Raw genomic sequence first — 57,671 nt, 5'->3', positions numbered from 1 at the left:
AACACAACTAATAAAAACACCCCTACTGCAATCAATAGGTTTAAGGGAGAACCGTAATCTTCTGCCCCAGCACCTCCAGCAACCCAATCCATAGCAGCGGACATAAGAGTGGCTCCCAATAAAGTGATGACCGATCCGGTAACCACCGGAGGAAAGTATTTCATCAGTGGTTTTACAAAATAAGACATTACGATTTCTAAGAGGGATGCAAGCATGGATCCTCCAAAATAAGCTGGTATTCCCCCCAAAGCGATCACTGAGGCTGCCGGGCCAATAAAGGCAAAATCTGTCCCCATGATAGTTGGAAGCCCTGCTCCAACGCGGAACCACCGAGGGCCAAAACCTTTTGATTGAATGATCGATACTAAACCAGATACAAATAATGCCGCCGAGATCAGATAAGCTATCTCTTCAATCGATGAATTAGCCATTGAACCAATCAAAATAGGAACTGCCACAAGTCCCCCAAAAGATGTGATCACATTTTGGAATCCTAAGAGAATCGTCTCTCCAACTTGTGGTCGATCCTCAACATGATATCTTAATTTAATTGCTGGTCCTGAATTTTCCATACTTTTCCTCCTTGGATACTTGATGCCTTTTATTATAAGCAATGATTCTATCTTTATCATGAGAATCCACTAATAAACACATTCTAAAATTCAAACGTTCGGATTCTACCCTAAAAGGTCTACGATTGCTTCCTTGTATTAAATAAACATTTAAATAGCTAATTTCTAGTCACAAATAAAAGGTGGCAACCTTGGTCACCACCTCTTATAAAATAGATAATTCATATTAAAAGGCCATATGAACATCCACTGGATTATTATTAAACTGACTGTTATATAGATCAGCATAGACGCCTCCAGACGCTAATAAGGAGTCATGTGTCCCTGTCTCAATAATATTCCCATTCTTCATAACTAAAATGAGATCCGCATCTCGAATGGTTGAAAGACGATGAGCAATAACAAATGATGTTCTTCCTTCCATTACTTTATCCATCGCTTCTTGAATTAATTTTTCTAAACGCGTATCAACAGAAGAAGTCGCTTCGTCTAAAATTAAGATATCAGGATCAGATAACACGGCTCGAGCAATTGTCATTAATTGTTTTTGACCTAAAGAAATATTAGATGCCTCTTCATTGATTTCCATATCATAACCGCTCGGTAATGTTTTAATGAAATGATTTACATTGGCAATTTCTGCTGCTTCTTTAACTTCATAATCTTTAGCATCCAAATCACCAAAACGAATATTCTCCATCACCGTATCGGTATATAACCAGGCATCTTGAAGTACCATCCCAAAATGTTTTCTCAAATCTTGACGACTAACCTCTTGTGTATCCACTCCATCGATCAAAATTTGACCACTATCAATATCATAAAAACGCATCAACAAATTAATAAGAGTCGTCTTTCCAGCCCCAGTAGGACCGACTACCGCGATCATTTCACCAGGGTGGGCCTTAAAAGAAATATTCTTCATTAAAGGCTGATCCTTTTTATAACCAAAACAAACATTTCTAAATTCAACCCCTCCTTGTATTTCTTCAGGGAAGGTTTGGGTCACTTGGGGATCAGATTCTTCCTCTTCATCTAAGAAACCAAAGACCCGATAAGAAGCAGAAAGTGCTGATTGAATAACACCAGATAATTGTGAAATGGTTTGGATCGGTTGAGTGACTTGCCATACATAGGATAAAACAGCATCCAGATTCCCGATAGCTAGTGCACCCGCAAATACCAATTGTAGGCCGTAAACAACTACAACAATATAGGTTAGATTAGACATCATTACCATAACAGGCATCATCATCGAAGAAATCAACGATGCTTTAAAACCATGATTTCGTAGATTCATATTTCTTTTTCGAAACTCTTCCACCGAATCCATTTGTTTATCAAAAACCTTTATTTCCGTAAAGCCAGATAATTGTTCTTGAGCATAACCGAATAAATGTCCTAATGCATTAGATTGTTGATTGTATGCCGGCTGTGATTTTTTCAAGAAATAGCGAGCAACAAGACTAGTTAATGGGATCATGACTAACATTATGAGCGCAATGCGCCATTGAATCCAAAAAACCATCGTCATCGATAATATAATTCCCAATATAGCAATCACTAGTTGAGAAAAAGACTGTTGGATGGCATTTGAAATAGTATCCACATCATTCGTCATCTTAGACAAAATATCTCCCGTTTCTTGTTGATCAAAATAAGAAACAGGTAAGCGATTGACTTTATTCGATAAATCATGACGCAAATCAAAAATTGAATTTTGAACCACATTCGTTAATAAAAATTGAGAAAGATAGCTCGATCCATAATAAAAAAACCCTCGAATAGCGTACAGAATAAGAATATTTCGAATATAGGAAAATTCAACATGGGCACCCGGAACCCCCCGAGATATCTGAATGACATTCTCAGCTAACTTTGTAATAGCTAACCCAAAAATATAAGGTTCTAAAGCAGAAGAAATAATTGAGATGACTAAGGCAATATTTGAAAAAATAAACTGCCATTTATAAGGGCGCATATAGACCCAGATTCTATTTAACACTTGTCTGGTTTTCATTTTAGCCATGAGTTAATTCCTCCTCACTTAATTGGGATGAAGCAATATTATAATAGATCTTTGATTTCTTTAATAGTTCCTTATGTGTGCCTATCGCATCAATTCGACCTTGGTCTAATACAATAATTTGATCAGCATGCATTATCGTACCAACTCGCTGAGCAACAATGATTGTTGTTGCATCTTTGGTCTCTTGCTTCAACGCTGCTCGAACCTGGGCATCAGTCTTATAATCTAAAGCAGAGAAAGAATCATCAAAAATATATATTTCACGATCTTTAATAATTGAACGCGCGATCGATAAACGCTGCTTCTGCCCACCCGATAGGTTTGAAGCCTTCTCTGTTAGTTCTGCTTGATATCCTTGGTCTAGTTTCTCAACAAATTCTTGAGCTTGAGAAATTTGTGTCGCGTGCTCCATATCTGTTTCATCAGCATCATGCTTACCATATCGTAAATTATCGGCGATATTCCCTTTAAATAGTAGAGCACTCTGGGGAGTAAATCCTATTTTACTACGTAAATCTGCTAAACGATAATGCCGAATATCTACCCCGTCCACCAATATTTTCCCACGGGTCACATCATAAAAACGCGGAATTAATTTAACAATCGTCGACTTCCCAGATCCCGTTGAACCTATAAATGCAACCGTCTGACCGGGTTTCGATTTAAAGGAGATATTACGAAGAACCGGCTCATCCGCATCTGGATAAGCAAAGTCAACATTAATAAACTCCAAAGTCCCTCGCTCTTTAATTTGGCCAGGATCAACGATTTCATCGTCACTTAACTCTCTTACGGTGATGGGTGCTTCCAGTACAGACTTCAATCGATTAGCTGAGACAGAGGCCCTCGGATACATCATAAAAACCCAGGCAAAAACAACTAATGAAAATAAGCCCTCAAACATATATTCAATAAATGCAGAAAGAGTCCCCACTTGCAAAGAACCAGCTTCAATTAAATGGGCACCAATCCAAATAATAAAAACCAATGCCAAATTTGTGGTTAAATAGAATAAAGTCGGTGCACTAGCCATTAACTTAAATAATTTACTAGCAGTTCGTCGATATTCTTCATTGACAGCCATAAAGCGGTCATTTTGAAAATCTTCACGATTAAAGGCCCTGATTACTCTCAATCCAGTTATGGATTCTCTTAAAATTCGATTGATTTTATCGAGATAGAGCTGTTGCTTTTCTGATAAAGGCTTAGAAAATATTGAAATGAGAACCACAAAAGTGATAATCACTAGAACAGCTGGAATCAAACGCAATCCTAAATAAGGCTGCATCCTAATAATCATGATAACTGAAAACAGAATCATCACAGGACCCATTAAGCCTTGCTTGAGAATCATTTCGACAAACTGTAACAGAACAAATGCATCATTCGTAATTCGATTTGTTAATGAAGGTACACCGAACTCCTGAAATTCATGGTGCGATAAGGCCATCATTTTATGGTAAACATCATTGCGCATCGCCATCGTCATATCATTCACAACTTTGCTCGCCATATACATCCGGACTGATCTTGCGATAAATCCTAAGACCGTACATAATACCATTCCCCAAACATAAGGCCAGGCTCGATCCATTTGATTAACCAAAATGGCATTGTCAATTAATTTTGCTAGCATCGTAGGCATACCTAAAATCGCCGCACAAGTTACAGCTGTAGCAATCATTACAGCTGATAACTCAGCCGGATATCTTTTTAAATATTTAAAAATGTAGCCCATAGGAAACTCTCCTTTGTTTATAATACTGATATTGATGGTAAAGTATTTAGAGACTAGATGCAAGCTGTAGGAGGTTTAGCTTCAAAAATTCCGGTTTATCGATCATAAAAACTTATCAAAAACTTTCTTTATATAAAAAGATCGCTTTCATTCCCAAAATAAGCTATTCTATATACAAGGGAAAGGGAGGAATGAATTTATGACAAAAACACGTTTAATTGATCGATCAACGATCGAACAGCTAATTTCTTTTGAATTAGCTAATCAAGTGGTTGACCAAACCTTCCAAGCCTTTGGTCACCGACACGTAAAGAATCCAACGAAAGTTACTTTGGACCTAGGTCAAAATTCAATTTGGCCAGCTTATCACGGCTATATGAATGCCATGCCGGCTTATATAAAGACAGATACACTCGATATTGCAGGACTTAAATGGGTGGGTGGCTTTGACGGCAAACGAAAAGCTGCTGGCTTTCCCTACATTAATGGTCTAATACTTTTGATTGACCCTCAAATGGGGACTTTCGAAGCGATTCTAGACGGTAGTTTGATCACTAATTATCGTACTGGATCTCAATCAGCAGTATCTCTTAAATATTTAGGATTTACTAGAAATCATCCTTTTAGCTTAGGTTTATTTGGTACCGGTGCTCAAGCATCTACTCAAGTTCAAGCATTAACTGAATGGTTTACAATAAAAGAATTAAAAATATGGGATTATCAAACGCATAATATCCAAGATTTTATCAAAAAACATCAATCTTGCATTGATGGACCTATTCAAATTGTCAAAGAAGCTAAGGACGCTTGTGATGCTGACGTCATTATTACAGCAACAAAGTCAAATCATGCTCTATTTCAACCAAAAGACCTTTCCGGTGATACCATCATCATCCCAATCGGTTCAGGTCATGAAATTGATAATCAAATTATTAAAGATGCTGATCGAATTATTGTAGATCATGTGGCACAAGCTCTACATCGTGGAGCCCTCGCTGATGCTTATCGAACTTCATTAATTGATGAAGACACAATCGATACAACAATCGGTAATTTGGCGGCAGGTAATACTCAAATTAAGCAATTAAAGGGATTAACACTTTGCGTTCCAATTGGAATGGGAGCATTAGATATTGCGCTAGCGGGTACTATCTACCAAATGGCCTGTCAAAATGAATTAGGCTCCATTTATGAATTTAGCCCTTTTTAAAAAGTCTACTATAAAACTTGCCAATCTTTAAAGCTCTGCTATAGTCACTCCTATAAATAATGTTTATAATATAGTCATACAAATTGATCAAAAAGAAGGTGAATCCATGACACCCAGTAAAGAAGATTATCTAAAAGCTATTTATATTTTAAAGGGAGACAGTCAATTCATATCCAACAAACAAATTGCCGATCATCTTCGTGTCTCAGCAGCTTCCGTCACAGAGATGAACACTCGCTTGCTTGAAGAAAAATACCTACAACACATTCCATATAAAGGCGTCAAACTAAACCCTAGTGGTATTGAGATTGCACGAAAAGTTATTAGAAAACACCGCTTATGGGAAGTATTCCTTTATGAGTGTCTGCAGTACCAATGGGATGAGGTCCATGACGAGGCGGAAATTCTAGAACATGTTTCCTCCGATAAATTAATAGATCGACTCGATCAATTCCTTAAGTACCCTAGTCACGACCCACATGGTGGTAAAATTCCAAAGTCAAATACGCTTAAGCGAAATAACAAAGGAATACCACTTCATGAAATGCCTGTTTTGAGTAAAATTATTATTGATGAAGTAGCTGATGATCCAGAATTATTGAAGTATTTAAGTCATATCGGCATTGAGCTTAATCAAGAATATCAAATTAGTCATATTGAAGAATTTGATGGATCGATGACTCTTACTAATGGACAAGATAATGAGCTTATTATCGGCGCAAAAGCCACAGAAAAAATATGGGTGCTTAATGCTAAATCCGTAGAATGAATCTTTTTTTAGTATAAGCGTTGTGATATAATTCAATGTTGTTAAATTCTAGAGAGGTGAGATTATGTCAGGACATAATAAATGGAGTAAGATCAAAAATAAAAAAGGTGCAGAAGATGCAAAAAAAGGGGCAATCTTTGGAAAGTTATCGAAAGAAATTTTTCAAGCTGCTAAAAATGGAGGTGGCGATCCAGATATGAACGCTAACCTTCGAACTGTATTAGATAAGGCACGTGCAGCTAATATGCCTAAAGATAATATCAATCGTGCTATCAAGAAAGCTACTGATGCTGGTGATACAACCAATTATGATGAAATAACCTATGAGGGCTATGGACCTGGTGGTGTCGCTATTCTGATTCATGCACTTACCGATAATAAAAACCGAACAGACACTAATATGCATGTTATTTTCAGCCGAAATGGTGGTAATCAAGGATCCAATGGATCAGTAGCCTATCTATTTGACCGTGTGGGTTACCTAGCAATTGATCGAGAAGACTTGGCTGTTGATGAAGAAGCAATGTTTGAACAGGTTCTCAATGCAGGAGCTGAAGACTTAAAGGTTTCAGAAGAAGTTTTTGAAATTTTCTGCGAGCCTCAAGATTTTAACCAAGTCAAAGATTCTTTGAAAGAAGCTGGTTTTGAATTTGCTGAAGCTAGTGTCATCATGGAAGCTAAAACTAAGGTTGCATTAAATGATACTGATCAAAGCAAATTAGAAAATCTAATTGATAAATTTGAAGATGACGATGATGTACAAGAAGTTTTCACAAACGCTGAATAATTTAAAAGGCTAATCCAGTGAACTTGACTTAAATAAGCAGCTGCGCAAATACTTTGCAGCTGCTTTTATACTAATAATAATTAAATAAAGGTGCTTTATGATAATTAATCGAAAAAAAACAACTTCTTTTATCTTAATCCTCTTTCTTTTCTTTTTTGGATTAGATTGGGAATCCGTTCAATTAATGGACTCTAATTTCCTTAGTTATTCAACCAATCAGCAAGCCTACCTAATGATGGGTCCTCTCCTAATGGCCATTGCCATTTTTATATGGATTGGCTACTTAGCAAAACGTTGGAATCAATTCAACTGGTTAACTTGCTGTCTACTATTCTTGGTTTGTAGCTTTGCAACAGGTTGGCTAGCTGCTGAGTATAATGACTTTGTAGATACTTGGCTTGGTCAGCAATTTGATCAATCAGCCTTTCTTGATTACCTTCTAGCTTTTACGGGAGCTGTGGGTGAAGAAGTCATTAAGTTAGTTTTAGTCGGTCTTTTAGCTCACTGCTTAAATTACAAAACTCCCGCCCAATTATTTATTCTTGGCTGCCTTGTTGGTTTGGGTTTTCAATGGGTAGAAGACTTATCCTATGTCTTTTTAGCGGAAAATTTAGATGATTCGCTTGTCACTGCAATCACACGATTAAGCAATGGATTCTGCTCACATTGGGTCTACTCAGGAATTACAGGATATGCCCTTTCACACTGGTTTTCTACTGATCAAAAAATTCAAGGTCCAAAAGCAATAGGCCTCATCTGCTTAATTATTTTACTACATTTTATATGGAATTCACCCCTCAGTGAATTTTTCCTTCTCCCGATTACCTTAAATCTAGTAACAGCACTCATCTACTTGACAATCGTCTTAATACTAGACCATCAATCAATTAATCCACTTTTTAAGCAACAAACGCTCATATATTTTAAACAGTGAATTGATTAAAACAGGGTTGATGAAAGAGCTAAGCTCTTTCATCAACCCTGTTTTATATTTTGTCTCTATGACTTTAAAATTTTACAACTCTTATGCAGGCTGTCGCATACCCGTTAGAAAAATAATTCATTATAATCCTAACATCAAACTTGCAACTTCAAAATAAATTAATAAAGATACAGTATCCACAATTGTTGTAATGATCGGCCCTGCCATAACTGTCGGATCAATCTTTAACTTTTCTGCAATAAGTGGCAGAATTCCACCCATTATTTTAGAAATAATTACAGTGATAATTAACGTAAAAGAAACCGTTAAATTTATGCTAATTGGTACATTATCCATGATCAAAATTCTTAAAAAATTAACTACCGCCAAAATAACTCCGACATATATACCAATGGACATTTCTTTGAACATGACTTGAAAAAAGTTTGATAAAGTAATATCACCTGTAAAAAGCGAGCGGATAACCGTAGTCGAAGCTTGACTTCCTGCGTTCCCACCCGAATCCATCAACATTGGAATATAGGCGGCTAAAGCGACTGATCCTGCTAACATACTCTCATAACGATGAATAATAAATCCGGTTATCGTTGCTGTCACTAGACAAATAACCAACCAAGTCGTACGAGACTTGGCAATTGCAAAGTTGGAAGATTCTAAATATCCTTCATCCGGTTCATCGGTAATCCCGTGAATATTGGATAAGTCTTCATCATATTCTTCACGTACAACATCAATGGCCCATTCCACAGGTACTGTCCCGATTAATCGATTTTCACGATCGACTACTGGAACTTGGGATAAATCATAACGTAAGGCTAACTTAGCAACTACTTCTTGATCATCATGAGCCGAAACAGTTCGGTTCACAGACTGCATTAAAGGCATCAAATTATCTTCTTTCGCTCGAAAAAGATCCGCCAAGAAGACAAAACCAATTAGTTTTAAATAAGGGTCGGTCACCCAAATTTGTTCGAGCTTGTCAGCATCAAGATCAGAATTTAGAACTGCTTGTTTCACCTCATCAATGGGATCGTTCATTTTACAAGATATAAATCGAACTGACATAATTGAACCGACACTGTCTTCTGGATAGCCTAACAACTGATTAATAATAGGCCGACGATCCTCATCAATATAACGTGTCATAATCTGTTTAACCATATTGGCAGGCATTTCTTGCAGAGTATCAACTAATTCATCTTCATCAAGCTCCTGCATTAATTCCTGAATACGATCTTGTGATAAAATTTGAATAATTTCTAGTTTTTTATCTTTTGTTAACTCCGCAAATGTATCTGCTAATAAATCCTTATTCAATAACTTAATTCGAATTGCAACTTCATAAGGAGTTAAGTTGGAAAAATGTTCTGCCAAATCGACAGGGTTCATCTTATTCAGATGTTGCTGTAAGTCTTTTAATTCTTGACTTGAATATATTCTATTAACCATTTAAATCCTCCTTTTTAAACACAAAAACATCGTTTCAGTGTCTTATTCAGTGGATTAAACTGCAAAAAATCGGCGAATCAAATGAATTCGCTGAGATTTAATTTGCCATTTAATCATATGACTAAAACACAAAGGATAATCATCCGATTGACTATCATGCGAATCCATTAAAATCACCTTCCTTCTCACTTACTGACTAAATATACCCTATTCTTTTTCAACTTTCAATCCGTTTTAAACAATTTAGTAATCTAAATGACTATTTTTAAAAAAATTCAAAGTTGCTAATTACTTCTAAGTCACTTTTAACGAATAGTCAAATAAGTAATTATAATCAATCCAATTAACAAAAGCATATAAAAGGCTACGACCCTCATGTCGTAGCCTTGGTCTCTCTATACTTCTTCAAATAATCCCGTAGCATTATTAACATTCATTGTAAAAACAATTCCCGCACCAGGACGATTAATGTCTAATTCATGATCTATGGCTTGAACAATTTGGATCACATTTTTTGATTCAACAACCATCAAAACTATTTCTTTTTCAGGTTCAATCTGAATATTAAAAATTTTAGATTCCTTTTTTGATCCTAAGCCTCTGCCATGCAAAATAGTTGCACCACTCGCACCAACTTGACGAGCAGCCTTTACTACCTCATCCCCAAGGTCCCGATCTACAATTGTTACAATTAACTGATGTAATGCCAATCCGTTCTCCTCCTCATTAAAATCCTCATGAATACGTTGACTCCCATAAACAGAGGTCGTATCAAATGAAAACAAGACCCCTTCACCCTTCTTTGATAGATGACATTCATCCTCGAGTACTCTATGCAGATGCTCTTCTTGAGTTTTCTCAACAAGCATCAATAAAGCTTCTCTTTTTGAATCATGAAGCCCTAAAAAATTTAAAACAGGATGATTAACGGTCCCTTCTGCTCGAATAATCGTGCCACCTCTCGCGCCAGCTTGACGCGCTTTTTCTAAGAAAAATGAGGCGGTATGATTTTTAACAATGGCTAAAAATAAAACTGTTCGCATTGAATAACCTCCTCTAATTTGATTGTGTCTTCTTTAGTTTAATCTTAAAAATTAAGCCCAATAATTGTATCATGACCACTGGTGTCATAGCAACCGTTGCAATTACCCCAAAACCATCCGTCACACTATTAGCATGAGGAATAAAAGTGGCAGCGCCTTGTGCAAAAGCTAGAATAAAAGTAGCTGTCATCGGTCCAGATGCTACTCCCCCCGCATCAAAAGCAATCCCAGTAAAAAGATCATCGACAAATAAAGATAAAATTACGGCTAGTAAGAATCCTGGCAAAAGATAGTGCCAAATTTGAATAGAAGGAGTCATAATACGGTATAAAGAGGCTGCAAGGGCTATTCCTACCCCGATTGAAAGCGATCCTAAGAGCAAACGATTATTTATATATCCCCCGGTTACCTCTTCCACCTGATCACCCAAAACATGGACTGCAGGTTCCGCTAAAACAACCACCATACCAATAATAAAGCCTAAAAAGGGTAGAAAAAACAAATAATTTTCAGCCAAGTGTGAACCAAGATAACGCCCCATATCCATGAATCCTTGATTCACACCGATTAAGAACAAGACCAAACCAACTAAAACGTAAATAATCCCCTTAAAAATATCCGTCAACTCAGATTTTTTTAATTGGAATAAGGTCTTATTCATAATAAAGAACACGATAATTAGGGGAGCTAAAGCAAGCAATGATTCTTTAAAAGTATGCCCGATTGCATGTACAAATGGACTAAGGATTCCTTGTGTATAGACGTACTCAGCCTCAACACCTTGAAATGTCGTATTAAATATCAGCGCCATCAACAACACTGCTAAAATAGGCCCAACTGACATCGCTCCAACCAGTCCAAAGGAGTCTTCCTCCGCCTGTTTTCCCCCTTTTCTTGCTGATACAGAAGCTGATAAGGCTAGAATAAACGGAGTGGTTAGAGCCCCTGTCGTCGCACCAGAAGCATCAAAAGCGATCGCTAAGAAATCGTTAGAAACTAAGAGTGACATCACAGCAATCAATCCATAACATATCGCAAAAAAATACTTCATTGGAAAAGAAGATAATATCCGATAAACTCCAAAAGAGACCATAAATCCAACTCCGATTGAGACCATAAAAACAATCAATTGTGTGGAAAGTAGCCCTCCCATAGCATCCGAAACCTCTTGACCTAAAATTAGTAAGTCGGGTTCAGCTACAGTAACTGAAAAACCAATCACAAAACTTAATGCACCTACCATCCATCTTGCAGTTGATCGAGCAACTGCTCGCCCCATGTGTTGTCCTATAGGTGCCATTCCAACATCAACACCGAAAAGGAAAATTGTTAATCCGATAATTAAAAATAATCCTCCCAACAAAAATCGAATTAACATATCACTTGAAACATGAACAAAAAATGTACATAGAATCAAGACAATAAAAATAATCGGTAAAACAGCTGCTAAGACTTCTTTTAACTTGTCTAATAACAAACCCATATATGTCCTCCTTTTTAGTTAATTATTTAATAATATTATAACATAAGCCTCTTTTAATGTTTACTTAAAATCTTTATTTTTAAAAATCAATATTCTTATAATTCAAAAAAATAAAAAGCACTCATCTGGATCAGATAAGCGCTATTACTTTTAGTATTCTTTATATTTCATAGTTAATTTGTAGTAAAAGAGCCTTTACCAATTTAGCGGAGCGAGCGCCAGCTTGAATTAAAAATTCATCAAAGGATAAGGCGGCTTCTTGGTCACCATTATCAGAAATCGCCCGGATAATCACAAAAGGAACATCTAAAACATAAGATGCTTGAGCAATCGCAGCAGATTCCATTTCAACCGCCCTAACATGAGGAAACTTAGCTTTAATTTGATCAATCGACTGAGCATGGCTAACAAATTGATCGCCTGAAGCTATTTGACCTACAACAGCTCTCATTTGTAGAGAGTCAGCAGCTTCCCTGGCTTTTTGAAGCAAGAGACCATCTGAATAATAAACAATGGGCATTCCTGCCATTTGACCAATTTCATAATCAAATGCTGTTACATCAACATCATGGTGAACTAAACTCTGACCTATTACTAAATCCCCCACTGTTAAACCCGGATCAACACCACCAGCTGTGCCGGTATTAATTAATAAATCAACATCAAATAAAACTTTCATTAAGCTAACACAGATACTCGCATTTACTTTACCGATACCTGATTGACAAAGCACCACCGTATTGCCCGATAACACTCCTTCATAAAAGTCAAAAAAATAATACGTCGTTTTTTTAATGGAGTCCATCGATTGTAATAACAATCGAATTTCTTCCTCCATCGCTCCAATTATTCCAATTTTTTTTACCATAGTTCCCTCCTAAGCTAAGAATGCAATCAATAGTACTAGCAACAAAAGAACACCTACAATGAGGATACCATTATTTAAAAAGTGATCTATACGATAGGAATAACGTGACCTCTGAAGATTATGAGAATTTTGAAGATCTAGCGTATCATTTTCTACAACATCTGACGTCACTGAGGAGATAGTTTGAGTATTTTCATCAAATCCATCTAAATTATAATAAACATTAGACACTTCAGTATCATTACTATTTTCTTTATGTTCCCTATTTGAGTTATAAATATTATCTTCTATCGATTCATTTAATGAATCCCATGAAGTAGAAGGAGTTTCATCGACTATCGATTTATTCTGTAAATAATCTAAATATTCTTGATAAGTACTTTGCTTATTGGCTTTTTTTCGCTTAAATAACCCCATGATAACCTCCTGTTCCTAAAAAAATCTGCAATGCAAATAATGTTTTAAGATCTTGAATTTCTCCCTGCTCTAGCATCGATTCAACTTGCTCGCGATCATACCATTCACAGCTTACATCTTCATCATCATCTTGAGGTAAAGCGTCCTCAACCAACTCAAGATTCTTAGCGAAGAATAAATAAATTTTTTCATCTAAAAAGCCTGGTGAAACGTAAAAAGAAGGCCCTTTGACCCAAGTTTTTGCTTGATAACTCGTTTCTTCCTCAAGTTCACGCTTAGCGGCACAAATTGGTTCTTCCAATTGACCTTCAATTCGATCGATTAAACCTGCAGGTATCTCCAACAAATCACTAGCCACTGCAGGTCGATACTGCTTCACTAAACAGACTTGCTGTCTTTCATTAATAGCTAAAATAGCAACCGCTGGCAAATGGTGAACTAATTCACGTTGTACTTGGATTCCATTTGGTAGTTGAATTTGATTTGAAAAAACGCGCAACATTTTTCCCTTAAAAACTTCCTGCTCTTTTAATGTTTGATTTTCCTGAATAAAACGAATCGAAGACATCGCTATAACAACTCCTTTATAATTAGTTCTCAAAATAAGCCTTAAGTCTGATCTAGCATTTCAACTCAGTATGCTATTATAATTGTACTAGAGGAGGGACAATCATGATCACGTTTTTTAAGTTAGCCTTTTATATTTATCTATATGGAAATCTTTTTCAATATATTAAACACCTCAATCAAGATTTTAATCAAGGCAAAAATTTAAAGCAAGTTTTTCTTGGTGAATCCACACAATCTCTAAAAAAACTCTTTATTGCTACAATTATCTCACAATTTATATGTTTTATTAGCGGATTTGTTTTCCAGCTTAGCCTCTATCCTATTATACTCATTATATTAAGCTGTTGGCTGTTAATTGGCTGTCTATTCATCTTAGAAAATATACTCGGATATCAAATGAACTCAAAGTCTTATTATACCATTCAAATTTTTATATCCATTTATCTACTTATCGCCTACACAGACAATCAATATCCATTCAGTTTATTTAATTTTATGGACGATATACGAGTGATTACCCTTTTAGTTATCGGAACTGCTGTTATTTCTGGTCTCTTTAACAAAATTACAGGAAATCATTTAAAATCATCTAAAATCCAAAAAAATAAAACTAAATCTAAAAACAAACTTCGCCCCGAACGATTAAAACTGTATCAGGAAGCAGGACTTAGTGATCAAGAAATTGATCATTTTAGACAACAAATGCAGACTAGTCGTGATCAAATAAAATCCATTGAACAAGAATTGGCCAAAAATGCTAAAATGCGAGCAATTGAAGCAAATTATCATTTAATAGATATTCTAAAAAACTATTTTAAAGATATTGTAAATCAGCCCCAGCGTCGACTTTTAGCTGGAAATTTTTTAATCAATTTACTCCCCCAACTCGAAGATATCTTAAAAAAATACAATGAGATTAATCGACATGTAGCTAAAAATAAAGAAAGCTATCTCATCCTAGAAAAATCCGCCCAAGTCATTGATCGTTTAGCTCAAGAAATCACAGACGATTATCTACAATTTCATGCAAAAACCTATCAGGATCTAGCTGATGACCTTGCACTCGCTGAAAAAACACTCAATCATCGAATTTAAAGCAACTCATTACGAACCAGTAAATCTACCAAAAATTTAAGGAGGAAAAATAATGCCATCTAATCTATCAAAAGAAACAAACGATCCTTATAACAGCTATGATGTTCTAGATGATCTCTTAGCCAATCCCTTTAATCACCAAGATAGACCTCTTAACAATGATAAGCAATTTGATACACTATCAATTAATACATTTTCAATGGATACAGACCCTGCTTTGATCAAGGATCCCGTACCACTAATCGAACGACTCAGCGAAGCACATCAAGCCCAGGCTCAAAAAATCGCCGAACAAATTGATCCAAGTCAAAGTCAAGCCATCCTCCATTATGGAAGTCAAGCTCAAAAAAAACTATCTGACTTCTCTCATTCCATGCTGCACCAAATTCAAATCAAAGATACTGGTGAAGTTGGAGATTTACTCACTGAGCTAATGGAAACTTTAAGCAACACCGATCCTCAAGAATTAAGTAGACAACCCAATTTTTGGCAAAAATTTCTAGGAAAAGCACGTCAATCAATTACTGACACACAACTAAAATATCAAAAAATTAGTAGCCAGCTTGATAAAGTTTCTATCCGACTAGAAAGAGAAAAAAATGACTTAATCCAAGATAACCTCTTACTAGATCAACTATACCATAAAAATAAAGATTATTTTGATGCGTTAAATATTTATATTGCTGCTGGTGAGTTAAAGCTTAATAATATGCAAGAAAAAGATCTTAAAAAAGCCATCGAAAAAGCGAATGCGAGCAAAAATCAAATGGACGTTCAAGTTGTCAATGATTTACAACAATTTATTGAACGGTTAGATAAACGAATTTACGATCTTAAATTAACGCGTCAAATCACCTTACAACAAGCTCCCCAAATTCGTATTATCCAAAATACAAATCAAGCTTTAGCAGAAAAAATTCAAGTTTCCATTCACACAGCAATTCCACTCTGGGAAAATCAAATTACCTTAGCTTTAGCAATATTACGACAAGAAAAAGCGGCTAATTCTCAACAGATTGTATCGAAAACAACCAATGATCTTTTAAAGAAGAACTCAGCTATGCTCAAACAGTCGACACTTACAACGCTTACTGAAACTCAAAAAGCAGTCATTGACATGGATACACTAAAACAAACTCAAAAAGATTTAATCGATACGATTGAATCGACCCTCTCCATACAATCCCAAGCACGTAAACAACGATTAGCTGCTAGCATTGAACTTGAAAATATGGAAAATCAACTGCGCGAAAAATTACTAGATTTTTCAAAACAAGAATCAAAAGATTCAATAACCAAGCAAGAAGCTCAATAAATATTCTCTATTTTCAGTATTAAACTAAATATAATAGGCTGTGGTAAATCAATACCACAGCCTATTTGCTTTCTATTCTTTTATTAAAAAAATGCCATTATAATAATATTGAGTCTGTATGCTAATGAAAATAGCTTTTTTACTTATCGAAATATTCTGGGTAACTTTCTGAAACGATATCATAACAGCGTTGGCAAAGATCTGGAGCTTGTTGAATACTACCTACTTCAGGCCGTACAGCGCGACAACGTTGACAAATGTCTCCATCTGCTCGCTTCACTAAGACTGCAAAATTCTCAAATCGAAGGGCATTGTCTGGGGTTTGATCCAAATCTTTTAAATCTAAATGAGAAATCACTAACAATTGATCCAAATTATCTGTTAATTGTGTTAATTTTTGAGTTTGTTCTTGATCAAGGTATACTTCAACAGCAGCCTCAAAAGACTTTTTAATCGGATCTTGATCCTTATTTTTTGCTTCCTCTAATCCCTTATTAACTCCTGATTGAATCTTGAAAAAGATTTCCCAGTTATTAATTAAAGATTTAGAATTTTCTAGCTCTTCAACTTCAGGCATATCTTGCAATTGAACGAACCCTTCCACACCAGGTAAAGATTTCCAAGCCTCTTCACAAGTGTGAACTAAGATCGGGGTTAAAAGAATTAAAAGCTCTTTTAATACTTGGTAGATAACAGTCTGCATAGATCGGCGATTGAAAGAGTTTTGACTATCAATATAAACAATATCTTTAGCAACATTCAAATAAAAAGCAGATAAATCGGTGGATACAAAATTCATTACTCGCTTATACAAGGATGAATAATGGTATTCCTCATAGTCTGTTAATAAATCATCTTTAAAAGTTTGAAAATTAGCGAACATATAAGCATCTAAAGCAGAAAGTTTGTCTTTGGACACAGCGTCTTTGTTAGGATCAAAGTCATTCACTAATCCCAACATAAAACGAATTGTATTTCTAATTTTACGATAGGATTCTGAAACTTGTTTTAAAATCTCATTGGATACTCTAACATCCGATTCATAGTCAACAGTTGCAACCCATAATCGAATAATATCCGCTCCAAGTTCATCCATTACAGACTCAGGGTCAATGACATTTCCTAAAGATTTTGACATTTTTTGGCCCTTACCATCGTTCACGAAACCTTGTGACAAAACTTCTTTATAAGGTGGACAAGCAAAGGCAGCTACCGAAGTTGTAAAAGATGAATTGAACCAACCACGATATTGGTCTGACCCTTCTAAGTACATATTAGCCGGAAAGACTAGATCTTTACGCGTTTGGAGTACTCCTGCATAGGATGTTCCTGAATCAAACCAAACGTCCATAATATCTGTTTCTTTTGTAAATTCTCCATTTGGCGAGCCAGGATGACTATAACCATCAGGAAGTAAGTCTGTGGCTGAACGTTCAAACCAAACATTTGAACCTTCATTTTCAATAAGATCTGCCACATGATTCATTACATTCGCATCTAGAATCGCTGTTCCATCTTCAGCATAGAAGATCGGTAAAGGAACTCCCCAAGCACGTTGACGAGAAATCACCCAATCTCCACGATCACGAATCATATTATAGATCCGTCGTTTTCCAGAAGGATGATGCCATTTAACCTTATGTTCAACATTATCTAGTAGCTCATCACGGAATTTATCAATTGAAGCAAACCATTGAGGTGTTGCACGATAAATAACCGGTTTTTTTGTTCTCCAATCATGTGGATAGGAGTGAACAAATTCCGAATAATGAAGTAAGGAACCGTTCTCTTCTATGATTTCCAGCACTTTCTTTTGACCTTTTAGATAGAATAGTCCTTCAAAGCCAGGTGCTTCATTTGTAAAATGACCTTTTGAATCTACTGGTGACAGAACATCTAACCCATACTCTAAACCAACCCAATAGTCATCTTCCCCGTGTCCAGGTGCAGTATGAACTAATCCGGTACCAGAATCCAAAGTCACATGATCACCAAACACCAATTTGGATGGGCGATCATAAAATGGATGTTGAGCTTCAACCCCTTCAAACTGCTCTCCTTTATAGGTTTTTTCAATTGAATAATCTTGCCAACCAATTTCTTTCGCAATACTTTCAAGTAATTCCTGAGCGACAATAAAGTGACGTTCATCAACCTTCACTTGCACATAGGTGGCTGCTTTTAGAGCAGCAATTGCCATATTGGCTGGGAGGGTCCAAGGCGTTGTCGTCCAAATCACAAACTCAGCCTGTTCATCAACTACCCCATTACCTTTTCTCACTTTAAAGGCCACATAAATCGATGGTGAAGTCACATCTTGATATTCCACTTCTGCTTCTGCTAAAGAAGATTCTGAAGACCATGACCAAAATACAGGCTTCGCCCCCTTATAGATATAGCCCTTTTCTGCCATTTTCGCAAAAACTCTAATCTGTTGTGCCTCATATTCTGGTGCCAATGTTAAATAAGGATGATCCCAATCTCCAGAGACCCCTAAACGCTTAAAGGTTTTCATTTGTCCTTTAACCTGTTCTAAAGCATACTCCTTGCATAAATCTCTAAAATCAGTGATGCTATATTCTTTACGATTAATGCCTTTATTTTTCTGTAAGGCGGTCTCTATTGGAAGTCCGTGAGTATCCCAACCTGGTACGTAAGGTGAACGATATCCTGACATTGATTTATAACGAACAATAAAGTCCTTAGTAATTTTATTTAATGCGTGTCCCATGTGAATCTTACCATTCGCATAAGGTGGTCCATCATGAAGAACCCAAGGTTCCCTAGAGATATTTTTTTCTTGGATCTTTTGATATAAATCAGCTTCTTCCCATTCGACTTGTAATTCCTTTTCCTTATTGGGCAAATTAGCACGCATAGCAAAATCAGTTTGACCCAGATTTAATGTTTCTTTTAATTTCATTTATAAATTCCTTTCTAAAAAAAATACGTCCCTCTAAAAAGGGACGTTAAGACGCGGTACCACCCAAATTAATAGCAGCAACTGCTATTCGCTCTACATGGTAACGCTATTCAAGCGAAAGGAGTTACTTAGTTTCGCCCCTTCATTCATCGAGTGATAAAGTAAATAGGAGGGACTGACAGGCTTCCACCATTTCCCTGACTCGCTATAAGTATCCTACTACCCCTTGTCTCTCATTAATACTTAATTAATTATCCTCATTATATTCGTCTTCGACCGGAAGGTCAATACGGATTGTTTGACCAAAATTATCTTGATTAGATTCACCCTCTGAATCTGAACTTTCATTAATTTGTGTCCAATCAAAAACTTGTGTCTCATCAATACCATTAACATCCGATACCTCTTCATCGACTGTCATCGTTGAAGTAGGATGAATTTCTTCAACCGTAATTTCTTCAAATTCAGATACTTCTGGAATTCCAGTTTCTGGCATTTCATTATCAAGTTCAACGGACTGATCTGCCTCTGCTAATAATTCATCTGCTTTTTGCTTAGCAATAGCTTGACTCTCTTCAGTCGTTTGATCTTTGTAATTTTGCGCTGTATAGAGAGGCGTTCCTTCAAATAATTCATCATAATCATTTAAACTCAATAAATTTAAGCTTGCTTGCATTTCTTGACGAACATTTTCACGATAAACAGAAACCTTTTCTCTTAGATTCTCAACTTCAGAAAAAATATGACTGGATTGATCAGAAGCATCTCTTAAAATCCTGTCTGCATCACGTTCAGCCTCATAAAGAATCAGTTCAGCTTCTTTACGTGCATTTTGTTTTAATCGATCTGCTGCTTCCTGAGCAATAATGATTGAAGAATTAAGTGATTCTTGTAATTGGTTAAAATAATTAATTTTATCATTTGCATCTGTTAAATCTTTTGCTAACTGCTTATTCTCTTCAAGGGTTTTCTCCAATTGCACTCTAATGATATCTAAAAAATCATTAACCTGTTCGGGATCATAACCTCTAAATTTATTTGAAAATTCTTTATTCAAAATATCATTTGGTGTAACAGCCATCTTCGTTCTTCCTTTCATTAATTAACTTTTAAAATCTTAATCTGCATACGATAATTATTTTTTTTAGTCATACCCATTAATTGCTTCAACTGAAAACGACCAAACCTTCTAACCGACACTAAATCATCCTCCTGAAGCAAAGAATCTCCACGTTCAGCCATTACAAAATTAACTTTAACCAGACCTGACTTTATCATATCCTTCGACCGCTGTCTAGAAATATGAAAGATTGACGATATTAAACTATCTAATCGTAAAGACGATGAAGTAATCACCTCAAATTCCCATTCATCGATAGGATCCACCAACTGACTAGAGTCAAGTTCTTTTAATTTAATGCCAAAATGATCGATTTTTACTAAATTTTGTTTGAAATAATCGAGCATTTTTTGATCTACAACTACTTGCCAAACCTGACCATTAGTAAAAATATCTCCCAGTCGATTTCTATCGATACCTAAAGCAAGAAATGCTCCTAAGATCTTTGAATGTGATAAATCACCAAATTTAATGGGATAGTCTATCTGAAGATATGATAGACCAAAATCATCTTCTTGTACTTGATAGTAATTGGGATAGATTAATGCTCGCTGACTTTCAGACCCAATTTTTCCACCATAAAATTTAACCTTAATATCATCCTGTCGATTAACTAATTGAAGCACAATACGACATTGTCTAGGCGTTAAAAATACAGTCAAATATGGAGCATAAGTTGAATCAACTTGCTCAATCCAGGAAAAAACTTGATCAATAAAAGACGCCTCTTCAGGTCGATAATGCTGATATATTATTGAATCCATTCAATCACGCTAAAAGATTAATTATTATATAAATTAATCCTCTTTGAATAAAATTTAAAACAAATAGTGCAATAATTACATTAAATGAAATTCCACCAATAGAAGGAATAAAACGATCAAATATATCTAAATAAGGTCGAACTAGTTTTTGAATTAATCGCCCTAATTGACTATCTCGTGCACCTGGAAGCCAAGACATTAACGCATATGCAACAAGCAATAACGAATAAATTCTAAAAAGATTATTTACAAAAGATAAAATAACAACCAATGACAAATAATCACTTCTTTCTTTAAAGAATAAATCGAAAAGAGACTGCAACTCAAAGTCACATCCTCCTTTCATATAAAATCAACAATTATTGACAGAATGATCTAAGTTTTTAGAATACTTGCCAATAATTATCTGATAAATCCACAAAAAATCACAAAGATACAGACAATTACCTACCAATTAATGACGATTTCTCTTACGGAAGAAAGGAGGTGTATCTAATTCATCATGGTCTTGACTATCTGCTTGTTTAACTTTTGACTCGGTATGTTCAAATAAACGTTCAGGTTTCGCTTGATTAGCATCTACCTCTTCGACATCTCGAGTAATTGTTTCACGTTTTATATCCCAATCACTAAACAAATCTTTTTTGTTTTCGGTCTTTCTATTGGCCGGAAGTTCAAGATCTTGAGACGCATTAGCGTAGTTTACCCCCGGATCATTTTCCATAACTGAATTTTTTTGAACTGGTTTCTGATTAAAATTTGGGCGATTTTGACGGAGAGCTTGTTGTTTATTAAGTGATGTTTTTTCTGAATCGATCCCTGTTGCAATAACTGTAACTACAACTTCATCGCCTAAACTTTCATTGATTGATGTACCAAAAATGATATTCACTTCATCACTAGAAGCTGCTGCAATAATTTCACTAGCATCTTGAGCTTCAAACAAGCTTAAGTCTGGTCCACCCGTCACATTAAGAAGAATTTGTTCTGCCCCATCAATTGATACTTCTAATAGTGGGGAGGAAATAGCCTTTTTAGTTGCTTCAGCAGTTCGGTTTTCACCTGAAGCAGATCCAATTCCCATTAATGCTGTTCCTTGATCTTTCATTACCGTCTTAACATCAGCAAAATCCAAATTAATAAAACCTGGTGATACAATCAAATCACTAATTCCTTGAACACCTTGTCTTAAAACATTATCTGCCTCTGAAAAGGCCTCTAACATTGGTGTTTTACGATCTACCACTTCCAATAATCGATTATTAGAAATCACTACTAAAGTATCTACCGCTTCTTTTAAATTTTGTAATCCCTCAGCTGCAAATCGGCCTCTCTTTGGACCTTCAAAGGTAAATGGCCTAGTTACGACTCCCACAGTTAAAGCACCCATGTCTTTAGCAATTTTTGCCACAACAGGAGCAGCACCTGTCCCGGTTCCACCACCCATTCCGGCTGTAACAAATACTAAATCTGCTCCTTCTAAAGCTTGACGGATTTGCTCTTCCGACTCTTGAGCAGCTTTAAGACCTACATCAGGCAAGGAGCCTGCTCCCAAGCCTTTAGTAATCTTAGGGCCTAATTGAATCTTAGTTTCAGCTTGAGAAGATTGTAGAGCTTGGGTATCCGTATTTGCTGCAATGAATTCGACTCCTTGAACTTCTTCAGTAATCATACGATTCACCGCATTCCCACCTGCTCCACCAACACCGATCACTTTAATAATCGCACCTTGTTTATTCATAGTTGAATCAAAAGAAACTTCCATTATATTTCCTCCTTAAAGCATATTAATTAATCAAAAAAGGTTTGGAAAAATGAGCGAATTTGCTCAATTAATCCACCTGCTGGATTCTTAGACGCCTTCATCTCCTGAGAATAACCCAACGGTTCTTGTGAATAATACATAGCGTCTTCAAAGTGTTCCTCATCCGCTGAAGGAGCTTGATCAAATTGATAATAGTCTGAGTCAACACGTCTTATTTGCTTGGATGAGTATTCAGAACCCGAGTAAGGAGTTACTTGACCAGAACGATCCTTTCTAATTTGTGCTTGTCTATTCTGATCTTGAATATCTTTTTGAGCTAACGGCTTTCTCTTATATGAAAAGTCATCTTGTCCAAATCGATCGTCGTTGGTCATTGACGGGTATGAATTTTGATTCGACGGCATAGCTAATTGCTTACTACGAAATGTTGCCTGAGCAATTCGATGAACATCATCCAACTGGCTCACATATTGAACCATTCCTAAAGATGTCGTGTAAATTGGATTCCGCATCCCCATCTGTTCCGGAATATATAAGCGTACATTCTGTCCAAAATATTTTTTGGCCAATTCTAGTACACCTGGAAGACTCGAGGCTCCTCCTGTTAGAACAAACCCTCCTGGTAAGTCCATAGCATCAACCGCAGTCAAATCTTCTTTTATGGTCTCAAAAATTTGAACCAAGCGTGCTTCAATAATTTCAGATAAATAACGTTCATCAACTCGAACAGGTTCTTTACGACCAACTGTCTCAACCGGAAAATACTCTTCTGGTGAAGTAGCAGAAGATACAGCATATCCATACTCACGTTTAATTCTTTCTGCTGATTCTAATGATGTATTAAGGATTAAAGAAATATCCTTAGTAACATAGTCGCCGCCTTCTTGATCTACAAACGAATACTTTAATTGTTTATCATAGATAATTGAGGCAGATGTCTGCCCGCCTCCCATATCAATAAGTACCGTACCAAATTCACATTCGTCCTCAGATAGTGCAACGGAAGCAATCGCTTGAGGATGCAAGACAAATTCAGATATCTGCAATCCAGCCCGCTCAACGCAACGTCGGATATTGTGAATAATTGTCCGAGGTCCCGTTAACAAGCGAGCATAAAGTTCTAAACGAACGCCAATCATCCCTCGAGGATCTCTAATTCCACTAAATCCATCTACAATAAATTCTTCTGGTAAAATAGCAATTACTTCTCTTTCTGGCGAAACAGATCGAACTTTCGCAGCAGAAATCACATTATCAACATCTTTAGCGGTTATTTCACGATTCTCACTTGCGACCGCGATCATTCCATGACAATCATCAATCGCTAACTTATTACTTGGGATCCCCACAACAACATCGTTAATCCGAACAGACGCTTTTCTTTCAGCTTGTTCAATTGCCCTTTGAATGGAAAGAACAGTTTCATCAATATCAACAATGACTCCTCGACTAATACCTCTTGATTTTTCATTACCAACACCGATAATATTCACATGTCCATTCATATATTCGGCAACAACAACTTTAATTGACGTTGTTCCAATATCTAAACTAACCATAATTTCTTGATTCCGCATTCAGGTGTGAACCTCCTTCGATTCCCCTTTAATTATGCTGAGTGAGCATAATTCATTACTCTAATACTAGCATAATCAATATTTTTTTAAAATAAATTCTTATTGGATGTTACCAATTCGTAATCTAACTTATCCTAATTATGATTGAGTTTAACCGAATTAGTATCTTTTTGAAATGGCGTAAAATACGCTCCTACTTCAAGATCAATTGTTCCCTGTCGTTCCTTAAGTTGAGCTTTAATTTGGGGATAAAATGCCATTTTCTCCGCTAAAGTTGGGATAATCGCTTTAACAATATTCCCATCTTTCATTTTCAATTCAACATGCGTTGTTTTTTGTGGATCCGATGATGGAGCCACTGAATCAACTTCTAACAAGACCTTTGGATCCAAAGTTGATAAGGCTTGACCGAGCTCCTTAAGATGCTCCTTATCAAAGGACAAATCAATTAAAGGCAATTGATCAACCATTGAAGCCAAAGAAGAAGTTTGATCTTCCAAAACTTCCCCTGAACTATAAAAGGGAAAGGTCCCAGAATCAGTTTTAACAAAAGCAACAGGTTGATATTCCTTAACCTCAAAGTTAATACCTGTCCAATCAGGTCTTTCAATTTTTACATCTGCTACAACCGGATTCATCTGACGAATAAAGCTTTCAATCTCAGGCCTTCTTTTTAAAAAAGGTTTTGCTTTAGCAAAAGGATCCCATTGAACACCTTCAAGAATACTTTGTGCACTGACTGCTTGATTACCGACAACTCGCACTTGATTTATTTTATTAAAGGGTAGAATTTCCCAACCTGACCAAATCATTACGGCATAAACCAAAACTAATCCCAGGGCTATTTTGTGCCATCCTATTGGAAGACCCTTTTTTAACCCGTTCATATATGATTGAGTAGATGGAACCTGCTTTCTACGAATTGATAATGAGCTATTTCTTGAACTTGAGAAAGAGTTTTTATAGTTTCTAACAAACGGTTCGGTGTTCGATACTCTTTTTGAAGCAGTTTGGAAATCCCAATTATTCCGCATTGGATATACATTTCCTGGTACAACATCCGATAAATCTCGATCATCCATCAGAACATTTTTGGGAAGAATTGGATTCCCCTTCGCATCCAAACGATAATTTCCTATAGGAGCAGAAATCGGTTGATACTTTCGTTGATCAATAATTTCTCGTTGATGTTGATAATTATTCTTTAAACTTGGATTCAAACGATAATTAACCATTATTCTCCTCCACTATATTTATTAATCCTTTATATTTTCCAATAATTTAATAATCCGATCGCTTGCATCACGAATTCCTAATCTAGCAGCATTTTTACTCATGCTATCTAAAGAAACACCGTCATGCATTAATCGATCAACCTTTTCCTCTAAACGTTCATGATTCAAATCCTTCTCTAAAATCATCTCAGCTGCTGATTCTTTTACTAAGGACTGTGCATTAGCTTCTTGATGATTAGCAGTTACATAGGGGCTAGGTATTAATATACTTGGTAAAGAAAGGGCTGTTAGTTCTGTTAGCGTAGTAGCACCAGCTCGACAAACGACTAAATCGATCACTGGAAACAGCTCTGGCATATTGTCAATATAAGGTAGAACTCGTACATTTGTACTTGAATTGATCTCATCTAATTTTTGGGGGTCCATCCTGGAATAATGATCTCTTCCTGTCACGATTATCACTTGATAATCAGTCTTTAACCAATGATCGATTCCTTCTAAAGCAGCTTGATTAATTGCTGGCGCTCCTCTTGAACCACCAAAAATAAGTAGCGTTCTTTTAGAATTATCTAAATCAAACTCTCTAGAAAGAATCAAGGAATCACTCTTAATTTGACAAGCTTCTTGTCCTCTTGGATTTCCCGTCAGTTGAATTTTATTAGTATATTTTTTGAAGTCTTTTCTAACATCATCAAAACAGATGGCAATCTTATCAACAAATCGAGCTAAAAACTTATTTGTAATGCCAGCAATCGAATTTTGTTCATGGATTAAGGTTGGAATTCCCAAACGACTGGCCGCAAGAATAACCGGGCCACAGACGTACCCCCCCGTTCCAACAACAACATCAGGGTTAAATTCCCGGATAATTTTTTTTGCTTTATGAGTAGCCACTAACATTTTATAAGCAACGAGCAAATTTTCTAGTGAAAGGGATCGCTTGATTCCTTCAATTTCAATTGAGGCAAAGTTCAAGCCTGCCTTAGGAACAATCGATGATTCCAAGCCACGTTTTGTTCCAATATAAAGAACTTCAAGCTCAGGATTTTTCTCTTTCATTCGTCGATATAAGGCCATCGCTGGATAAATATGTCCTCCAGTTCCTCCTCCAGAAAAAATAATGCGCTTAATTTCTTTCATTTTTCTCCTTCTCCTCTAAATAGCCCTTAACTAATTCACAGAATGCCTTTCCTCGCACCTCATAGTTTGGATACTGATCCCAAGATGCGCAAGCAGGCGAGAACAAAACTACTTCATCTTCTAAAGGATAATCATAAAATGCCTTAAATGCTTGTTCAAGCGTATCCGCCAAAAAAATTATTGGGACTTCTGCCACTTTTAAATGAGTATATATTTTTTTTGCAGATTGTCCAAATAAATAAGCTGCTTTAACTTTCTTAAATTCTTCTTCCAATTCTTGAAAGTCATTTCCGCGATCTAATCCTCCTGCAAAATATACAATATCTCGATCTTTAAAACTTCTTAAAGCAGTTAAACTTGCTAACGGATTCGTCGCCTTAGAATCATTATAAAAATCAGCTTTATGATAATTTCCTACCCACTGAATTCGATGAGCAATCCCTTCAAAGTTCATTACCACAGTACGAATGATTTCAGGATTAACGTTTTCAATACACGCTACTGCCACCGCTGCTAAAACATTTTCTACATTATGTTCTCCTGGAAGTGGAATTTCTTCAAGTTTCATAATTTTTTTATCTTGAAAATACACATAGCCATTTAAACAATAAGCACCTTCTTTAATAACCAATTTTCTAGAAAAAGGAACTTTTCTGGCAGGACAATCTTCAAAATAGGAAGCCAACTCTTCCTGATCGGCATTATACACTAAGTAATCTTGGCTCGTTAAATTTCTAATCAAATTCAACTTAGCCTCTATATACGCTTGACGTGTCTTATGATAATCAAGGTGCGCTTCATAAATATTAGTAAAAACAGCGATATGAGGTCTTAATTGATCGATCCCCAATAACTGAAAACTAGATAATTCCATGACGACTTGGTCAACAGCTTTAGCCTTTTGCACAACATCAATAGCCGGAATTCCAATATTTCCCGCTGCGTAACTATTACCCTCAAGTCCTTGATCTAAGATTTTTTGAATTAAAGAAACCGTTGTTGTCTTTCCATTTGAGCCAGTAACAGCAATAAGTTCAGACTGATTAAGCTGGTAAGCTAATTCTACATCTGTGTAAATTGGAATATTTTGCTGCAGTGCTTCCTGAATTAAAGGTAATTCATATGGAATAATTGGACTTTTTACAATCCAATCAATCCCATCTAAAACACTTAAAGGATGCCCCCCATCAATGACTTCAACACCCTTTTGTTTTAATCTTATTACAGACTCATCCTTCGACAAGTCAGATTGATTGTTTAAACGAACCCGTATTCCTTTCTTAATCAATAGTTCAATCACACTTTTACTTGAGATGCCATAACCTAACACCAAAACTCGGGAAGTACTTTGCCAATTAATCATTCTATCACTCTCTTTACTAATAAATCAGAAAAAAATTGAAAAATAGATCAAACTACTAATCAATCCTGTCAACCAAAATACGAGGACAACTTTTTCTTCCGACCATCCGCTCATTTCAAAATGATGATGAATCGGACTCATCTTAAAAATACGCTTACCGGTCAACTTAAAAGAAGCCACTTGTAGAATTACGGAAGCAGTCTCAATTACAAAAACCAAACCGATGATTAACAAAGACCAAGGATTGGATAGTAGGACCGAAATAAGCGCCAATCCAGCTCCAAGAGCTAGAGAACCAACATCACCCATAAAAATTTTTGCTGGTTTATGATTAAAAAATAGAAAACCTAATAAACTCCCCACTACAATCATACAGAATAAAGCAATCACTGGTTCAGATTGTTTTTGCGCTAAATAGAAATAGGAAGTATAAGCGATAATATTTAACCCTGTAGCTAACCCATCTAACCCATCAGTTAAATTAACCGCATTGGAAAAACCTGTGATCCAAATAAAGATAAAAATTGCCAAAAAGAGCCAGTGATCAATTTGCCATCCAAGCAAAGGAATATAGACTGTCCACTTAATAAAATAGATCATCAACATAATTAATGCTGAAAAAGCTAATTGAGCTAAAAATTTTTGTTTTGGCTTCAGCCCTTCATTTTGATGATGAAAAATCGACAGAAAATCATCCACAAAACCAATAGCTGCAAATAATAAGAAATTTAATAAAATAATTAATACTTTTCCTAAAGGAAGTTTTAAAATTAAAGCAAAGATAAGATATACAAGACAGCTTACCAAAACAAAAACAGTACCTCCCATAGTAGGTGTCCCTGTTTTTACTTGATGCCACTTCGGGCCTTCTTCACGCGTAGTCTGACCAATTTTCTTTCTAGTAAAGTACGCCATAAAAACAGGAGTGATTATTACACTTAATAATCCAGCAACAACAAATGCTAAAAATACAACCATACTATTCCTCCTTTATTCATGCATCAAACGACGAACCGTCTCGATTACCACTTCAGCCTCATTATATGGAACGTAGTCATCTCCCAAAACCTGATAACTTTCTCCCCCTTTTCCAGCAAAAAGTAGTACATCATCAACGTTCGCATCTAGCAACATTTTTTCAATTGCCTCTTCACGTTTTTCAATAAGATGATACGGAATCTCATCATGATCAGCTACCATTTCACTGACAATTTTATCAACGGGTTCATGACGTGGGTTATCCGCTGTAAAATAAATTTCATCAGCGTAAGTAAATAAGATATCACCTAGTCCTGGCCTTGCAGCAGAATCCCGATTACCGCCCGAATGACCAAACAATACTCTTAGTCGACCTTTGGTATGCGGACGCAATTCTTCAATAACTTTTTGTAAAGCATCACCAGTATGTGCAAAATCTACGACAACTGTGTAGGGTTGACCTTCATTAATCACTTGCATCCGACCACTCACACCTGGAAATTGTTTAGTTGCCGACAAAATATCGGTGGTTGAATAACCATAGTATAATTTCAAGCATAAAAATGCAGCCATATAATTCATAACATTATAGTGTCCTAGCATATTTAAAGATACCGGATACCGTTCTCCTTTATAATGCAAACTAAAATTCATAACCCCATTTGATGATTGAATATCATCAGCATAAGCAGTTGCGCTTGGATCAATCATGGAATAAGTTGCCAGAGCAGCCCCAGTTGCCTGATACATCACCTTCGCATAGTGATCATCTTGATTGACAATCGCTAACTTGGCTTTGTGATTTTTAAACGATTGACCCAGTTGTGCAAAAAGCAAGCTTTTTGCGTTTGCATAATTATCCATTGTCTTATGGAAATCTAAATGCTCTCTGGTTAAATTAGTAAAAATAGCACAGTCTACTTGAGTTTGCCACAGACGGCCTAAAACTAAGGCATGCGAAGAGGCTTCAATCACCGCATCTTGACAACCAGCGTCTAACATCTCACTAAACAGTTTTTGCATCTTCAGCGAGTTTGGTGTGGTATTTACTGCTGGGAAATACTGATCTGCCACCTTATAATGGATGGTTCCAATCATTCCAGTTTTATGGCCAAGCACTTCTAACATATAAGAAATCATATTACTCGTCGTTGTTTTTCCGTTTGTTCCTGTTACAGCGATAATATCTAGTTTTTCTGAAGGCTGATCATAAAAACGACTTGCTAAAATAGCCTGGGCTCGATCCGTTGAGATGACTTTAACTAAACAAGTACCATTAAACCGCGCTTCTTTTATTTGCTCTTCTGTCGCTTCTTCTAAAATAATTAAGGGAATGCGCTTTTGAATTAATTCGTCGACCGCCTGGTGACCATCAAAATGTTCACCCCGAATAGCTATAAAAGCACTTGAAACATTGGCCTCGCGGCTATCATTGACAACACTCAAAATCTCTCCCGTAAAAAATACTTCAGTTAAACAATGGTAATTAACCAAGGAATCAATCAGTTCCTGAATATACATGTAAGTCATCCTTTCTTAATGATTTATCATAACTGCATCAACCAAAGGATGGAAGACTTCTGATACAATTTGAGTACCTGATTTTCCAGCCATTTGTTGAGGTTGTTTTACAAAAATATAGACCATATATTGAGGGGATTCTGCAGGAAAAAAGCTCACCACTGAAAAATAATAATCATTTTTCCCCTGTAAGTACCCTTGACTATTAGGATCAGCTATTTCAGCAGTCCCTGTTTTAGCAGCAACACGTAGGTCGCTTCTTTTAAATGCCTGGCCTGTACCATGTTTAGAACTAACCGCTTCTTCCATTACTTTTAAAACATGATTTGCTGCTTCATGAGAGAAAGCTTGTCCTAATACTTGGCGCTTATAACTTTGATTGGCTACATGTTCAATATACTGAATTTTAACCATTTCTCCTTGATTAGCAATACTCGTAAAAGCCTGCATTAATTGAATAGGAGTTGCGGAAAAACCTTGTCCAAATCCCGACATGATTCGAGAAACAGGATTTGAAAAATCAAGGTTTCCGGTTGTTTCATTGGGTAATCGACTGGCTGTAGTCGTTCCAAACCCCATTTTTCTTAACGAGGTAACCCAATTATCATCACCCATTCGTTTCACTAATTCTACCATACCTACGTTTGAAGAGTGGATTAATCCTTCATCAAAATTCAACCAACCCCAACCGTATTTATTATAATCCCTAACAGTATAATTATACACTTCGACACTTCCAGATTTAAAGGCATCATTTTCTTTAATGACACCCTGATCGATCGCTTCCGCCATTGTTAAAATCTTGATAGTCGATCCTGGTTCATAAGCCGCTTCAACCATCAAATTTTGCCACAAATCATCAATTCCTTCTTTGGTATTTAAATTAAATGAAGGTCTTTGACCAGCCGCTAAAAGTTTCCCTGATTTCACTTCTACCAGATAGGCACCAACTTGCTTTGGCTGATAACGCCTATAGATATCTTGTAAAATATCTTCTAAGCCATTTTGTAGACGATGATCTAGTGTTAGATAGATGTCTTGTCCCACCGGATAGTTGTTTGGACCCATTTGGTTTTCACCACTTAGCCATTCATCATAAGCCGCTTCAATACCAGATTCTCCTTTAAAAATAACTTGATGTGGATCCATCTCTTGAACTTTTTTAACATAGCCAATTAAATGTGAAGCATAAAAATCATTAATATACATTCGGCTAGTTTCTGAATGAAAACCAATTCCACTTAAATCTTGATTTTCAATAGCTTCCTTGGTTTGGGGGCTCAACTTTGCTCCTGCACTACCAAACTCAACTTGATCAACATTAGGAGTTTGTAAATAAGCTAATATTTCTTCTGGACTCAAGTCTAAATAGTTAGACAAGACTTGAGCGGTCTTTTCGTAGTCTTTAACGATCTTTCCTTCAGCCCAATCCCCCTTTAAAACAGCATAAATAGAATAAGAAGTAGTATCCATGGCTATAGGCTGTCCTTTATGGTCATAAAGATTGCCTCTTCTCGCTAGTTCGATACTACTTCTATTAGGTACTGATTGATTGAGTTGGGTTAGGTCAACTTGATTTACTTTCTTAACAAGAGCTAATTGAGCATAACGTCCTAATAAGACAATAATTGCCACTACAACAATTGCCATAAAAATAATCACATTATTTCGTGAATTCTCTAAGTTTTCTTTATATTTTATTTGCTTCATTAGTCAATTTCCCTCACACGATCTGGTGATTGTTGCATCCCATTTTCCTCTGCAATTTCTTTTATTTTTTGATAGTCAAAATTTTGAGCAATATTATTTAATAATATGTCCATTTCCTTTAATTGGTCTTCTTGCTCACTTTGAATCTGAAGGAGCTCAGCATGAACACTTTGTTTTTGCCACATAAAGTATAAACTCAAAAAAGCCAACAATAGACTTGAGATAACTAATAAAGAAAAGACAAGCCTTGATAAATTGATGCCATTTTTCGGTATAGAATGAGTCTCTGTAACAACCGTCTCTTGTTCAAGCGGTTCTATATCTAGTTGCTTTACAGCAGAGCCATCAAATGAAGATGTAAAAAATGATCCATCTCTAGTAGACCGCTGACCTTGATTTAAATGTTTGAGCTGATTTCTAGCTGATGAATCCATTCTCATTTTCCTTTCTTACTCTAATTAACAGAACGCACCCGTTCAATAATTCTTAACTTTGCAGAATGAGCTCGCCGATTTTCAGCTAACTCTATTGCATCAGCAACAATCGGTTTACGATTTACCAATCGATACTCTGCTTCTTGCTGCGTTAATATCGGCAGATTTCTTGGAGTCTCAGGCACCGATGATACTTGTTTAAACATCTGTTTTACTAGGCGATCCTCTAAAGAATGAAAACTAATTACCGCCAATCTTCCATGTTGACTTAATAAGCTGAGTCCCTGATCCAACGACTCTTCGAGGGCCATTAACTCATCATTGACCGCAATACGAATCGCCTGAAAAGTGCGTTTTGCGGGGTGACCCCCAGAACGTCTTGTAGCAGCCGGAATCGCTTCTTTAACAAGCTCAGCAAGCTGACCGGTCGTTTCAATCGCTTGCACTTTACGTTGTGCCTCTATACGACGAGCAATCCTTTTAGCAAACTTTTCCTCACCATATCGATAAATAATCCGCACTAGATCATCATAATTCCATTCATTCACAACTTCAAAAGCCGAAAGACTTTGTTGGCGATTCATACGCATATCTAGCCTAGCATCCATTCGATAAGAAAATCCCCTATCTGCTTGATCAAACTGAGGAGATGAAACACCAAGATCATAATAAATCCCATCAACTACCGATATACCTTTTTCATTTAAAGCTGACTTAATCGAACGAAAGTTAGACTGAATCAGGGTTAATTGGTCTTGTTCAATATATTTCTTTAATTTTTTTTGAACATATTCCAATGCTTGTTGATCTTGATCAAAAGCATAAAGATGCCCTTTAGTTCCTAATTTTGTTAAGAGATATTCTGCATGCCCGCCTCCTCCCAGAGTACAGTCAACATATACTCCGTCAGGATTGACAGCTAAACCATTAATCGTCTCCTCAAGTAGAACAGTTTTATGCTCAAACACCCAGTCACCTCCTAGTCAACCTTTAAAAACCAAAATCAATTAAATCCTCCGCTATGTCCTCATAATTGTCCTGTGCATCCTGTGCAAAGGATTCCCACTGTGCACTACTCCAAATCTCGATATGGTCTGATACGCCAATCACACGACATTCCTTATCGATCTGTGCAAAGTCAATGAGTGTTTGAGGAAGATTAATTCTTCCTTGCTTATCTAACTCTACTTCAGTGGCAGCTGAGTAGAAAAAACGAGTAAATTTACGCGCATCCCGTTTTGCTAACGGTAATTGTCTTAATTTTTCTTGAATTATATCCCATGAAGCCATCGGATAACCACTTAAGCATCCATCTAGACCTCGGGTCACAATGAATCGCTCCCCTAAGTCCCCACGAAACTTTGCGGGCATAATTAAACGACCTTTACTATCAATATTGTGTTGATATTCACCAATTAGCACCGTTTAATCACCCACTTTGCTTAAGTTATTTATATTCTACCACATCCCCCCACTTTTCACCACTTTTTTACCACTTTTTATCAAAAAAAGGGTCTCCTTTTTTAAAAGGAGACCTTAAAATCCATTATTAATTTCTTAAATGATATTTATAGCTTTTTAAATCAAAAGAAAAACACCCACCATCTTAACAAGAGAAGCGAAAATAAATGAACAGATAACAACATAAATATAATTTCAGTAATTTTTAGATAATGATCTTTCCAAAAAAACTGCCGATAATTCCTTATCGTTTCCGATAAATAAACCCCCACTGAAAAAGCGGTCAAGAGAATAATTATGGGAAGTATATTAAGTTGGAAAATAAGATAACCGAAAGAATAGATTAGTACCAACCACAATGGAATTAAAACTAAGCCCAATGATAGTGGCCAATTCGGTGAGAATTTTAAATAATTTTTAAAATAGCGCTCAATGATATATATGTTGGCTATTGGCCACAAATACAACAAACATTCCCAAAGGTGAAAACCATCTCCGCTCATATCCCTCTCCTTCCTCATCAAAAGGCCGAATTCTCATTATTAAAGAGAGGTTCAAACTACGCCTTCAAAAAGTCTAAAATATGGAGCCAGGTTTCTTGATTAAACACTTCCCAAAATGATCCCTTACCGATCAATGTATATCCTATAACAAGTCCTATTATAACAACCACTATTAAGACAAGTAAAAATAAGATAAATTTCAATACAGTTTTAGCAAGCTGCTTCCATATAGGGTAAGTTAAGTAACTTTGTTCATCCATCCTATCCGACTCCTTTAGACAAATAACCGTTTAAAAAAACGTATTAGCAAGTTTTCTTTTTTATTATTCCATTTGTTTTTAGAGGATGGTATCACCTTGCCAGATGAAATCCATTCCAATACAGTTCCTGTTCCAAGAGCCACAGCATTCATAGGCTGATCCGTTGACATGACTGTTACTTGAAGATAATCACTTAAGTACGTTTCAATATCACGAACGAGCGCCCCGCCTCCAGTTAATAAAATACCTTGATCATGAATATCCGACATAATTTCAGGTGGAGCTTGTTCTAATACCCCTCTAGCAATCTCTGCAATCTGTTCGGTCCATTCTTCAACGACTGATAAAAGATCATTAGTATGAATATTCATTGCTCGTGGCAAACCTGTTAACAGGTCTCTACCTTTTATTTCAGCCATCAAATTACTTTCTCCAGTCTGAAAAAGTGCAGAAGCAAGATCTTTTTTTATGCGTTCAACAGACTGAAGACCTACTAACAACTGGAAGGTCTCTTTTAAATATAACTGAATTGCTTCATCTAAATCATCCCCTGCTAATTTCCTTGAGTCAGAATATAACATATTTCCAGAAGTGAGAATTGCTACATCGGTTGTCCCACCACCAATATCAATAACCATTGAGCCTTTTGGCGATAGAACGTCTTGCCCAGCTCCCACCGCTGCAACATATGGTTCATATTCAAATTCAATATTTCCTTTTGATACTTTCTCAACGGCTTCAAACAGAGAGAGCCTTTCAATTTCACTAATTGAACTAGGTATCGATACAAGAACGTTCACAGGAAAAAGTCCATGTCTAATCTGTAATTTTTTAAAAAATAAGGATAGCATAGCTTCTGTTAGATCATAATCAGCGATAACTCCACCCTTTAGGGGTTGCACCACTTCAATTGACTCAGGCGCTCTTCCACGCATTTCAAAAGCCTGACTCCCAACCGCTAAAACTTCTTTACGATCCTTATCATAAGCAATCATTGCAGGTTCATTTAAAACAATGCCACGTCCTTTAAGATAAATCAAAACATTTACAGTACCTAAATCAATCCCAATATCTCGTGCCATTTTAAAACCTCTTTAAACTAAACCAATACCGCTTTATAAGCGCTTGGCGTCGAAATTTTAATAGGTTGAATATTCACACGTTCTATATTAGCCCCTAAGTTAGCTAACTTTTCATGAAAACGGTAATAACCACGATCTAAATACTTAAGTTCAGATACGCGAGTTAGCCCTTTAGCTACTAAACCAGCTATGATTAAGGCTGCTGCTGATCGTAAATCTGTCGCTTTCACCTGAGCTCCAGATAAATCAGCTGGACCATACATAACAACAGTTTGTCGTTCAATTTTCAAATTTGCCGACATTCTTCTTAATTCTTCAAAATGCATAAAACGATTTTCAAATACAGTCTCTGTCAATACAGAGTCCCCATCTGCCATCAATTGTGCGATTGACATTTGGGCTTGCATGTCAGTTGGAAATCCGGGATATGGCATCGTCTTCACGTCCGTCGCTTTTAGCCTTGCAGGGCCAATCACTCTCAACCCTCCATACTCTTCCTTAAACACTACGCCCATTTCTTTAAGTTTATTAATTAATGGCTTATTGTGTTCAATGATAGCTCCTTGAATTAAAACATTTCCTTGAGTAACGGCAGCAGCCACCATAAAAGTACCGGCCTCAATTCGATCATAGATAATTTCATGATTACAAGCGTGTAACTGTTCAACACCCTTAATACGAATTGTTTCGGTTCCAGCCCCTGTAACCTTGGCACCCATTTTATTCAAAAAGTTTGCCAAATCAACAATTTCAGGTTCTCTTGCCACATTTTCAATGACTGTCTCTCCCTTAGCTAAGGTTGCAGCCATCATAATATTCTCAGTTGCCCCTACACTTGGAAAGTCTAAATAGATCGTTGTGCCAATCAATTGGTCACAGAATGCTTCAACATAACCTGCCGTTGTACAAATCTTTGCGCCCATTGCTTCAAAGCCTTTTAAGTGTAAATCAATAGGCCGAGTCCCAATGGCACACCCTCCAGGCATTGCTACCTTCGCATGTCCGTATCGAGCTAACATAGGCCCCATCACAACAATAGAGGCACGCATTTTACTTACAAAATCATAATCTGCGGTTGTTTTTACAGATCCACTAGCGTCAAGTTGCATTTGATTAGATTGTGTTTCAAAATCTACTGAAACATTAATCGTTTTTAAAAGTTCTACCATCGTAAACACATCGGACAAAACTGGTACATTTTCTAATACGGTCTTTCCAGAAGACGCCAAAATGGAAGCTGCTAGAATGGGTAATACGGCATTCTTAGCACCCTCTACACGAACTGTACCCTCCAAACGGTTACCACCTTGTACAATGATTTCTTCCATGATTAAAATTAATCCCCTTTTAAGAATGATCGTTTTGGAGTAGACGATCACCCAATCATATGATTAGAGAAATAAAGCCAATAAGATCGATTGCAATATTTCAATGATTGTAATAAAGAAAGAACTAGCTAAATAAGCTAATGCAAATGATGCCATCAAAGCTAGATAAACATCCAAATTCACATATCTTGGGTGAAGGATTTTTCGCCAATCGATTTTGCTCATTAAGTAATAAGAGATCAACAGGAATAAAAGTCGAATTAATAGCACTGCCATACCATTAAATACTGCTGACATCCAAACACCCTCTCTAGTTCTTTTACATCATAGCATAAATAAAAGCAAAGATAAAACAAAAAATAAAAATCGTCAAAGAGACTCTAGAATCTCTTTGACAATTTACCATTAATCTGTTTGAGTTTTATATTGTTGATAGTAGCGTCGATGCCCATCGATTTTTGTAAGATAAAAGTCTCCAGGCAAAACACTTGGTTCTAACAAATGCGTCTTGCCATCATTTGGTAATTTTTCTGAAAAAATCATTTCATATTCTTCAATCGACAGCTCTTGACGCTGGGCTAAGCGCTTATTTAAATCCTCTAACTTCAAAGCTTTTCGATAGTCTACTTGTAATTGACCAACAAGCAACTCAGCCACCGCACCTGATCCATAAGAGAAGAGGCCTAACTTATCTCCAGCATTTAAAGCAGTGCCATTTACTAGCAATGAAATTAAACCTAGATATAAGGATCCTGTGTAGATATTCCCAACTTGTTTACCTATTTGGATTAAATCAGGATAGACTTCTAACCAACGATTGAAAGCAAGTACAACCTTTGGATCAAGAGAGCCTTCTTTAGAGTTCAAATAATCTTGATATGCTTGTAAAGCTTTTTTCCCCATTTTAGAAAAAGGCAGATGGAAACACAGACCCTTTAAAGTGTCAAAGAGATCTAGGTGCTTATTAGCAGCCTCTTCCATTATTTTGATAAAGCACTGATTATATAACTGCGTTGAAAATTTTCCTTCTACCAAGGGATAGTCTAAATAATCCGGCCGCCAGAAATCATACTGATTATCTGTCAGACTAATTGAATCTTCTTCCAAAGCAAGGACACTCGGGTTTTTACTAATAAGCATGGCTATAGCCCCTGCTCCTTGTGTGGGTTCTCCTCCAGTAGCCAAACCGTAGCGAGCAATATCTGAAGCCACAACTAACACTTTTCGTTCAGGCCTTAACCGAACGTAATCACACGCAATTTGTAAAGCGGCTGTGGCTCCGTAGCATGCCTCTTTAATCTCGTAAGACTTAGCAAATGCATGAATTCCTAGGGATTCATGCAAGTAAGTGGCTGCCGCTTTGGAATAGTCAAAGGCCGATTCTGTCGCAAAAATCACTTGATCAATCAAGTCTTTATCTTCTTCTTGAATAATTGGATAAGCTGCATTTAGCCCCATACTTACAATATCGATTGTTGCATCTGTCACAGCCATCTTTTCCTGACCAATTCCGATTAAATACTTATTTGGGTCTACCCCCCTTGCCTCAGCTAATAATCCCATATCTACATATTTGGGAGGAAGGTAGAAATGAATTCGATCAATCCCTACTTTTGTTTTCAATAAAAAACCTCCTTCAGTTAATCTTCGCTTATATTATCAGATGAATATCGGATTTTGTCTAGCAATTCTTTTGCTCGACTCAACTGATAATTATTTTCTTGAACTAATTGTTGAGATAAAAGTCCCACTTCAGATCCAACAGCTCCCGCTTGCATAGCTAAAGACCGTGCTTGTAAAGGCATGTGTCCTTTTTGAATTCCGTCTGTCACTAAGGCCCTTAATGCCGCAAAATTTTGCGCTAAGCCAACTGCAGCGATTATTTCTGCCAATTCTTTAGCTCGAGGATGTCCCAACAGAGCTAATGACCATTGGGCCTGTGGATGGCTAGATAAGCTCCCACCAACTGTTGCAACTTGCAAAGGAATCCGCATTGTTCCCTTAAGTTCAGATTGATTTTCTTTTAAAACCCATTGACTCAATCCGCGATAACAGCCTGACCGACTTGCAAATGCATGAACGCCCGCTTCAACAGCTCGCCAATCATTTCCAGTTGCCATTAGAACCGCATCAACGCCATTCATAATTCCTTTATTATGGGTTACAGCACGATAAACATCTACTTGAGCATAATCACTAAGTTCAACAATCGCTTGAGCAATATTACGAGCTTTCATCGAATCCTTAGACAATCGATTTATTGGAATTGAGGCTGAAACATCTACATAAGAATCAGGAGAATAATTCGATAAAATAGCCGTTAACAATTTTCCCTGACAAGCTTCAACAATTTGAGGCGCTAGTGTCTCTAAGCATGAATTAATTGAGTTGGCGCCCATAGCGTCCACGGGATCAAAGCTTAAGCAAAAGCAAACGCAATCCGTTCCTTGGTCTTCTTTAATATACAAATCAAGTGGTCCTCCACCATAAGAAACAATATCCCGACTTACTTCCCTTGCATAATTTAGCCACTGTGAACGATAGAGTTTTAATAATTCTTTAGCACGATCTAAGGTTACCTGCATAACAATAATCTGTCCAATTAAGTGTCTATTAACAATGCGACTCTCGATATTTCCTAATAATTTAGCACCATTACTAGCAGCTGCAATGACCGATGGTTCTTCAATAGCCATTGGAATCACATACGGACTGTCATTGATTTCAAAATGAAGCGCCACTCCTAAAGGCAAATGATAATTAAAAAGATAATTTTCAATCATTTGATCCGCATTCAATTCCGGCAAAACAACGGGGATTGGAATATCCTTTTTCTGATAATCTTTAATCAGTTTTCGCCTAATACTTAACTCTTTTTTATAAAAACCGTGCCACAATCTAACTGCCCCCTTGATTATAAATTAAACAAGTCCTATATAGTATAAAAGAGGTTGTAGCAAAATGCTACAACCTCCCATACTCATATTCATCATTCTCTATAAAATTATTTAGTTCCAAAGATTCGATCGCCAGCATCTCCTAAACCAGGTAAGATATAAGAGTTTTCATCAAGCTTTTCATCCAAGGCCGCTGTATAAATATCAACCATTGGAAAAGCTTCTTGAACCACTTTAACACCTTCTGGAGCAGCAACTAAGCAGACAAAAGTAATTTGATGAGGATCCACACCATATTTTTCAGTCAATAGTGTTAATGCCGCTACCGATGATCCACCAGTTGCTAGCATAGGATCCACTACAAATACTCGTCTTTCATCAATATCTTGAGGAAGCTTAGCAAAATACTCAACAATTCTTAGCGTTTCATGTTCACGGTAGAGTCCAATATGCCCAATTCTTGCAGCAGGAATCAAACGATTAATCCCATCGACCATCCCCAACCCTGCTCTTAAAATTGGAACAATTGCTAATTTTTTACCAGCAATTTGTTTTTGAGTTGTTTTTATTAAAGGTGTTTCAATTTCAACATCTTCAAGCGGTAAATCACGTGTAATTTCATAAGCCATCAACATGGCGATTTCTTCGGTCACCTCACGGAAAACCTTTGTAGAAGTGTTTTTATTTCGAATAATCGTTAACTTGTGTTGAATTAATGGATGGTCTACTACCGTAAATTTTGCCAAAATAATTCCTCCTATAATAATAAATTAGTTTTGATAAGCATTAAAAGGTTTTCCGGCAACAATAGAGATAGCTTCCTCACGCAATGCAGGTAATTCAGATTCATCCGCTTTTAAGGCACGAATAATAAGATCTGCAATATGTCTAGCCTCGTCTTCTTTCAAGCCACGAGTAGTTATAGCAGGTGTACCCACACGGATTCCAGAAGTTTGAACGAAGGAACGTTGATCATTAGGAATAGAGTTCTTATTAACTGTGATTGCCACTTTTTCTAAACGTTCTTGAGCCCATTTACCAGACACATCTAGCGCATTTAAATCAAGTAAAAATACATGATTTTCTGTCCCACCAGAAATAACCCTTAATTCACTATTCTTAAATACTTCCGCCATAGCAGCTGCATTTTTAATAATTTGTTGTGCATAATCTTTAAAGGAAGGATCTAAAACCTCACCCAGAGCAACTGCTTTACCTGCAATCACATGCTCAAGCGGTCCGCCTTGAATTCCTGGGAAAATAGCACTATTTAATTTTTTAGCATATTCCTCGTGAGCTGTCAAGATCATTCCACCTCTTGGACCCCTTAAAGTCTTATGAGTCGTGGTAGTCACAACATCAGCAACGGGTACTGGGTTTGGATGCAGGCCAGCTGCAACGAGTCCTGCAATATGCGCCATATCAACCATGAATATAGCACCAACTTCTTTAGCGACTTTACTAATTCGTTCAAAATCAATGATTTTAGAATAGGCAGAAGCACCCGCAATAATCATTTTAGGTTTTTCAGAACGGGCGATTTCTTCAAGTTGTGCATAATTTAATTGTTCGTTCTCATCCAATCCGTAAGCAAGCATTGTATAGGACTGACCTGAGAAGTTTGCTGGAGAACCATGAGTTAAATGTCCACCTTGGGAAAGATCCATCCCTAATACTTTATCTCCAGGTTGTAAAAAGGCACGATAAACAGCCAAGTTAGCAGAAGAACCAGAGTGTGGTTGAACGTTCGCATAAACCGCACCAAAAATTTCTTTAGCTCGATCAATTGCTAACTGTTCAATTTGGTCAACGAATTCACAACCACCATAATAGCGTTTACCAGGATAGCCTTCAGCATATTTATTTGAAAGAATTGACCCTTGAGCTTTTTGAACATCTTCTGAAATGTAGTTTTCAGAAGCGATTAGTTCAATCCCATCCAATTGGCGTTTTCTTTCCTTTTCAATCAAATCAAATACAACTTTATTGTTTTGTGACATAGCGTCATACCTCCCGTTGAAATCATAATTCTTTATGGATGAATTATAGCACACTTGTTGACGCTTTCAAAGCTCTATTTGTAAAGGCTTTCGATTTTTTATCATTTTCTAATGATTGGAGGTAAATATAGTCTGCAGGGCTGTCTTCTAACTGTCGAAGCCCATCATATAAATGCCGAGTCGCATAAGCGGTATCCCCTTTTTCTCCTAAAGAATAGATCTTAACCACCTTCGGATGATTCACTAATTGCAGACCCAAATCATCTTGAACCATCAAAGCAATCTTACCCTTTGCTTGATCAAGTAGTTCTTGCCATTTTCTTAAATCATAATTAGCTGAGATCAAATAAACAGGTTGTTTAGGAGCATAATGGCGATATTTCACCCCAGGAGACGCCACTTCTTGATTTTCCAACTGCTGCTGAGTAGATAAAACTCGAACCTCTACTTTGAGTATCTGTTCAATCTGGCTTGCTTCAATAATTCCAGGTCTTAGGATATCCACATGACCATTATGAGGGTATACCACGGTTGACTCCACACCAATTTGAGTTAACCGACTATCCGCTGCAACAACACCGGCTATCTTACCATTAAAGTCATGTAAAACATGGTTAAGTTGAGTTGGGCTTGGTTTACCAGACAAATTAGCAGATGGTCCTACTAGTGGAACCCCTACTCGTTCTAATAGTTCCAGACAAAGTGAATTATTAGGCATTCGAACAGCGACAGTTTGTTTCCCACCTGTCACTTTAGGCGCTACTTTCCCTTTTTTTACAGGCAAAATAATCGTTAAAGGTCCTGGCCAAAAATGATCCATCAAAGATTGAGCTAAGGGAGATATTTCTTCAACAATGTCTGCAACTTGTGCTTGACTATATACATGCACAATTAAAGGATTATCCGAAGGGCGTCCTTTGACCTCATAGACTTGGCTAACCACATCTTGTTGATCACAACGTGCACCCAGCCCATAAACTGTTTCGGTTGGAAAAGCGACCAAGGCACCCTCTTGCAATAATTTAGCTGCTTGATCTAATTCTTGCTGGTTAAAAATTTTAGTTTCCATGATTCCTCCTAAGCTTTTCTAAGCATTAAATAACGGTCGTTTCCTGATAGATCTTGCTCAATCCACACTGTATCATTGGGAAAATGCTGGTTAAATAATTGAAGCATCTTTTCTCCTTGGCGAAAGCCAAACTCAAAGACAGCTAATGATGATCGTTTCATATGAGCATCTAGCTTGCCAGCTAATAGCTTATATAAGTTCATCCCATCATCCCCTGCATAAAGAGCCTGACTGGGTTCAAAGCGCTTTACAGACTCATCCATATAATCCATCTCTTCATAGCCAATATAGGGTAAATTAGCTAGAATCAGGTCAAAAGTTTGGTCCTTTTCGATCTTATCCAATAGGTTAGAGCATCTAAAATGAATTTCTATCTGACGTTCTTTGGCATTAATTTTAGCCACTTCGATCGCTTCTGGTGAAATATCAACAGCCCAAACTTGATCTTTCGGACGTGTCATCTTCATATTGATCGCAATGATTCCAGAACCAGTTCCAATATCCAAAACTTGAGCAGTTGATTGATTGCTAAGATAGGCAACTCCTCTTTGAATCAATCCCTGAGTTTCTTCACGAGGAATCAGAGTAGCAGGGGTTACTCGATAGTATTGCCCCATAAAATAGGCTTTCCCCGTAATATATTGAATGGGTTCATGTCCCACAATGCGCCTCAAGGCTAGTTTATAGTCTGCCACCATAGTATTTGAAATAGGCTGATGGAGCATCTTGACTAAGTGGGTTAAATCCCATTCAAAAAGTTCCATCCAATAATATCTGGCAAGATCTGGATCTATTCCATGTTTATGTAAAAAAAATGAAGCCTGAACCAAGGCTTCATTTAAAGTCCTATTTTCTTTATTCATGACCGTTCAGTTCCTCCAATTTTTGAGCTTGGTCATATAGAACAAGGGCATTAATAATTTCATCCAAATTGCCTTGCATAATAGAATCCAATTGTTGAATAGTTAAACCTATGCGATGATCAGTCACACGATTTTGAGGATAATTATAAGTTCTAATACGTTCCGAACGATCCCCTGTTCCGACCGCTAATTTACGTTTACTATCAAACGCCTCTTGTCTTTCAGATTGCAATTCATCATAAACCCGTGTTCTTAACACTTTCATAGCCTTTTCTCGGTTTTTTAATTGTGATCGTTCATCCTGCATAGCAACAACAATTCCAGTTGGAATATGTGTCATACGAACAGCTGAAGCCGTCTTATTAACGTGTTGTCCACCTGCCCCAGAAGCATGATAAATATCAACACGGATATCATTTTCGTCTAAATCGAAATCAAGCTCTTCTTGCTCTGGCATAACAACAACCGTTGCTGTCGAAGTATGTACTCGTCCCTGCGATTCAGTTTCAGGAACCCTTTGAACTCGGTGAGCCCCATTTTCGAACTTCAACTGAGAGTATACCTTTTGCCCCGTAATCATCAAAGTTACTTCCTTGTAACCGCCAATTCCTGTAATATTGGCACTCAACACTTCAACTTTCCATCCTTGGTTTTCAGCATAACGAGTATACATATTCAATAGATCACCCGCAAATAACTGCGCTTCATCTCCACCAGCAGCTCCACGAATTTCCATAATGATATTCTTTCCATCATTAGGATCTTCTGGAATCATCATTAGCCTAATTTCTTCTTCTAGTTGTTCCCGATCAGCTTTTAAACTAGCTAATTCTTCTTTCGCAAGATCTGCCATCTCGGGATCGAGGCTTCCACCTAGCATCTCTTCTGTATCCTCTAATTCTTGGATAACTTGTTTGTATTTTTTGATCTTCTCAACCTTAGGTCTCAAATCTGCTTCTTCAATCGATAACTTTCGCAACCGATCAGAATCGTTGATGACATCTGGATCACTCATCAACTCAATGATTTCATCAAATCGAAATATTAATTGATCTAACTGTTCAAACATCTCTTCACTCCTATCTCTTAATCGATAATTATTTACTTTAAAGGGCTCCTGGATTTCGATAGCACCGCCGACAAACTGGTAAGTAGGATTCATTACCACCGATTTGAATTTGTTCACCTTGATACACTGGCTTACCTTCATGAAATCTCAAGTTCATTGTTGCTTTCTTATGGCAAAACCAACAGATGGTCTTTATTTCTTCAATCTTGTCAGCATAGATTAACAAATATTTAGAACCTTCAAATAGCTCATTTGAAAAATCATTTTTTAGTCCAAAAGCCATGACGGGAATATTTAAATCATCCACCACTCGAGCTAATTCGATAATATGATGTTTCTTTAGAAATTGGGCTTCATCAATAAGAATACAGAAAAGTGTTTCTTGATCCGCTGCTTTAGCAATCATTTCAAAAAGATTATCAGTATCATGAACAGGAACTGCTTCTCTTTCAAAACCTGCTCTTGACGAAATAATTCCTGCACCAGATCGATCATCAACAGCGGAAGTATATATTTTTACCGCCTTATTCTGTTCCTCATAGTTATGAGCAACTTTAATAATTTCGATGGATTTTCCTGAATTCATCGCCCCATATTTAAAGTAAAATTGAGCCACGACCAATAATTCCCCTTTTCTACTTACTAACCTATTAATCATAATTTAAATTATAGTATTGGTCAAGTTTGAATCCCATTATGAATCAGCCTTACCAAGTGTTAATCCTATCATTTTTATTAAACTAGCATATTTGTGAATCCTTAATTATTTTAATGATAAAAGACGCTTTAATTTAATGAAAACTACTGCTAAAATATACTTTGATGAAAAACAAAAGAGGTGAGCCCATGCTATTTAGGAGTGAGCTGGCAAAGTTTGTCGGCAAAGGTAGTTTATGGTTTTTAAAAAAATTTACTAAAGGAGGGTCTTCCTTACCTGGGAAATTAGCCCTAAAAATCGACCCAGAAATATTAACTCATTTAAGTCAAAATTATACCCTAGTAGTAATCACAGGGACTAATGGCAAAACATTAACCACTGCTCTTGCTACTGCCGCTATGAGTGATCATTGTCCCAACGTCATCAGTAACCCAACCGGATCAAATATGCAACAAGGAATTGTATCAACCTTTCTAGCTGCTCCAAAAATTAAGACAGGTCAAAAAGGAATCGCCTTGTTGGAAATTGACGAGGGATCTTTAAAGAATATTACAAATCATGTTCAACCAGATTATTTTGTCTTTACGAATGTTTTCCGTGATCAATTAGATCGTTTTGGTGAAACTCATACCATTTACCAATTATTAAAAGATGCAGCTCTTGCTGCTCCGGGTGCCACTTTAATTCTTAATGGTGACTTACCCATCTTCAACGATCCAAGCCTTCCCAATCCTAAAGTCTTCTATGGGTTTAATCATCAGAAAGATCAAGACGTTGAGGCACATTATAATACGGATGGTTTATTATGCCCTCAATGTGACCACCTACTTAAGTATAAGTCAATTACTTACGCCAACCTTGGTAAATACTACTGTCCCCATTGTGGATTTAAACGTCCTCAACTGAGCTACCAAGTCAATCAAATAAATAAACTTACACTAGATTCAACCGAATTCTCTATCAATAACATTATCTTTGATCTTCCAGTCGCAGGTCTATATAACATTTATAATGCTCTAGCTGCCTATTCCCTACTTAAAGAATTAGGGTTATCGGATCAAGCCATCCAGAATTCTTTTAAGAAAACGAAAAGAGTATTTGGTCGTCAAGAAAAAATAAAGATAGCTGACAAAACAGTTCTGCTCAACTTAGTAAAAAACCCAGTAGGACTTAATCAAGTTCTCGATATTTTATCATTAGACAAAAAACCATTTACACTTGCTTGTCTTCTTAACAATGATTATGCAGATGGTATCGATGTCTCTTGGATTTGGGACGCTAATTGGGAGAAAGCACTAAACTTTCCAATTGAAGAAATCTATACTGGGGGAAGTCGTAAAGATGATATGACTCAGCGACTCGTAGTGGCAGGTTTTAGAGAGAACATCATTCAAAGTATCGAAAGCAATGATGAACTGATCGAAAAAATAACAAATGCCCCAACTGACCATGTCCACATCCTTACTACTTATACTGCCATGCTACAATTAAGACAAAGCCTGGTTGAACACGGGTATTTAAAATAGGAGGTCTCCAAATGACACAGCTAAGAATCTGTCATTTATATGGCAATTTGTTAAATACTTATGGTGACAATGGTAATCTGCTCTTACTACAATATACCGCTAAACAAAAAGGTCTCGATGTCACCACTCAAATGGTTTCGCTTGACCAGTCGTTTGACCCACAGAGTTATGATTTAGTTTTTTTTGGAGGGGGCCAAGACTACGAGCAAAAAGTGATCGCTCAACAAATCCACCATATTCATGATGATCTACAAAACTACATTGAAAATAATGGCGTTGTATTAGCCATATGTGGTGGTTATCAATTACTCGGTCATTATTATGTCAATGCTAAGGGCGAAAAAATACCTGGTCTAGGAATCTTGGATCACTATACGGTCAGACAAAAGAATAGCCGTTTTACAGGAGATATAGAAATCTATTCCGACTTCTTCCAACGGAAGCTACATGGTTTTGAAAATCATAACGGTGTTACTTACTTAGGACCTAAAGCTAATGCTTTAGGAAAAGTTATTAAAGGCTTTGGAAACAACAATGAAGATCAAACGGAAGGAGTTCAATACAAGAACGTCTTCTGTAGCTATTTACACGGTCCTCTTTTAGTGAAAAATCCTTGGCTCGCTGAAGCTTTGGTCGATTTAGCGCTTAAAAAATAAAAATGATTTTTGAAGAATCTTCAAAGATTAACTTATATTCCATCGATAAACTCAATTTTTATAACACGTATTATACTGATGATCAGCTTACAACCATAGGCAAGCCCTATAAATATCATCATTCGAATCTAAAGAAGGTTGCAACCCTGGGTACAACCTTCTTTAACTATATACAGAAAAATCAACGTTGCCAATTTGATTTAATAGCATATAAACAGTATAATTAATATTAATTCTAAATAAGGAGGATGTTATGGCTACACTACTTAAATTAAAAGACTACAGTGTCTCAATTCCAGAGAGAAGACTTTTTAAACCTATTAACTTTGAGCTTCAATCCGATCAAATTGTCTCGATCAAAGGACCTTCCGGATCCGGTAAATCAACCCTACTAAAATCTCTGGTCCAACTTAATACAGGTGACATTATCATTGATGGCCACTGCTATTATTTGGATAAAGAAGTTAACCAATATCCCCCAGTTCAATTGCGGCAATCTATCTCCTATGTTAGTCAAAATCCTCAATTGTTTGGAGAATCTGTTTATGATAATCTAGCCTTTCCTTTTAGAATTCGCCAAAAAAAATTTGATGCAGAAAAAGCCTCTCAATTTTTAATACAACTTGGATTAACTAAGGACCAACTTCATGCAGAAATTCATGACCTTTCTGGTGGTGAACGACAAAGAGTGGGGTTAATACGTCATCTTTTCTTTCCACCTCAAATTTTACTTTTAGATGAAGTCACTGCTGCTCTGGATGAAGAAAATCGAGGAAAACTTTGGCAATTGCTCATGAATTTTAAAAATCAGACACAATGTAGTATGTTAATCGTCTCGCATTCAAACGAAGATCATCAATACAGTGACCATACCGTCACACTTGAAACCTTTGATAATTAGAAAGGAGATATTATGAGTCAAAATCTACAGGTTACCCCATTAGCTTTAATCTTAAGTTTCTCGATTGTTATTATTGCTTACATTATTTCTAAAAAAAATAATCTTGACTTAACAAAAGATATTACAATTGCTGTTATCCGAGTCATCATTCAGCTGCTAGCTGTTGGGTATATTCTAGACACAGTTTTTCAAATTAACAATTTATATATCACACTGGCTTCCATTACCATCATTATTTTTAATGCTTCTTGGAATGCAGCTGGACACGGAAAATCCATCCCTCATCCATTTTTAATCGCTTTATTCTCCATTAGCGTTTCCATGATTATCGTTTTAATGATTCTTATACTATCCAAAAGCTTACAGTTCATTCCTAGTCAAGTTATCCCCATTGCAGGTATGATTGCTGGTCAAGCAATGATGGGCGTTTCCCTCATTTTTTCCAATCTCAATCAAACATTCATAGATCAATCCAAAGAGATCATTGAGATGTTAGCTCTAGGTGCCACACCAACACAGGCTAGTCAAACAGTAAAAAAAATGGCCATCAAGAATGGTATGCTTCCCAGCATTGATAGTATTAAAACAACTGGGATTGTTACACTTCCAGGTATGATGTCAGGCTTAATCTTAGCGGGAATTAATCCAATTCAAGCGATCATGTATCAAATAATGATTTCCTTCATTGTAATAGGAACTATTTCCATAACTACTTTCTTATCCAGTAGCTTGGCCTGTCGGTCATACTTCAATGAACGCTATCAATTAATCCTAAAATAAAGAAGACTGTGAAATCTATTTTAGTTCTAAAAAAAATATGTACTTGAGTTACTAGGCTTATATTTTATTTCTGAATCATCAAACACTGCTTTTCTCAAAATAGGCGTTATTCTTTTTTACTTATCAAGACTTATCAAACGTCACAATTTACATACAATTATATTGTTAAGATATTTTTATATCCATAAAAAGCCTCGTCAGCAAAATACTGACGAGGCTTTCTTTAAATTGTATATTAATGTCCAGAAATATTTTCTGCATTTGTTTCTGGTAAAAAGAAGGATAAAACTGTTCCTATCGCAATCAACACAATAATCACTAAGAAGGCTTGTTGATAGCCATGATGTCCCGGTTGATTATCAATAATATTCGCCATTACTGAAGGAGCAACCGCTGATCCCAAATAACCAATAGTATTAACAACGGCAGAGGAAATCCCAGCAAAGCGTGGGTCATTCGTTTCATTCGCAATCGTCCAACATAAAACAAAGGCTGACATCACAAATCCTAAGACAAACATTAATACCATCAATAATGAAATAGGTAACTTAACGTATACAAATACCACCCATGCTACTAAAGTTAATAGCATAAAAACAATAATCGGAAGCTTACGTTTCTTTAAAGAATCCGAAACCGTTCCAATCACTAAACCAGCTACAAGGGCACCAACTGTCGCTATCATCAAGTAAGCTGAAGCTTGACTTAATTCAACTTGGTAAAACTCTTGGATAAAGGCTGATCCAAAAGCCCCAAACAATACAATATAACCCGTATACAAGCCAAGAAAGACAAAGGCAGCTAACCATGTATTTCGATTACTTAAGACAGATTTTAATCCTTGAGAAACTTTTACAGGCTGGCGGTTAACCACACGTCCTTCTAATTCAGCCATGCTTGGCAAACCAACATCACTTGGTTTTTCTTTAACTAGTAGTGCTACTAATAAGACAAAAATCGCAGTGATCACACCGAGCGCAATAAAAGTCATTCTCCAACCTAAGGCTTCGGACAGCCATACCAATGGTGTTTGAGCACACAAAGCACCCAAATTAGCTGCAATTCCTGTTACACCAATCATAAATGCTTGTTTACTTGAAGGGAACCAAGTGCTTTGAATTTTAATTAATCCAATAAAGATTGTCGACACTCCAAGTCCCACCATTGCTCTAGCTAAATAGGTCATTGTTATGGTCGAAGAAAATCCAAATAATAAGGACCCAATGGCAGTAATACTAGTGAAAAATAAAATAATCCGTTTTGGACCAAACTTATCGGTCAAAATACCTGCTGGCAATTGCATCAATAAATAGGGATAAAAGAAAAACGATGTAACCAAAGCAAACTCTTGAGTATTGGCATTGAAAGTCTCCTGAATTGGACCTTTTAAAACGCCAGGGCTATTTCTATGAAACGCTACAAACAAATAGATAACAGCCAAAATAGTATAAGACTGCCATGCATAGCGCTTCATTTTTGAACGTTGTTCATTTGTAATTTGGGAACGTTCATGTGTCATATTATCACTCCTTAACTTTTTTTTGACTCATAAAATATAACTGTTTTCTAAGAAAAAAGCAAGAATAATAAAAGAGAGGGCATGAAATATTCCATGCCCTCTCCATCAGATATTTTACAATCTTAATTATTTCTTTTCATCTTTTTTACTATCATCCATTTTGCTTTCTTCTTTAGAATTAGCAGTTTTTTCTTCTGATGCTTTTTCAGAATCTTTGCTTTCTTCTTTTTTATCGTCAGACTTAGCCTCTTCTTTTGAACTTTCGTCCTTCTTTTCATCTACTACTTTAGATTCAGCCTCTTTTTTACTTGATTTTTCCTCGCTTGGTTCGGTGCTTTTTTCTGAACTTGCAGCAGCTTCTTGGGAGTGCTCTTCAACCGCTTGACTACCCTCAGCTTGCTCGCTAGTTTCAGGTAAATCACCTTCTGCTTTAATAACTTCAAGACTCATCGCATCCAAAGTAATTTCTGCTTGACGACCGGATTCAGGTTCTTGTGGATTTTCGTAGACTTTAACCAATACTTCAGTCGTCATTGTCTCTGGATTAACAGAGTAAATAAACTCTCTGGCTTGACCGTAACTAGCGATTTCTTCTGCTTTATTCTTAATTTCATCAAAAGCTGCTAATGAGGATTCTTGAATTCCTTCTTGCTCTTCTGGCTCTGCTTCGCTTGATGTTTCACCCGCATCTGCTTCCTCGCTGGATGAATCCATTGCTTCATCGACTTTTTCAGAAGCTGCTTCTATAGCAGATCCAAGCTCGGACTGTCCATCTTCCAAGAGTGTCGTTAATTTTTCAGTTACCTTTTCTGGTAGCGGAGATAGATTGTCGCTTTGATAAGATTTTACAAAAGCTTTTCCTTCGCCATCTTTAGCTAGAAAAGCAATTTGATAGAGGTCATTTTCATCGCCAGCTTCTCCATCAGAAACTGTTTCTTGTGAATCTGCTGCCTCATCAGTCAAATTCGTTTCTTCCGAACTGCTTACTTCTGATTCGCTCGATTCTTCATCTAATTCTTTTGATGCTTCATCAATAATATCTTCTACTTTATCACTAACAACATCAGCTAGATCTTCCTTATCCAAAGGTTTAACAACAATTTTTTCAATAGTTGCTTTAGGATTTTCGGATGCAAATTTTTCTAGTAAATCTTCTAATGAATTTTGTAACAGTGAGGAAGGTAGATTTTCTTCATCTGTCATACTATCAATGAGTTCAGAACTAGATGCTTCACTTTCACCTTCTTGGGCAAAAACTGCTAAGCTTGGAACCGTACCTGCTATTGTTAAGGCACTCATTGAGATAATCGTTAATTTCTTTAAAGTTTTTTTCATAATTTATCGCTCCTTTTTATAAGCTAGTTTTAGCTTACTCCCTTTTACAAAAAAACACCAATCGAATGTTTTGTTAAATTAAGCGATTACAACTCTAGCCCATCAAAGGTTAAACCCTTTTTGTAGGTAATTGTGTTCTTTAAAATATCTGCTTATTTTCTAAAATTCTTCACTATTTACTCAATATAAAACAAAAAATAGGGGAAAATCCCCTATTTTCTACAAACCATACCATTATTTAGCATCATTTAGCTTTACACGTAATTTTTCCAACATATCTTTGGTCATCTTATCTAAGTCATATTCTGATTTAAAACCCCATTCATTTTGAGCCGCAGAAATATCCAAAGAGTTGGGCCATGAATCAGCGATTGCCTGTCGTACTGGATCGACTTTGTAATCCATCTCAAATTCAGGCATATATTTTTTAATCGAGGCGGCAATTTCTTCTGGTTCAAAAGACATTGCTGAAATATTAAAGGCATTCCGATGAATAAGCTTACTTTCATCTGCCTCCATTAGATCAACAATGGCCTGCAAAGCATCTGGCATATACATCATATCCATCTTCGTCCCACGATCAATAAAGGAAGTATACTTACCCTCTTTGATCGCTTGATAGTAGATATCCACCGCATAGTCTGTAGTTCCGCCACCAGGAGGTGTCACATAGGAAATTAATCCTGGGAAACGAACTCCGCGGGTATCAAGGCCATACTTATGATGGTAATAGTCACATAAAAGCTCACCGGATACCTTGGTAACACCATACATTGTTGAAGGTCTTTGAAGCGTATCTTGAGGTGTTTGATCTTTAGGGGTAGTCGGTCCAAACGCTCCAATTGAAGAAGGAGTAAAGAATTGGAGATCCAATTCCCTAGCTACTTCTAGGGCGTTCACTAAGCCCCCCATATTAATATTCCATGCTAAATTTGGTTTAGCTTCAGCTACGGCAGATAATAAAGCCGCTAGATGAATCATGGTATCTACTTCATATTTTTTACTCACTTCTAGTAATCGATCAAAATCGGTGACATCTACAATCTCAAAATTTGGATTCTGGCACACCTGCATCGTTTCATCCTTACGGATATCAGTTGGGATCACATTTTCGCTACCATAGATCTCGGATAGTTTGCCCACTAGTTCGGATCCAATCTGACCCAAGGCACCTGTAACAATAATTCGTTTCATAAATAATCTCCTTATATTCCCTTGGCTAACTGTTAAATAACCCCAAGTTCTTTACCAACTTTTTCATAGGCAGCAATTGCTTGATCTAACATTTCTTTAGTATGAGCAGCCGTTGGCATGTTACGAATCCGACCTGTTCCTAACGGTACTGTTGGGAATACAATCGATTTAGCATAAACTCCTTCTTCTCTTAACCTTGCAGAAAATTCTTGAGCAATCCCTTCATCTCCAATAATACATGGCGTGATGGGTGTTTCAGAGTTACCAATATTAAAGCCTAATTCTTTAAGTTTATCTTTGAGATAGCGACCATTTTCCCATAATTTTTCATTCAATTCAGTCGATTCCATCAACATGGTCAAAGCTTCAGTCGCAGCTTTAGCAGCACCCGGTGTTAAAGAAGTTGAGAATAAGAAAGGTCTAGCGGCAACTTTCAACCAATCAACCATTTGTTGACTACCCGCTACATAACCTCCAACTACACCAATGGCTTTAGACAATGTACCAATTTGTAGATCAATTTTATCAGATAGACCAAAGTGTTTAACTGTTCCAGCTCCTTGACCCATCACCCCAGAGCCATGAGCATCATCCACATAAGTGATTAAATGATATTCTTGAGCAATTTCCACAATTTCAGGAATCTTAGCAACATCTCCATCCATAGAAAAAACACCATCAGTAATATACATTACTTTTTTATATAAACCAGATTCTGTCGCTTCTTTTGCTTTAGCTCGTAAATCATCCATATCTTGATGTTTAACGGGAATAATTTTAGCTCTGGATAAACGACAGCCATCGATAATTGAAGCATGATTCAATTGATCCGAAAGAATCGCATCGTCGCGATTCATAATAGCTGAGATAGCCCCCATATTACAATTAAAGCCAGATTGGAAAGCAATAGCTGCTTCTGTATGTTTAAATTCAGCAATTTTCTTTTCCAATTCGCTATGAACGGATAAAGTACCGTTAATGGTACGAACCGCCCCTGCACCAACACCGTATTCATCGATGTTTTTTTTAGCTGCTTCTTTTAGACGATCTGAAGTTGCTAATCCTAAATAATTATTTGAAGAAAGATTAATTAAATCTTGACCAGCAATCTTAATAATTGGCCCATTAGCTGATTCTAAGGGCTCGATTTCATTATAAAGATTCTTAGCTTTCTTTTCCGCGATTGCTTCTGTTAAAAATTCAGATAGAGTTTGTACCACAACAATTCCTCCTTAATCTTAATAACCGTATTATAAAACGCTTCCATGTTAAAAGCAATTATTTTGATCAATTTCTTAACCAAAAAAAATCTTGTTGTCATTTTCTTAGCTTATTCTCACAATTACAGCCAAGTTCAAAATATTTATGAATGAAAGGATAGCTAGTTAGCCATTTTTTGATTATAATGAAACTATCGTCCTTATAATTAAGCAAGGAAAGGTGTGAGGCTTATTATTACAGATTCTTTAAATATTCGATCACGCTCAATCTACTGTGTAGGAGGAATGAATATCGATCGCAAGTACCATTTGGATACTCCACTAAAATACGGTACTTCCAATCCAGTTAATGCGATTAATTCATGCGGTGGCGTAGGACGAAATATCGCTGAAAATCTTGGTCGGCTTAATCAACAAGTCTCTTTATTGTCCATTGCGGGAGATGATGCGGACTACCAGTCCATTTATTTAGCGAGTCATTCCTATATGGACCTATCACATATCGATTTGTTACCAGACCATAATACTTCATCTTATACAGCTGTATTAGATGATCAAGGAGAAATGACCTTTGCATTTGCAGATATGGCAGTCTGCAAACAAATGAACGATCAGTGGATTCAGCGTCACCAAGATCAACTGACAACCGCTGAAATGGTGGTGGCAGATTTAAATCTCCAACAGTCAGGGATTGAGGCTCTAATTGAACTTTGTAGAATCAAGCAAATCCCTTTGATCCTAATACCAGTATCTGGCCCCAAAATGGCACACATGCCTACTGACTTGGAAGGAGTATCTTGGCTAATTGTCAACCAAGATGAATCAGAAAGTTTCTTTAATCATGAAGTTCATTCTGACCATGATCTTTCCTACTTGGGACAATCATGGTTAGATTTAGGAATTGAACAAGTTATCCTGACTCGAGGTGGGCGTCCTTGTCTATATTGTTCAAAAAAAATAGGATCGATCTTTTATCAACCACCACAAAATCCGCATGTGGTGGATGTTACAGGTGCTGGAGATTCTTTCTCTGCCGGATTAATTTATGGTATTAGTCAAAGCATGCCTCAAGAGGAATGCCTTAAATATGCCATGGCAAATGCCTATTATACAGTCGCTGCTTCACAAACTGTGCGCCCAGACCTCTCCCCTTTGCAACTTAAACAGGACGTTCAGACACTATTTTATTAAAAGGAGATCAAACAATGTTACATCCATTATTATCTTTATCAAAAGAAGTTCAAGAAGCTCTTGACCAAGGAAAAGCCATCGTAGCTTTAGAATCTACTATTATCTCACATGGAATGCCTTATCCAAAAAATGTGGAAATGGCAGAAAAGACAGAATCGATTATTCGTCAAGCTGGTGCTGTTCCTGCAACAATTGCTATTATAGACGGCAAATTTAAAATTGGTTTAGAAAAAGAAGACCTCGAGACCTTAGCTACTGCCAAAGATGTTGTAAAAGTATCTAGACGTGACCTAGCAGAAGTGATTGCAGATAAAAAGATAGGTGCGACCACAGTAACGACTACCATGATTGGTGCTCACTTAGCGGGTATCAAAGTTTTTGTTACTGGAGGAATTGGTGGCGTTCATCGTGGATATCAAGACCATATGGATGTCTCTGCAGACCTCGAAGAGCTCGCTCAAACACCGGTAACTGTCGTATGTGCGGGAGCAAAAGCCATTTTAGATTTACCTCGCACCTTAGAATACCTTGAAACAAAAGGCGTTCCAGTTGTAGGTTACCAAACCGACTATTTACCTGCCTTCTTCTCATCCACTTCATCCTACAAGCTCGTTTCTAGAGCTAACTCACCGGAAGAGATTGCAAAACGGATGAAAGTCTCAGATACTCTAGGACTTAAGGGAGGTTTATTGGTCACTAACCCTATTCCAAAAGAATTCGAAATTCCTAATGAAGAAATTGAAAAAATTATTGATCAAGCCATTGCTGATGAAGAAGCAGCTGGAATTAAAGGAAAAGAATCTACACCCTTCCTTCTAGCACGAATTGTTGAATTAACAGAGGGACGTTCCTTAGATAGTAATATCCAATTAGTCTATAACAATGCAAAACTTGGTGCAGAAATTGCTTTAGCCTATCAAACTAAATAACCCTCTTCTCACTCCCAAGGACCTTGTTGAAAAAATCATCAAGGTCCTTATTTTACGAACATAATAAAAAGAAACTAGTGTACTAACAGAAACCGCTTGCTTTATACCTGATGAATCTGTATATTTAATGTATCAATTAAATCTATGGAGGTATGAATATGCGTAAAGGAATCACTCTTTCTCTCGCGGCTTTAACGTTGGCTAGTGCTGGACTACCTTCACTCAGCGTTGCAGCTCAAGATGAGGTTAAGCCTATCGTTATTACAGATGTTGGTGGTGTGGACGATAAGTCATTTAACCAATCTGCCTGGGAAGGCTTAAGCAAATGGGGAGAAGAAAATGGCAAAGAAAAAGGTGTTGATGGTTTCGACTACCTTGAATCAAAATCTGACTCAGACTATGTAACGAATAT

General features: G+C 36.7%; 53 protein-coding genes (2 of these 53 cut by a window edge). 13 read left to right on the top strand and 40 right to left on the bottom strand.

What is annotated here, in order from left to right:
* From HMPREF9706_RS00615 to HMPREF9706_RS00605, 3 genes are all read right to left on the bottom strand, one after another.
* Positions 1–572, bottom strand: partial view of a uracil-xanthine permease family protein gene (locus HMPREF9706_RS00615; RefSeq protein WP_006907401.1) — the 5' end (the start) only. 751 nt of this gene lie to the left of the window's left edge; 572 of the gene's 1,323 nt are visible here — the first part of the coding sequence; its start codon is at positions 570–572; its stop codon lies off the left edge, out of view.
* 226 nt (positions 573–798) lie between these two features.
* Positions 799–2,601 (bottom strand): ABC transporter ATP-binding protein, encoded by a 1,803-nt coding sequence (locus HMPREF9706_RS00610; protein WP_006907400.1) that lies wholly within the window; start codon positions 2,599–2,601, stop codon positions 799–801.
* Complete coding sequence (locus HMPREF9706_RS00605; RefSeq protein WP_006907399.1) at positions 2,594–4,339, bottom strand: ABC transporter ATP-binding protein; 1,746 nt, start codon at positions 4,337–4,339, stop codon at positions 2,594–2,596. Before HMPREF9706_RS00605 ends, HMPREF9706_RS00610 begins: the two co-directional genes overlap by 8 nt.
* Before the next feature lie 199 nt (positions 4,340–4,538).
* On the opposite strand from HMPREF9706_RS00605, the gene HMPREF9706_RS00600 reads away from it, so the two are divergent.
* The 4 genes from HMPREF9706_RS00600 (at position 4,539) to HMPREF9706_RS00585 (ending at position 8,039) form a co-directional block, all read left to right on the top strand.
* The gene (locus HMPREF9706_RS00600; protein WP_006907398.1) at positions 4,539–5,549 is read left to right on the top strand and encodes an ornithine cyclodeaminase family protein; all 1,011 of its coding nucleotides are present in this window, start codon (positions 4,539–4,541) and stop codon (positions 5,547–5,549) included.
* A gap of 106 nt (positions 5,550–5,655) precedes the next feature.
* A complete protein-coding gene (locus HMPREF9706_RS00595; protein ID WP_006907397.1) occupies positions 5,656–6,318 on the top strand; it encodes a metal-dependent transcriptional regulator in 663 nt (220 codons plus the stop codon).
* Between the two features lie 64 nt (positions 6,319–6,382).
* Positions 6,383–7,105: a YebC/PmpR family DNA-binding transcriptional regulator gene (locus HMPREF9706_RS00590; protein ID WP_006907396.1), complete on the top strand. Its 723-nt coding sequence runs from the start codon at positions 6,383–6,385 to the stop codon at positions 7,103–7,105.
* A 97-nt stretch (positions 7,106–7,202) separates the two neighbouring features.
* Complete coding sequence (locus HMPREF9706_RS00585; RefSeq protein WP_006907395.1) at positions 7,203–8,039, top strand: PrsW family glutamic-type intramembrane protease; 837 nt, start codon at positions 7,203–7,205, stop codon at positions 8,037–8,039.
* 129 nt (positions 8,040–8,168) lie between these two features.
* On the opposite strand, the gene mgtE is transcribed toward HMPREF9706_RS00585, so the two are convergent.
* From mgtE to HMPREF9706_RS00555, 6 genes are all read right to left on the bottom strand, one after another.
* A complete protein-coding gene (mgtE, locus tag HMPREF9706_RS00580; protein WP_006907394.1) occupies positions 8,169–9,497 on the bottom strand; it encodes a magnesium transporter in 1,329 nt (442 codons plus the stop codon).
* A 395-nt stretch (positions 9,498–9,892) separates the two neighbouring features.
* Positions 9,893–10,540 (bottom strand): P-II family nitrogen regulator, encoded by a 648-nt coding sequence (locus HMPREF9706_RS00575; protein WP_006907391.1) that lies wholly within the window; start codon positions 10,538–10,540, stop codon positions 9,893–9,895.
* Positions 10,541–10,553: 13 nt separating this feature from the next.
* Entirely contained in the window at positions 10,554–12,023 is a 1,470-nt protein-coding gene (locus tag HMPREF9706_RS00570; RefSeq protein ID WP_006907390.1) for a DUF1538 domain-containing protein, read from the bottom strand.
* A 160-nt stretch (positions 12,024–12,183) separates the two neighbouring features.
* The gene (locus HMPREF9706_RS00565; protein WP_006907389.1) at positions 12,184–12,891 is read right to left on the bottom strand and encodes a 5'-methylthioadenosine/adenosylhomocysteine nucleosidase; all 708 of its coding nucleotides are present in this window, start codon (positions 12,889–12,891) and stop codon (positions 12,184–12,186) included.
* A 9-nt stretch (positions 12,892–12,900) separates the two neighbouring features.
* A complete protein-coding gene (locus HMPREF9706_RS00560; protein WP_006907388.1) occupies positions 12,901–13,308 on the bottom strand; it encodes a hypothetical protein in 408 nt (135 codons plus the stop codon).
* Positions 13,295–13,876 (bottom strand): NUDIX hydrolase, encoded by a 582-nt coding sequence (locus HMPREF9706_RS00555; RefSeq protein WP_006907387.1) that lies wholly within the window; start codon positions 13,874–13,876, stop codon positions 13,295–13,297. Before HMPREF9706_RS00555 ends, HMPREF9706_RS00560 begins: the two co-directional genes overlap by 14 nt.
* Before the next feature lie 104 nt (positions 13,877–13,980).
* Here HMPREF9706_RS00555 and HMPREF9706_RS00550 point away from each other — a divergent pair, with 104 nt between their 5' ends.
* Together HMPREF9706_RS00550 and HMPREF9706_RS00545 are read left to right on the top strand one after the other, a co-directional pair.
* Positions 13,981–14,973, top strand: coding sequence for a 5-bromo-4-chloroindolyl phosphate hydrolysis family protein (locus HMPREF9706_RS00550; protein ID WP_006907386.1), 993 nt, complete (start codon positions 13,981–13,983; stop codon positions 14,971–14,973).
* A gap of 52 nt (positions 14,974–15,025) precedes the next feature.
* Positions 15,026–16,288 carry a toxic anion resistance protein gene (locus HMPREF9706_RS00545; protein ID WP_006907385.1) on the top strand — a complete coding sequence of 421 codons (1,263 nt, stop codon included), beginning with the start codon at positions 15,026–15,028 and terminating at the stop codon, positions 16,286–16,288.
* A 139-nt stretch (positions 16,289–16,427) separates the two neighbouring features.
* Here HMPREF9706_RS00545 and ileS read toward each other — a convergent pair whose 3' ends face one another.
* From ileS to HMPREF9706_RS00405, 27 genes are all read right to left on the bottom strand, one after another.
* Positions 16,428–19,211 (bottom strand): isoleucine--tRNA ligase, encoded by a 2,784-nt coding sequence (gene ileS / locus HMPREF9706_RS00540; protein ID WP_006907384.1) that lies wholly within the window; start codon positions 19,209–19,211, stop codon positions 16,428–16,430.
* Positions 19,212–19,458: 247 nt separating this feature from the next.
* Complete coding sequence (locus tag HMPREF9706_RS00535) at positions 19,459–20,292, bottom strand: DivIVA domain-containing protein (protein ID WP_006907383.1); 834 nt, start codon at positions 20,290–20,292, stop codon at positions 19,459–19,461.
* 17 nt (positions 20,293–20,309) lie between these two features.
* Positions 20,310–21,095, bottom strand: a complete 786-nt coding sequence (locus tag HMPREF9706_RS00530) for a YlmH family RNA-binding protein (protein WP_006907382.1) — start codon at positions 21,093–21,095, stop codon at positions 20,310–20,312.
* A 4-nt stretch (positions 21,096–21,099) separates the two neighbouring features.
* The gene (locus tag HMPREF9706_RS00525) at positions 21,100–21,441 is read right to left on the bottom strand and encodes a YggT family protein (protein ID WP_006907381.1); all 342 of its coding nucleotides are present in this window, start codon (positions 21,439–21,441) and stop codon (positions 21,100–21,102) included.
* A 108-nt stretch (positions 21,442–21,549) separates the two neighbouring features.
* Entirely contained in the window at positions 21,550–22,860 is a 1,311-nt protein-coding gene (ftsZ, locus tag HMPREF9706_RS00520) for a cell division protein FtsZ (protein WP_006907380.1), read from the bottom strand.
* Positions 22,861–22,886: 26 nt separating this feature from the next.
* A complete protein-coding gene (gene ftsA / locus HMPREF9706_RS00515) occupies positions 22,887–24,437 on the bottom strand; it encodes a cell division protein FtsA (protein ID WP_006907379.1) in 1,551 nt (516 codons plus the stop codon).
* 134 nt (positions 24,438–24,571) lie between these two features.
* Positions 24,572–25,672 carry a cell division protein FtsQ/DivIB gene (locus tag HMPREF9706_RS00510; RefSeq protein ID WP_006907378.1) on the bottom strand — a complete coding sequence of 367 codons (1,101 nt, stop codon included), beginning with the start codon at positions 25,670–25,672 and terminating at the stop codon, positions 24,572–24,574.
* A gap of 21 nt (positions 25,673–25,693) precedes the next feature.
* A complete protein-coding gene (gene murG, locus HMPREF9706_RS00505) occupies positions 25,694–26,812 on the bottom strand; it encodes an undecaprenyldiphospho-muramoylpentapeptide beta-N-acetylglucosaminyltransferase (protein ID WP_006907377.1) in 1,119 nt (372 codons plus the stop codon).
* Positions 26,799–28,175, bottom strand: a complete 1,377-nt coding sequence (gene murD, locus HMPREF9706_RS00500; RefSeq protein WP_006907375.1) for a UDP-N-acetylmuramoyl-L-alanine--D-glutamate ligase — start codon at positions 28,173–28,175, stop codon at positions 26,799–26,801. The genes murG and murD overlap by 14 nt, the downstream gene beginning before the upstream one ends.
* Positions 28,176–28,199: 24 nt before the next feature.
* Positions 28,200–29,153, bottom strand: coding sequence for a phospho-N-acetylmuramoyl-pentapeptide-transferase (gene mraY / locus HMPREF9706_RS00495; RefSeq protein WP_006907374.1), 954 nt, complete (start codon positions 29,151–29,153; stop codon positions 28,200–28,202).
* A 12-nt stretch (positions 29,154–29,165) separates the two neighbouring features.
* Complete coding sequence (locus tag HMPREF9706_RS00490; protein ID WP_006907373.1) at positions 29,166–30,674, bottom strand: UDP-N-acetylmuramoyl-L-alanyl-D-glutamate--2,6-diaminopimelate ligase; 1,509 nt, start codon at positions 30,672–30,674, stop codon at positions 29,166–29,168.
* A 15-nt stretch (positions 30,675–30,689) separates the two neighbouring features.
* Positions 30,690–32,384, bottom strand: coding sequence for a peptidoglycan D,D-transpeptidase FtsI family protein (locus HMPREF9706_RS00485; RefSeq protein ID WP_006907372.1), 1,695 nt, complete (start codon positions 32,382–32,384; stop codon positions 30,690–30,692).
* Positions 32,384–32,818, bottom strand: a complete 435-nt coding sequence (locus tag HMPREF9706_RS00480) for a hypothetical protein (protein ID WP_006907371.1) — start codon at positions 32,816–32,818, stop codon at positions 32,384–32,386. Before HMPREF9706_RS00480 ends, HMPREF9706_RS00485 begins: the two co-directional genes overlap by 1 nt.
* A 20-nt stretch (positions 32,819–32,838) precedes the next feature.
* Positions 32,839–33,786 carry a 16S rRNA (cytosine(1402)-N(4))-methyltransferase RsmH gene (rsmH, locus tag HMPREF9706_RS00475; RefSeq protein ID WP_006907370.1) on the bottom strand — a complete coding sequence of 316 codons (948 nt, stop codon included), beginning with the start codon at positions 33,784–33,786 and terminating at the stop codon, positions 32,839–32,841.
* A gap of 22 nt (positions 33,787–33,808) precedes the next feature.
* Positions 33,809–34,240: a division/cell wall cluster transcriptional repressor MraZ gene (mraZ, locus tag HMPREF9706_RS00470; RefSeq protein WP_040444523.1), complete on the bottom strand. Its 432-nt coding sequence runs from the start codon at positions 34,238–34,240 to the stop codon at positions 33,809–33,811.
* Positions 34,241–34,838: 598 nt separating this feature from the next.
* Positions 34,839–35,042 (bottom strand): DNA-directed RNA polymerase subunit beta, encoded by a 204-nt coding sequence (locus HMPREF9706_RS00460; RefSeq protein WP_006907367.1) that lies wholly within the window; start codon positions 35,040–35,042, stop codon positions 34,839–34,841.
* Between the two features lie 14 nt (positions 35,043–35,056).
* Positions 35,057–36,124 carry a rod shape-determining protein gene (mreB, locus tag HMPREF9706_RS00455; RefSeq protein ID WP_006907366.1) on the bottom strand — a complete coding sequence of 356 codons (1,068 nt, stop codon included), beginning with the start codon at positions 36,122–36,124 and terminating at the stop codon, positions 35,057–35,059.
* Positions 36,125–36,141: 17 nt separating this feature from the next.
* The gene (murA, locus tag HMPREF9706_RS00450) at positions 36,142–37,452 is read right to left on the bottom strand and encodes a UDP-N-acetylglucosamine 1-carboxyvinyltransferase (protein WP_006907365.1); all 1,311 of its coding nucleotides are present in this window, start codon (positions 37,450–37,452) and stop codon (positions 36,142–36,144) included.
* A 63-nt stretch (positions 37,453–37,515) separates the two neighbouring features.
* A complete protein-coding gene (locus HMPREF9706_RS00445; protein WP_006907364.1) occupies positions 37,516–37,749 on the bottom strand; it encodes a DUF1146 family protein in 234 nt (77 codons plus the stop codon).
* Positions 37,750–37,857: 108 nt separating this feature from the next.
* The gene (locus tag HMPREF9706_RS00440; protein ID WP_006907363.1) at positions 37,858–39,075 is read right to left on the bottom strand and encodes a hydroxymethylglutaryl-CoA synthase; all 1,218 of its coding nucleotides are present in this window, start codon (positions 39,073–39,075) and stop codon (positions 37,858–37,860) included.
* A gap of 17 nt (positions 39,076–39,092) precedes the next feature.
* Positions 39,093–40,349, bottom strand: a complete 1,257-nt coding sequence (locus HMPREF9706_RS00435) for a hydroxymethylglutaryl-CoA reductase, degradative (protein ID WP_006907362.1) — start codon at positions 40,347–40,349, stop codon at positions 39,093–39,095.
* Between the two features lie 107 nt (positions 40,350–40,456).
* Positions 40,457–41,095 carry a uracil phosphoribosyltransferase gene (gene upp / locus HMPREF9706_RS00430; protein WP_006907361.1) on the bottom strand — a complete coding sequence of 213 codons (639 nt, stop codon included), beginning with the start codon at positions 41,093–41,095 and terminating at the stop codon, positions 40,457–40,459.
* 24 nt (positions 41,096–41,119) lie between these two features.
* The gene (glyA, locus tag HMPREF9706_RS00425) at positions 41,120–42,349 is read right to left on the bottom strand and encodes a serine hydroxymethyltransferase (protein ID WP_006907360.1); all 1,230 of its coding nucleotides are present in this window, start codon (positions 42,347–42,349) and stop codon (positions 41,120–41,122) included.
* A 43-nt stretch (positions 42,350–42,392) separates the two neighbouring features.
* Complete coding sequence (locus HMPREF9706_RS00420) at positions 42,393–43,418, bottom strand: L-threonylcarbamoyladenylate synthase (protein ID WP_006907359.1); 1,026 nt, start codon at positions 43,416–43,418, stop codon at positions 42,393–42,395.
* Between the two features lie 8 nt (positions 43,419–43,426).
* Positions 43,427–44,281 (bottom strand): peptide chain release factor N(5)-glutamine methyltransferase, encoded by an 855-nt coding sequence (prmC, locus tag HMPREF9706_RS00415; protein ID WP_006907358.1) that lies wholly within the window; start codon positions 44,279–44,281, stop codon positions 43,427–43,429.
* Complete coding sequence (gene prfA / locus HMPREF9706_RS00410) at positions 44,274–45,350, bottom strand: peptide chain release factor 1 (RefSeq protein ID WP_006907357.1); 1,077 nt, start codon at positions 45,348–45,350, stop codon at positions 44,274–44,276. Before prfA ends, prmC begins: the two co-directional genes overlap by 8 nt.
* A 37-nt stretch (positions 45,351–45,387) precedes the next feature.
* Complete coding sequence (locus HMPREF9706_RS00405) at positions 45,388–45,966, bottom strand: thymidine kinase (protein WP_006907356.1); 579 nt, start codon at positions 45,964–45,966, stop codon at positions 45,388–45,390.
* A 230-nt stretch (positions 45,967–46,196) separates the two neighbouring features.
* Between HMPREF9706_RS00405 and HMPREF9706_RS00400 the strand changes: the two genes are divergently transcribed.
* The 4 genes from HMPREF9706_RS00400 to HMPREF9706_RS00385 all read left to right on the top strand — a co-directional run bounded on the left by HMPREF9706_RS00400 (position 46,197) and on the right by HMPREF9706_RS00385 (position 49,871).
* Positions 46,197–47,534 (top strand): Mur ligase family protein, encoded by a 1,338-nt coding sequence (locus HMPREF9706_RS00400; RefSeq protein ID WP_006907355.1) that lies wholly within the window; start codon positions 46,197–46,199, stop codon positions 47,532–47,534.
* An 11-nt stretch (positions 47,535–47,545) separates the two neighbouring features.
* The gene (locus HMPREF9706_RS00395) at positions 47,546–48,190 is read left to right on the top strand and encodes a type 1 glutamine amidotransferase (RefSeq protein WP_006907354.1); all 645 of its coding nucleotides are present in this window, start codon (positions 47,546–47,548) and stop codon (positions 48,188–48,190) included.
* 253 nt (positions 48,191–48,443) lie between these two features.
* Positions 48,444–49,091, top strand: coding sequence for an ABC transporter ATP-binding protein (locus HMPREF9706_RS00390; RefSeq protein WP_006907353.1), 648 nt, complete (start codon positions 48,444–48,446; stop codon positions 49,089–49,091).
* Positions 49,092–49,103: 12 nt separating this feature from the next.
* Positions 49,104–49,871, top strand: a complete 768-nt coding sequence (locus tag HMPREF9706_RS00385) for an ABC transporter permease (RefSeq protein ID WP_006907352.1) — start codon at positions 49,104–49,106, stop codon at positions 49,869–49,871.
* Between the two features lie 235 nt (positions 49,872–50,106).
* On the opposite strand, the gene HMPREF9706_RS00380 is transcribed toward HMPREF9706_RS00385, so the two are convergent.
* From HMPREF9706_RS00380 to HMPREF9706_RS00365, 4 genes are all read right to left on the bottom strand, one after another.
* Positions 50,107–51,390, bottom strand: coding sequence for an MFS transporter (locus HMPREF9706_RS00380; protein WP_006907351.1), 1,284 nt, complete (start codon positions 51,388–51,390; stop codon positions 50,107–50,109).
* Between the two features lie 126 nt (positions 51,391–51,516).
* Positions 51,517–52,725 (bottom strand): hypothetical protein, encoded by a 1,209-nt coding sequence (locus HMPREF9706_RS00375; protein ID WP_006907350.1) that lies wholly within the window; start codon positions 52,723–52,725, stop codon positions 51,517–51,519.
* A 234-nt stretch (positions 52,726–52,959) separates the two neighbouring features.
* On the bottom strand, positions 52,960–53,919 hold the full coding sequence (locus HMPREF9706_RS00370; protein ID WP_006907349.1) for an L-threonine 3-dehydrogenase: 960 nt from the start codon (positions 53,917–53,919) through the stop codon (positions 52,960–52,962).
* A 32-nt stretch (positions 53,920–53,951) separates the two neighbouring features.
* On the bottom strand, positions 53,952–55,139 hold the full coding sequence (locus HMPREF9706_RS00365; RefSeq protein WP_006907348.1) for a glycine C-acetyltransferase: 1,188 nt from the start codon (positions 55,137–55,139) through the stop codon (positions 53,952–53,954).
* Between the two features lie 222 nt (positions 55,140–55,361).
* Here HMPREF9706_RS00365 and HMPREF9706_RS00360 point away from each other — a divergent pair, with 222 nt between their 5' ends.
* From HMPREF9706_RS00360 to HMPREF9706_RS00350, 3 genes are all read left to right on the top strand, one after another.
* Complete coding sequence (locus tag HMPREF9706_RS00360; RefSeq protein WP_006907347.1) at positions 55,362–56,330, top strand: carbohydrate kinase family protein; 969 nt, start codon at positions 55,362–55,364, stop codon at positions 56,328–56,330.
* 14 nt (positions 56,331–56,344) lie between these two features.
* Positions 56,345–57,259: a pseudouridine-5'-phosphate glycosidase gene (locus tag HMPREF9706_RS00355; RefSeq protein ID WP_006907346.1), complete on the top strand. Its 915-nt coding sequence runs from the start codon at positions 56,345–56,347 to the stop codon at positions 57,257–57,259.
* Positions 57,260–57,417: 158 nt separating this feature from the next.
* On the top strand, positions 57,418–57,671 hold the beginning of the coding sequence (locus tag HMPREF9706_RS00350; protein WP_006907345.1) for a BMP family lipoprotein. It continues 775 nt past the right edge of the window; only the first 254 of its 1,029 coding nucleotides appear in the window; its start codon is at positions 57,418–57,420; its stop codon lies beyond the right edge, outside the window.

The sequence above is a fragment of the Facklamia hominis CCUG 36813 genome (assembly GCF_000301035.1).
In the GTDB taxonomy this organism is placed as follows: Bacteria; Bacillota; Bacilli; order Lactobacillales; family Aerococcaceae; genus Facklamia; species Facklamia hominis.
Note: the sequence above shows the minus strand (reverse complement) of the source record. Positions and strands in the feature narration are given on the sequence as shown.

What these genes read in the sequence shown, in the direction of transcription:
- HMPREF9706_RS00610 (WP_006907400.1), bottom strand. Translation starts at nt 2,601, where the DNA reads ATGGCTAAAATGAAAACCAGACAAGTGTTAAATAGAATCTGGGTCTAT.
- HMPREF9706_RS00605 (WP_006907399.1), bottom strand. Translation starts at nt 4,339, where the DNA reads ATGGGCTACATTTTTAAATATTTAAAAAGATATCCGGCTGAGTTATCA.
- HMPREF9706_RS00600 (WP_006907398.1), top strand. Translation starts at nt 4,539, where the DNA reads ATGACAAAAACACGTTTAATTGATCGATCAACGATCGAACAGCTAATT.
- HMPREF9706_RS00595 (WP_006907397.1), top strand. Translation starts at nt 5,656, where the DNA reads ATGACACCCAGTAAAGAAGATTATCTAAAAGCTATTTATATTTTAAAG.
- HMPREF9706_RS00590 (WP_006907396.1), top strand. Translation starts at nt 6,383, where the DNA reads ATGTCAGGACATAATAAATGGAGTAAGATCAAAAATAAAAAAGGTGCA.
- HMPREF9706_RS00585 (WP_006907395.1), top strand. Translation starts at nt 7,203, where the DNA reads ATGATAATTAATCGAAAAAAAACAACTTCTTTTATCTTAATCCTCTTT.
- mgtE (WP_006907394.1), bottom strand. Translation starts at nt 9,497, where the DNA reads ATGGTTAATAGAATATATTCAAGTCAAGAATTAAAAGACTTACAGCAA.
- HMPREF9706_RS00575 (WP_006907391.1), bottom strand. Translation starts at nt 10,540, where the DNA reads ATGCGAACAGTTTTATTTTTAGCCATTGTTAAAAATCATACCGCCTCA.
- HMPREF9706_RS00570 (WP_006907390.1), bottom strand. Translation starts at nt 12,023, where the DNA reads ATGGGTTTGTTATTAGACAAGTTAAAAGAAGTCTTAGCAGCTGTTTTA.
- HMPREF9706_RS00565 (WP_006907389.1), bottom strand. Translation starts at nt 12,891, where the DNA reads ATGGTAAAAAAAATTGGAATAATTGGAGCGATGGAGGAAGAAATTCGA.
- HMPREF9706_RS00560 (WP_006907388.1), bottom strand. Translation starts at nt 13,308, where the DNA reads ATGGGGTTATTTAAGCGAAAAAAAGCCAATAAGCAAAGTACTTATCAA.
- HMPREF9706_RS00555 (WP_006907387.1), bottom strand. Translation starts at nt 13,876, where the DNA reads ATGTCTTCGATTCGTTTTATTCAGGAAAATCAAACATTAAAAGAGCAG.
- HMPREF9706_RS00550 (WP_006907386.1), top strand. Translation starts at nt 13,981, where the DNA reads ATGATCACGTTTTTTAAGTTAGCCTTTTATATTTATCTATATGGAAAT.
- HMPREF9706_RS00545 (WP_006907385.1), top strand. Translation starts at nt 15,026, where the DNA reads ATGCCATCTAATCTATCAAAAGAAACAAACGATCCTTATAACAGCTAT.
- ileS (WP_006907384.1), bottom strand. Translation starts at nt 19,211, where the DNA reads ATGAAATTAAAAGAAACATTAAATCTGGGTCAAACTGATTTTGCTATG.
- HMPREF9706_RS00535 (WP_006907383.1), bottom strand. Translation starts at nt 20,292, where the DNA reads ATGGCTGTTACACCAAATGATATTTTGAATAAAGAATTTTCAAATAAA.
- HMPREF9706_RS00530 (WP_006907382.1), bottom strand. Translation starts at nt 21,095, where the DNA reads ATGGATTCAATAATATATCAGCATTATCGACCTGAAGAGGCGTCTTTT.
- HMPREF9706_RS00525 (WP_006907381.1), bottom strand. Translation starts at nt 21,441, where the DNA reads ATGAAAGGAGGATGTGACTTTGAGTTGCAGTCTCTTTTCGATTTATTC.
- ftsZ (WP_006907380.1), bottom strand. Translation starts at nt 22,860, where the DNA reads ATGGAAGTTTCTTTTGATTCAACTATGAATAAACAAGGTGCGATTATT.
- ftsA (WP_006907379.1), bottom strand. Translation starts at nt 24,437, where the DNA reads ATGCGGAATCAAGAAATTATGGTTAGTTTAGATATTGGAACAACGTCA.
- HMPREF9706_RS00510 (WP_006907378.1), bottom strand. Translation starts at nt 25,672, where the DNA reads ATGGTTAATTATCGTTTGAATCCAAGTTTAAAGAATAATTATCAACAT.
- murG (WP_006907377.1), bottom strand. Translation starts at nt 26,812, where the DNA reads ATGAAAGAAATTAAGCGCATTATTTTTTCTGGAGGAGGAACTGGAGGA.
- murD (WP_006907375.1), bottom strand. Translation starts at nt 28,175, where the DNA reads ATGATTAATTGGCAAAGTACTTCCCGAGTTTTGGTGTTAGGTTATGGC.
- mraY (WP_006907374.1), bottom strand. Translation starts at nt 29,153, where the DNA reads ATGGTTGTATTTTTAGCATTTGTTGTTGCTGGATTATTAAGTGTAATA.
- HMPREF9706_RS00490 (WP_006907373.1), bottom strand. Translation starts at nt 30,674, where the DNA reads ATGTATATTCAGGAACTGATTGATTCCTTGGTTAATTACCATTGTTTA.
- HMPREF9706_RS00485 (WP_006907372.1), bottom strand. Translation starts at nt 32,384, where the DNA reads ATGAAGCAAATAAAATATAAAGAAAACTTAGAGAATTCACGAAATAAT.
- HMPREF9706_RS00480 (WP_006907371.1), bottom strand. Translation starts at nt 32,818, where the DNA reads ATGGATTCATCAGCTAGAAATCAGCTCAAACATTTAAATCAAGGTCAG.
- HMPREF9706_RS00460 (WP_006907367.1), bottom strand. Translation starts at nt 35,042, where the DNA reads ATGGATGAACAAAGTTACTTAACTTACCCTATATGGAAGCAGCTTGCT.
- mreB (WP_006907366.1), bottom strand. Translation starts at nt 36,124, where the DNA reads ATGGCACGAGATATTGGGATTGATTTAGGTACTGTAAATGTTTTGATT.
- murA (WP_006907365.1), bottom strand. Translation starts at nt 37,452, where the DNA reads ATGGAAGAAATCATTGTACAAGGTGGTAACCGTTTGGAGGGTACAGTT.
- HMPREF9706_RS00445 (WP_006907364.1), bottom strand. Translation starts at nt 37,749, where the DNA reads ATGTCAGCAGTATTTAATGGTATGGCAGTGCTATTAATTCGACTTTTA.
- glyA (WP_006907360.1), bottom strand. Translation starts at nt 42,349, where the DNA reads ATGTCACAAAACAATAAAGTTGTATTTGATTTGATTGAAAAGGAAAGA.
- HMPREF9706_RS00420 (WP_006907359.1), bottom strand. Translation starts at nt 43,418, where the DNA reads ATGGAAACTAAAATTTTTAACCAGCAAGAATTAGATCAAGCAGCTAAA.
- prmC (WP_006907358.1), bottom strand. Translation starts at nt 44,281, where the DNA reads ATGAATAAAGAAAATAGGACTTTAAATGAAGCCTTGGTTCAGGCTTCA.
- prfA (WP_006907357.1), bottom strand. Translation starts at nt 45,350, where the DNA reads ATGTTTGAACAGTTAGATCAATTAATATTTCGATTTGATGAAATCATT.
- HMPREF9706_RS00400 (WP_006907355.1), top strand. Translation starts at nt 46,197, where the DNA reads ATGCTATTTAGGAGTGAGCTGGCAAAGTTTGTCGGCAAAGGTAGTTTA.
- HMPREF9706_RS00395 (WP_006907354.1), top strand. Translation starts at nt 47,546, where the DNA reads ATGACACAGCTAAGAATCTGTCATTTATATGGCAATTTGTTAAATACT.
- HMPREF9706_RS00390 (WP_006907353.1), top strand. Translation starts at nt 48,444, where the DNA reads ATGGCTACACTACTTAAATTAAAAGACTACAGTGTCTCAATTCCAGAG.
- HMPREF9706_RS00385 (WP_006907352.1), top strand. Translation starts at nt 49,104, where the DNA reads ATGAGTCAAAATCTACAGGTTACCCCATTAGCTTTAATCTTAAGTTTC.
- HMPREF9706_RS00380 (WP_006907351.1), bottom strand. Translation starts at nt 51,390, where the DNA reads ATGACACATGAACGTTCCCAAATTACAAATGAACAACGTTCAAAAATG.
- HMPREF9706_RS00375 (WP_006907350.1), bottom strand. Translation starts at nt 52,725, where the DNA reads ATGAAAAAAACTTTAAAGAAATTAACGATTATCTCAATGAGTGCCTTA.
- HMPREF9706_RS00370 (WP_006907349.1), bottom strand. Translation starts at nt 53,919, where the DNA reads ATGAAACGAATTATTGTTACAGGTGCCTTGGGTCAGATTGGATCCGAA.
- HMPREF9706_RS00355 (WP_006907346.1), top strand. Translation starts at nt 56,345, where the DNA reads ATGTTACATCCATTATTATCTTTATCAAAAGAAGTTCAAGAAGCTCTT.